Source organism: Anaerotignum sp., assembly GCF_040307045.1.
Lineage (GTDB): Bacteria > Bacillota > Clostridia > Lachnospirales > Anaerotignaceae > Chakrabartyella.
In genome coordinates, this window is record NZ_JAWRKF010000008.1 from 54,131 (window position 1) to 111,352 (window position 57,222).

General features: G+C 39.0%; 64 protein-coding genes and 1 other RNA gene (2 of these 65 only partly in view). 57 read left to right on the plus strand and 8 right to left on the minus strand.

Annotated features, from left to right (window positions below; translation table 11 throughout):
• From ABVZ64_RS05970 to ABVZ64_RS06005, 8 genes are all read left to right on the plus strand, one after another.
• Positions 1-410 carry the 3' end of a DNA polymerase gene (locus ABVZ64_RS05970; protein ID WP_352400121.1) on the plus strand. 1,591 nt of this gene lie to the left of the window's left edge, so 410 of the gene's 2,001 nt are visible here — the last part of the coding sequence; its start codon lies off the left edge, out of view; it ends in the stop codon at positions 408-410.
• 11 nt (positions 411-421) lie between these two features.
• Positions 422-2,827, plus strand: a complete 2,406-nt coding sequence (locus ABVZ64_RS05975) for a virulence-associated E family protein (RefSeq protein ID WP_352400122.1) — start codon at positions 422-424, stop codon at positions 2,825-2,827.
• 275 nt (positions 2,828-3,102) lie between these two features.
• The gene (locus tag ABVZ64_RS05980; protein ID WP_352400123.1) at positions 3,103-3,423 is read left to right on the plus strand and encodes a VRR-NUC domain-containing protein; all 321 of its coding nucleotides are present in this window, start codon (positions 3,103-3,105) and stop codon (positions 3,421-3,423) included.
• Between the two features lie 154 nt (positions 3,424-3,577).
• Entirely contained in the window at positions 3,578-3,889 is a 312-nt protein-coding gene (locus ABVZ64_RS05985; RefSeq protein WP_352400124.1) for an HNH endonuclease signature motif containing protein, read from the plus strand.
• Positions 3,890-4,000: 111 nt separating this feature from the next.
• On the plus strand, positions 4,001-5,248 hold the full coding sequence (locus tag ABVZ64_RS05990; protein WP_352400283.1) for an SNF2-related protein: 1,248 nt from the start codon (positions 4,001-4,003) through the stop codon (positions 5,246-5,248).
• A gap of 9 nt (positions 5,249-5,257) precedes the next feature.
• Positions 5,258-5,632, plus strand: a complete 375-nt coding sequence (locus ABVZ64_RS05995; protein WP_352400284.1) for a hypothetical protein — start codon at positions 5,258-5,260, stop codon at positions 5,630-5,632.
• A gap of 12 nt (positions 5,633-5,644) precedes the next feature.
• Complete coding sequence (locus tag ABVZ64_RS06000; protein WP_352400125.1) at positions 5,645-5,959, plus strand: hypothetical protein; 315 nt, start codon at positions 5,645-5,647, stop codon at positions 5,957-5,959.
• A 60-nt stretch (positions 5,960-6,019) separates the two neighbouring features.
• The gene (locus tag ABVZ64_RS06005; RefSeq protein WP_352400126.1) at positions 6,020-6,505 is read left to right on the plus strand and encodes a sigma-70 family RNA polymerase sigma factor; all 486 of its coding nucleotides are present in this window, start codon (positions 6,020-6,022) and stop codon (positions 6,503-6,505) included.
• A 46-nt stretch (positions 6,506-6,551) separates the two neighbouring features.
• On the opposite strand, the gene ABVZ64_RS06010 is transcribed toward ABVZ64_RS06005, so the two are convergent.
• Positions 6,552-6,725, minus strand: a complete 174-nt coding sequence (locus ABVZ64_RS06010; protein ID WP_352400127.1) for a hypothetical protein — start codon at positions 6,723-6,725, stop codon at positions 6,552-6,554.
• Positions 6,726-6,740: 15 nt separating this feature from the next.
• Entirely contained in the window at positions 6,741-6,881 is a 141-nt protein-coding gene (locus tag ABVZ64_RS06015) for a hypothetical protein (RefSeq protein ID WP_352400128.1), read from the minus strand.
• Positions 6,882-6,965: 84 nt separating this feature from the next.
• On the opposite strand from ABVZ64_RS06015, the gene ABVZ64_RS06020 reads away from it, so the two are divergent.
• The 33 genes from ABVZ64_RS06020 to ABVZ64_RS06180 all read left to right on the plus strand — a co-directional run bounded on the left by ABVZ64_RS06020 (position 6,966) and on the right by ABVZ64_RS06180 (position 30,931).
• Positions 6,966-7,442, plus strand: a complete 477-nt coding sequence (locus ABVZ64_RS06020; RefSeq protein ID WP_352400129.1) for a hypothetical protein — start codon at positions 6,966-6,968, stop codon at positions 7,440-7,442.
• A 150-nt stretch (positions 7,443-7,592) separates the two neighbouring features.
• The gene (locus tag ABVZ64_RS06025) at positions 7,593-8,921 is read left to right on the plus strand and encodes a deoxyguanosinetriphosphate triphosphohydrolase family protein (protein WP_352400130.1); all 1,329 of its coding nucleotides are present in this window, start codon (positions 7,593-7,595) and stop codon (positions 8,919-8,921) included.
• 11 nt (positions 8,922-8,932) lie between these two features.
• On the plus strand, positions 8,933-9,520 hold the full coding sequence (locus ABVZ64_RS06030) for a hypothetical protein (RefSeq protein ID WP_352400131.1): 588 nt from the start codon (positions 8,933-8,935) through the stop codon (positions 9,518-9,520).
• 62 nt (positions 9,521-9,582) lie between these two features.
• Positions 9,583-10,146, plus strand: coding sequence for a terminase small subunit (locus ABVZ64_RS06035; protein ID WP_352400132.1), 564 nt, complete (start codon positions 9,583-9,585; stop codon positions 10,144-10,146).
• Complete coding sequence (locus ABVZ64_RS06040) at positions 10,133-11,344, plus strand: terminase large subunit domain-containing protein (protein ID WP_352400133.1); 1,212 nt, start codon at positions 10,133-10,135, stop codon at positions 11,342-11,344. The genes ABVZ64_RS06035 and ABVZ64_RS06040 overlap by 14 nt, the downstream gene beginning before the upstream one ends.
• 1 nt (position 11,345) lies before the next feature.
• Complete coding sequence (locus tag ABVZ64_RS06045; protein ID WP_352400134.1) at positions 11,346-12,656, plus strand: phage portal protein; 1,311 nt, start codon at positions 11,346-11,348, stop codon at positions 12,654-12,656.
• 4 nt (positions 12,657-12,660) lie between these two features.
• The gene (locus ABVZ64_RS06050) at positions 12,661-14,157 is read left to right on the plus strand and encodes a phage minor capsid protein (RefSeq protein ID WP_352400135.1); all 1,497 of its coding nucleotides are present in this window, start codon (positions 12,661-12,663) and stop codon (positions 14,155-14,157) included.
• Positions 14,154-14,318 carry a hypothetical protein gene (locus ABVZ64_RS06055; protein WP_352400136.1) on the plus strand — a complete coding sequence of 55 codons (165 nt, stop codon included), beginning with the start codon at positions 14,154-14,156 and terminating at the stop codon, positions 14,316-14,318. The genes ABVZ64_RS06050 and ABVZ64_RS06055 overlap by 4 nt, the downstream gene beginning before the upstream one ends.
• A 238-nt stretch (positions 14,319-14,556) precedes the next feature.
• Positions 14,557-15,168, plus strand: coding sequence for a phage scaffolding protein (locus ABVZ64_RS06060; RefSeq protein ID WP_352400137.1), 612 nt, complete (start codon positions 14,557-14,559; stop codon positions 15,166-15,168).
• 21 nt (positions 15,169-15,189) lie between these two features.
• Positions 15,190-16,206 carry a N4-gp56 family major capsid protein gene (locus ABVZ64_RS06065; protein ID WP_352400138.1) on the plus strand — a complete coding sequence of 339 codons (1,017 nt, stop codon included), beginning with the start codon at positions 15,190-15,192 and terminating at the stop codon, positions 16,204-16,206.
• 12 nt (positions 16,207-16,218) lie between these two features.
• Positions 16,219-16,464, plus strand: coding sequence for a hypothetical protein (locus ABVZ64_RS06070; RefSeq protein WP_352400139.1), 246 nt, complete (start codon positions 16,219-16,221; stop codon positions 16,462-16,464).
• Between the two features lie 15 nt (positions 16,465-16,479).
• The gene (locus tag ABVZ64_RS06075) at positions 16,480-16,839 is read left to right on the plus strand and encodes a head-tail connector protein (RefSeq protein WP_352400140.1); all 360 of its coding nucleotides are present in this window, start codon (positions 16,480-16,482) and stop codon (positions 16,837-16,839) included.
• A gap of 1 nt (position 16,840) precedes the next feature.
• Positions 16,841-17,164: a DUF6751 family protein gene (locus ABVZ64_RS06080; RefSeq protein ID WP_352400141.1), complete on the plus strand. Its 324-nt coding sequence runs from the start codon at positions 16,841-16,843 to the stop codon at positions 17,162-17,164.
• The gene (locus ABVZ64_RS06085; RefSeq protein WP_352400142.1) at positions 17,164-17,619 is read left to right on the plus strand and encodes a minor capsid protein; all 456 of its coding nucleotides are present in this window, start codon (positions 17,164-17,166) and stop codon (positions 17,617-17,619) included. The genes ABVZ64_RS06080 and ABVZ64_RS06085 overlap by 1 nt, the downstream gene beginning before the upstream one ends.
• Entirely contained in the window at positions 17,616-18,023 is a 408-nt protein-coding gene (locus ABVZ64_RS06090) for a hypothetical protein (protein WP_352400143.1), read from the plus strand. The genes ABVZ64_RS06085 and ABVZ64_RS06090 overlap by 4 nt, the downstream gene beginning before the upstream one ends.
• Positions 18,024-18,029: 6 nt before the next feature.
• Complete coding sequence (locus tag ABVZ64_RS06095) at positions 18,030-18,521, plus strand: phage tail tube protein (protein WP_352400144.1); 492 nt, start codon at positions 18,030-18,032, stop codon at positions 18,519-18,521.
• 93 nt (positions 18,522-18,614) lie between these two features.
• Complete coding sequence (locus tag ABVZ64_RS06100) at positions 18,615-19,004, plus strand: hypothetical protein (protein ID WP_352400145.1); 390 nt, start codon at positions 18,615-18,617, stop codon at positions 19,002-19,004.
• A 58-nt stretch (positions 19,005-19,062) separates the two neighbouring features.
• The gene (locus ABVZ64_RS06105) at positions 19,063-19,500 is read left to right on the plus strand and encodes a DUF6673 family protein (protein WP_352400146.1); all 438 of its coding nucleotides are present in this window, start codon (positions 19,063-19,065) and stop codon (positions 19,498-19,500) included.
• Complete coding sequence (locus tag ABVZ64_RS06110) at positions 19,500-20,063, plus strand: Gp15 family bacteriophage protein (protein WP_352400147.1); 564 nt, start codon at positions 19,500-19,502, stop codon at positions 20,061-20,063. The genes ABVZ64_RS06105 and ABVZ64_RS06110 overlap by 1 nt, the downstream gene beginning before the upstream one ends.
• Positions 20,064-20,135: 72 nt before the next feature.
• Positions 20,136-20,804, plus strand: a complete 669-nt coding sequence (locus tag ABVZ64_RS06115) for a stalk domain-containing protein (RefSeq protein ID WP_352400148.1) — start codon at positions 20,136-20,138, stop codon at positions 20,802-20,804.
• A gap of 62 nt (positions 20,805-20,866) precedes the next feature.
• Positions 20,867-23,398, plus strand: a complete 2,532-nt coding sequence (locus tag ABVZ64_RS06120; RefSeq protein ID WP_352400149.1) for a phage tail protein — start codon at positions 20,867-20,869, stop codon at positions 23,396-23,398.
• The gene (locus tag ABVZ64_RS06125) at positions 23,398-23,778 is read left to right on the plus strand and encodes a hypothetical protein (protein WP_352400150.1); all 381 of its coding nucleotides are present in this window, start codon (positions 23,398-23,400) and stop codon (positions 23,776-23,778) included. The genes ABVZ64_RS06120 and ABVZ64_RS06125 overlap by 1 nt, the downstream gene beginning before the upstream one ends.
• 4 nt (positions 23,779-23,782) lie before the next feature.
• Positions 23,783-25,456: a hypothetical protein gene (locus ABVZ64_RS06130; RefSeq protein WP_352400151.1), complete on the plus strand. Its 1,674-nt coding sequence runs from the start codon at positions 23,783-23,785 to the stop codon at positions 25,454-25,456.
• Positions 25,449-25,862, plus strand: a complete 414-nt coding sequence (locus ABVZ64_RS06135) for a hypothetical protein (RefSeq protein WP_352400152.1) — start codon at positions 25,449-25,451, stop codon at positions 25,860-25,862. Before ABVZ64_RS06130 ends, ABVZ64_RS06135 begins: the two co-directional genes overlap by 8 nt.
• Entirely contained in the window at positions 25,859-26,239 is a 381-nt protein-coding gene (locus ABVZ64_RS06140; RefSeq protein WP_352400153.1) for a hypothetical protein, read from the plus strand. Before ABVZ64_RS06135 ends, ABVZ64_RS06140 begins: the two co-directional genes overlap by 4 nt.
• Positions 26,236-26,916: a glycine-rich domain-containing protein gene (locus tag ABVZ64_RS06145; RefSeq protein WP_352400154.1), complete on the plus strand. Its 681-nt coding sequence runs from the start codon at positions 26,236-26,238 to the stop codon at positions 26,914-26,916. The genes ABVZ64_RS06140 and ABVZ64_RS06145 overlap by 4 nt, the downstream gene beginning before the upstream one ends.
• A gap of 12 nt (positions 26,917-26,928) precedes the next feature.
• Entirely contained in the window at positions 26,929-27,258 is a 330-nt protein-coding gene (locus tag ABVZ64_RS06150; protein ID WP_352400155.1) for a hypothetical protein, read from the plus strand.
• Positions 27,258-27,413: a hypothetical protein gene (locus ABVZ64_RS06155; protein WP_352400156.1), complete on the plus strand. Its 156-nt coding sequence runs from the start codon at positions 27,258-27,260 to the stop codon at positions 27,411-27,413. The genes ABVZ64_RS06150 and ABVZ64_RS06155 overlap by 1 nt, the downstream gene beginning before the upstream one ends.
• Before the next feature lie 76 nt (positions 27,414-27,489).
• Positions 27,490-27,789, plus strand: coding sequence for a hypothetical protein (locus tag ABVZ64_RS06160; RefSeq protein WP_352400157.1), 300 nt, complete (start codon positions 27,490-27,492; stop codon positions 27,787-27,789).
• Positions 27,786-28,100: a hypothetical protein gene (locus tag ABVZ64_RS06165; RefSeq protein ID WP_352400158.1), complete on the plus strand. Its 315-nt coding sequence runs from the start codon at positions 27,786-27,788 to the stop codon at positions 28,098-28,100. The genes ABVZ64_RS06160 and ABVZ64_RS06165 overlap by 4 nt, the downstream gene beginning before the upstream one ends.
• Positions 28,097-28,465, plus strand: a complete 369-nt coding sequence (locus ABVZ64_RS06170) for a hypothetical protein (RefSeq protein WP_352400159.1) — start codon at positions 28,097-28,099, stop codon at positions 28,463-28,465. Before ABVZ64_RS06165 ends, ABVZ64_RS06170 begins: the two co-directional genes overlap by 4 nt.
• On the plus strand, positions 28,452-29,144 hold the full coding sequence (locus ABVZ64_RS06175; RefSeq protein ID WP_352400160.1) for a peptidoglycan recognition protein family protein: 693 nt from the start codon (positions 28,452-28,454) through the stop codon (positions 29,142-29,144). The genes ABVZ64_RS06170 and ABVZ64_RS06175 overlap by 14 nt, the downstream gene beginning before the upstream one ends.
• 263 nt (positions 29,145-29,407) lie before the next feature.
• Positions 29,408-30,931 carry a P-loop ATPase, Sll1717 family gene (locus ABVZ64_RS06180; protein WP_352400161.1) on the plus strand — a complete coding sequence of 508 codons (1,524 nt, stop codon included), beginning with the start codon at positions 29,408-29,410 and terminating at the stop codon, positions 30,929-30,931.
• 532 nt (positions 30,932-31,463) lie between these two features.
• On the opposite strand, the gene ABVZ64_RS06185 is transcribed toward ABVZ64_RS06180, so the two are convergent.
• From ABVZ64_RS06185 to ABVZ64_RS06195, 3 genes are all read right to left on the minus strand, one after another.
• Positions 31,464-32,102 (minus strand): NlpC/P60 family protein, encoded by a 639-nt coding sequence (locus tag ABVZ64_RS06185; protein WP_352400162.1) that lies wholly within the window; start codon positions 32,100-32,102, stop codon positions 31,464-31,466.
• Entirely contained in the window at positions 32,102-32,452 is a 351-nt protein-coding gene (locus ABVZ64_RS06190; protein ID WP_352400163.1) for a hypothetical protein, read from the minus strand. Before ABVZ64_RS06190 ends, ABVZ64_RS06185 begins: the two co-directional genes overlap by 1 nt.
• A gap of 672 nt (positions 32,453-33,124) precedes the next feature.
• Complete coding sequence (locus tag ABVZ64_RS06195; protein ID WP_313524894.1) at positions 33,125-33,337, minus strand: cold-shock protein; 213 nt, start codon at positions 33,335-33,337, stop codon at positions 33,125-33,127.
• A 1,257-nt stretch (positions 33,338-34,594) separates the two neighbouring features.
• On the opposite strand from ABVZ64_RS06195, the gene ABVZ64_RS06200 reads away from it, so the two are divergent.
• From ABVZ64_RS06200 to mscL, 9 genes are all read left to right on the plus strand, one after another.
• On the plus strand, positions 34,595-35,377 hold the full coding sequence (locus ABVZ64_RS06200) for an IclR family transcriptional regulator (RefSeq protein ID WP_352400164.1): 783 nt from the start codon (positions 34,595-34,597) through the stop codon (positions 35,375-35,377).
• Between the two features lie 36 nt (positions 35,378-35,413).
• On the plus strand, positions 35,414-36,244 hold the full coding sequence (panB, locus tag ABVZ64_RS06205; protein WP_352400165.1) for a 3-methyl-2-oxobutanoate hydroxymethyltransferase: 831 nt from the start codon (positions 35,414-35,416) through the stop codon (positions 36,242-36,244).
• A gap of 50 nt (positions 36,245-36,294) precedes the next feature.
• Positions 36,295-37,218: a ketopantoate reductase family protein gene (locus ABVZ64_RS06210; RefSeq protein ID WP_352400166.1), complete on the plus strand. Its 924-nt coding sequence runs from the start codon at positions 36,295-36,297 to the stop codon at positions 37,216-37,218.
• 63 nt (positions 37,219-37,281) lie between these two features.
• Positions 37,282-37,572 carry a YhdT family protein gene (locus ABVZ64_RS06215; protein WP_352400167.1) on the plus strand — a complete coding sequence of 97 codons (291 nt, stop codon included), beginning with the start codon at positions 37,282-37,284 and terminating at the stop codon, positions 37,570-37,572.
• A gap of 2 nt (positions 37,573-37,574) precedes the next feature.
• Positions 37,575-39,080 carry a sodium/pantothenate symporter gene (gene panF, locus ABVZ64_RS06220; RefSeq protein WP_352400168.1) on the plus strand — a complete coding sequence of 502 codons (1,506 nt, stop codon included), beginning with the start codon at positions 37,575-37,577 and terminating at the stop codon, positions 39,078-39,080.
• A 215-nt stretch (positions 39,081-39,295) separates the two neighbouring features.
• A complete protein-coding gene (locus ABVZ64_RS06225; RefSeq protein ID WP_352400169.1) occupies positions 39,296-40,942 on the plus strand; it encodes an amidohydrolase in 1,647 nt (548 codons plus the stop codon).
• Between the two features lie 91 nt (positions 40,943-41,033).
• Positions 41,034-42,689, plus strand: a complete 1,656-nt coding sequence (locus tag ABVZ64_RS06230) for an OPT/YSL family transporter (protein ID WP_352400170.1) — start codon at positions 41,034-41,036, stop codon at positions 42,687-42,689.
• Positions 42,690-42,867: 178 nt separating this feature from the next.
• Positions 42,868-43,836, plus strand: coding sequence for a P1 family peptidase (locus tag ABVZ64_RS06235; protein WP_352400171.1), 969 nt, complete (start codon positions 42,868-42,870; stop codon positions 43,834-43,836).
• A 244-nt stretch (positions 43,837-44,080) separates the two neighbouring features.
• Complete coding sequence (gene mscL / locus ABVZ64_RS06240; RefSeq protein ID WP_352400172.1) at positions 44,081-44,467, plus strand: large-conductance mechanosensitive channel protein MscL; 387 nt, start codon at positions 44,081-44,083, stop codon at positions 44,465-44,467.
• Positions 44,468-44,733: 266 nt separating this feature from the next.
• On the opposite strand, the gene ABVZ64_RS06245 is transcribed toward mscL, so the two are convergent.
• From ABVZ64_RS06245 to smpB, 3 genes are all read right to left on the minus strand, one after another.
• Complete coding sequence (locus tag ABVZ64_RS06245; RefSeq protein WP_352400173.1) at positions 44,734-44,865, minus strand: hypothetical protein; 132 nt, start codon at positions 44,863-44,865, stop codon at positions 44,734-44,736.
• 672 nt (positions 44,866-45,537) lie between these two features.
• Positions 45,538-45,894: a transfer-messenger RNA gene (ssrA, locus tag ABVZ64_RS06250) on the minus strand.
• Positions 45,895-45,918: 24 nt separating this feature from the next.
• Entirely contained in the window at positions 45,919-46,392 is a 474-nt protein-coding gene (gene smpB / locus ABVZ64_RS06255; protein ID WP_352400174.1) for an SsrA-binding protein SmpB, read from the minus strand.
• 262 nt (positions 46,393-46,654) lie between these two features.
• Between smpB and ABVZ64_RS06260 the strand changes: the two genes are divergently transcribed.
• The 7 genes from ABVZ64_RS06260 to ABVZ64_RS06290 form a co-directional block, all read left to right on the plus strand.
• Positions 46,655-47,644, plus strand: a complete 990-nt coding sequence (locus tag ABVZ64_RS06260; RefSeq protein ID WP_352400175.1) for a L,D-transpeptidase family protein — start codon at positions 46,655-46,657, stop codon at positions 47,642-47,644.
• Positions 47,645-47,675: 31 nt separating this feature from the next.
• Positions 47,676-48,689 (plus strand): stalk domain-containing protein, encoded by a 1,014-nt coding sequence (locus ABVZ64_RS06265; protein ID WP_352400176.1) that lies wholly within the window; start codon positions 47,676-47,678, stop codon positions 48,687-48,689.
• A gap of 1,012 nt (positions 48,690-49,701) precedes the next feature.
• A complete protein-coding gene (gene nifJ, locus ABVZ64_RS06270) occupies positions 49,702-53,229 on the plus strand; it encodes a pyruvate:ferredoxin (flavodoxin) oxidoreductase (RefSeq protein WP_352400177.1) in 3,528 nt (1,175 codons plus the stop codon).
• A gap of 227 nt (positions 53,230-53,456) precedes the next feature.
• Positions 53,457-54,638, plus strand: a complete 1,182-nt coding sequence (locus ABVZ64_RS06275) for an efflux RND transporter periplasmic adaptor subunit (protein WP_352400178.1) — start codon at positions 53,457-53,459, stop codon at positions 54,636-54,638.
• 10 nt (positions 54,639-54,648) lie between these two features.
• Entirely contained in the window at positions 54,649-55,350 is a 702-nt protein-coding gene (locus ABVZ64_RS06280; protein WP_352400179.1) for an ABC transporter ATP-binding protein, read from the plus strand.
• Positions 55,340-56,545, plus strand: coding sequence for an ABC transporter permease (locus ABVZ64_RS06285; RefSeq protein ID WP_352400180.1), 1,206 nt, complete (start codon positions 55,340-55,342; stop codon positions 56,543-56,545). The genes ABVZ64_RS06280 and ABVZ64_RS06285 overlap by 11 nt, the downstream gene beginning before the upstream one ends.
• Before the next feature lie 505 nt (positions 56,546-57,050).
• On the plus strand, positions 57,051-57,222 hold the 5' end (the start) of the coding sequence (locus tag ABVZ64_RS06290; RefSeq protein WP_352400181.1) for a DNA polymerase III subunit alpha. Its footprint extends 3,311 nt past the window's final position; the window shows 172 of its 3,483 coding nt (coding positions 1-172); the start codon lies at positions 57,051-57,053; the stop codon falls past the right edge of the window.

Below are 57,222 nucleotides of genomic sequence, written 5' to 3' on the forward strand. Positions count from 1 at the left end.
ACATTACAAAAGGACAGGATTTCCTTACGATATTACTTCCTTCTGGGAGAAAGCTTTTTTATGCAAAGCCCCATTTAACCTTAAACCAATGGGGAAATGAATCCATAGGGTACTACGGAATGAATCAGACTTCAAAAAAATGGGAACCAGTTGAAACCTACGGTGGAAAATTAACGGAAAACGTTGTACAAGCCATTGCCCGTGATTGTTTGGCTCACACATTGACAGCTTTAGAGTCTCAGGGGTATAAAATTGTATTCCATGTTCATGATGAAGTTATTATCGAGATAGAAAAAGAGAAAGCTGACCTTGAAAAGGTTTGTCAGTTAATGAGCCAGCCCATACCCTTTGCGCCGGGGTTGCCTATGGCAGCCGATGGTTGGGTAGGAGATTATTTTACGAAAGACTGAGGTGACACATTTTGCAAAATGACAGACAAATAACTATATCTACTGCAGGTAGCAGAAAGGCCACGAATTGGCAACCTCAGACACTGCGAATATCGGAATTATTTGAAAAGCTCCGTACACCTTTAAGGGGGAAAGAGACTCTTTCAGCTTATATGAGCATGAAAAAACATCAACAGGATGAACTGAAGGATGTTGGCGGTTTTATTGGTGGCAGTTTAACAGGAAGGCGTAAAAGAGGCGCAGTATTAAACCGTGATGTAATTACCCTGGATATGGATAATTGTCCACCTGAAAGCACTAAAGCAATTTTACAACGGCTTTCTAGTCTAGGCATGATGTATGCAGTGTATTCCACCAGAAAGCACAGTCCAGCGGCACCCAGACTACGTGTGGTGGTACCAACTGATAGAAATTTGTTGCCTGAGGAATACGAACCTATTGCTCGCAAACTTGCAGCATTAATCCAGCCCGAAATGCACTGGTTTGACCCTACAACCTTTCAAGTTGAACGTCTTATGTATTGGCCTAGTTGCTGTGTAGATAGTGAGTACATATTTGTCTATGAAGATAAACCGCTGTTATCTGCCGACGGGATGTTGGCTACCTATGAAAATTGGTTGAACGTTGCATCATGGCCCCAAGTGCCAGGTGAACAAAAACTAAGGGAGAGGTCGGCAGCAAAGCAGGGTGATCCAACGGAAAAGAAGGGTACTGTGGGTGCATTTTGTAGGGTGTACAGTGTTGTACAAGCTATGGATGCTTTTCTTCCTGGTGTTTATGCACCTACGGAACAATCTGACCGATATACCTTTGTGGGTGGTTCTACCACTGGTGGCGCTATTGTTTACGATGATGAAAAATTTCTTTTCTCCCACCATGCTACGGATCCATGCAGTGGGCAGTTAGTGAATTCTTTTGACTTGGTACGTTTGCATTTGTTTGGTGATCAGGATGAAGAAGCAAAAGAAGGTACACCGATAAATAGGTTGCCTAGTTATGACTTAATGTGCCGCAAGGCAATCGAAGATAAAGACGTTCTTGCTCTTTTACAAAAGGAACGTATGGAACAAGCTGAGGCAGAATTTAAAGATATACAGGAGAGCTTTTCGGAAACCGAGGAAGATAACTTAGACTGGATGCGTAGATTACGGGTGCATCCAAAGACAGGGCTTCCAGAAAGCACCATTGATAATGTTTGGATTATTCTGGAGAACGATAGAAACCTGAAAGGTAAATTTGCTATTAACGAATTTGCCGGGCGCGGTGAGGTTCTTGGAGCATTACCTTGGAATGCAGAAACAAAACGGCGCTTTTGGGATGATAACGACAACCAGGGGCTGTATTGGTATCTTGAAAAGAGCTATAGAATATCAGGCACAGGAAAAATTGACGGGGCACTTTCATTACACAGTAATAAAAACTCCTTTAATGATGTAACGAAGTATTTAGATGGACTTGTGTGGGACGGCACCCCACGGTTGGATACTCTTTTAGTAGATTATTTGGGTGCAGAGGACAGCGTTTATACAAGGGCAGTTACTCGTAAGGCTTTTACTGCAGCAGTGGCCAGAGCTTACATACCTGGGTTTAAATTTGACTATATGACTATTTTTACAGGACCACAGGGAATAGGAAAGAGTACCTTAATTGCAAAAATGTCAAAAGGGTGGTTCAACGATTCCATTAGAACCTTTGAAGGGAAAGAAGCCAGTGAACTCTTGCAAGGAGTTTGGCTGGTAGAGGTTGGAGAGTTGGACGCCTTTAACCGAAGTGATGTTGGCCGCATTAAGCAGTTTTTAAGCCAACAAGCAGATAGATTTAGAGCTGCATACGGTAGGCACGTAAAAGAAATGCCACGTCGATGCGTATTTTTTGGTACCACGAATGATGCAGAATTTCTTACGGATAGAACAGGAAACCGCCGTTTTTGGCCTATTGTTGTTGGTGAAAGAAAAGCTGAGAAGAGCGTATGGGCTGATTTGGATCAGGATTTAGACCAACTTTGGGCTGAGGCTGTTATGCGCTTTAAAATCGGTGAACCTTTGTATTTATCAGGTGCTGCAGAAAAGGCCGCTAAGGAACAGCAGGAAAGCCACAGAAAGACATCTACAAGGGAAGGTATAATCACAGACTTCCTGGAACAAAGCGTACCTGAGGACTGGATAAACTGGAAATTAGAACAGCGAAGAATGTTCTGGGAGGGCAACGCAACTTTTGATGGAGAACTTGTTCCAAGGAAAAAAGTTTGTGCCCTTGAGGTGTGGTGTGAGGCTTTGGGTTGTGATCCAAGAGCAATCAAATATAGTGATGCAATGGAAATCAACAACATTATCGGAAGTATAAAAGGGTGGAAAAGAACAGGGTACCCGGATAAATTTGGGTATTGTAAGAGCCAAAAAGGGTTCAAAAGGGAGTGAACAAAGGTAGGTTTTTAAAGGTAGGTAAGGGCATAAAGGTAGGTACGAAAAAACCTACTTTACCTACGTTCTACCTACTTTAAGGTAGGTGGCTAAAACCCGCACTGCAAAAGGCTTAAAGCCTATTTACCTACTTTACCTACCTTTATATCTATTAAATATAAAAATAGAGAGAATACATAATATATAACCCTCTATCCCCTCTGTACATAATGTGTATACGCGTGTGCACATACGCGCGTAGCAAAAAATATGCCAAAAAAGGAAGTGATCATTTGCAAGAAAAAGAAATAGAGCAATATCTCGTAAAACGAGTGAAAGAAATGGGAGGTAAAGCTTATAAGTGGGTAAGCCCGGGAAACGACGGGGTGCCCGATAGAATTGTTTTCTTTTATGGGATGACGGCTTTGGTGGAATTGAAAGCACCTGGGAAAAAGCCTACACCATTGCAGATAGCAAAGCACAAGGAACTGGAAAAACTGGGACAACGGGTTTTTGTGTTGGACAGTAAGGAAGAAGTGGATCAGTTTATTTATTCGGTGTGGTATGAAGTGGAAATGGGTGGTGGTGCGTATGAAACTAAAGTTAAAGTGTGATTTTTGTGGTAAAGACCTATTCCGGTATCAAAGTCAGGTTAAACGTTTTAATTTTTGTTGTCGGGGTTGTGCATCTAAATTTAACTCTAAAAAATATAATCCTGAAGGATACACATACCGAAGTTTTGAGAAAAACTCTAAGAGGTTTTCCAAGATGAACAAAGAACTCAATAAGTTTCGTATGACAACAGAGACACGAAATAAGCTAAGAGCAGCGCACCTTAATACCGGAAAGACTAGCTCGTATGAAAAGACCTTTGGTGTTCATACGCACAGAGTTGTAGCTGAATGGGCGTTAGGACGAAAGCTTAAACCCGGGGAAGTTGTTCATCATATTGACGGAGACAGGCGAAATAATAACCCTGAAAACATATTGGTTTTTGCTTCGCAGAAAGAGCATGCAAAATTGCATGCAGAGTTAGCAGGGCGTAAGGAGGTGGTGCCGCATGAAGTTCATACCACATAATTACCAGCAGTATTGCATTGACAGGCTTTTACAGGAGCCAGCCTTGGGATTATTCCTGGATATGGGCCTCGGCTGAGCAAAACTGTTACAACTCTTTCAGCGGTAAAGGAACTGAAGTATTACCGATTTGCAGTTCATAAGGTTCTTGTAATTGCACCAAAGAAGGTGGCCGAAGCAACCTGGAGCAAAGAGGCTGCTAAGTGGGAGCATTTACAAAACCTTAGAATATCTACGGTACTTGGCAGTAAAAACAAGAGAGTGGCAGCGTTGGCTGCCACAGCGGACATATATGTAATTAATCGGGAAAATGTGGAGTGGTTGGTAGATTATTACCGGAATGACTGGCCGTTTGATATGGTTGTCGTGGATGAAAGCAGCAGCTTTAAAGACCAGAGTACAAAACGATGGAAAGCATTAAAACGAATCCGGCCAAGAATAAAAAGAATCGTTTTACTGACGGGTACACCAGCACCCAACAACTTAATTGACTTATGGGCACAGCTTTATTTGCTGGACGAGGGAGCAAGACTTGGCCGAACTATTGGCGGTTTTCGTGAAAGGTATTTTAGCCCAGACAAGCGTTCTGCAGAGAGGGTGTTTACATACAAACCCAAGAATGGTGCAGAGGAAAAGATAGAAACTCTTATCGGTGACATTTGTATCTCCATGAAAGCTGAAGATTACTTGGAGTTACCAGATTGCGTAACGGTTAATACACCCGTTGCTTTAGATAGCAAAGCAAGAAAAGCGTATGATACCTTGGAACGGACAATGCTTCTTGAAATTAACGATGAAGAAATCACAGCTGATATGGCAGCTGTCCTTACAGGGAAACTGTTACAGCTTGCTGGTGGTGCTGTTTATGACGGCAATCATAATGCCCAACTTATCCATGATTGTAAGATAGCAGCGTTCATGGAATTGGTTGACGGTCTTGCAGGGGAACACGCATTGGTGTTTTATGGGTATCAGCATGAGAGGGACAGGCTGTTGAAAGAACTCTCTAAAACAAAGCTTCGGGTAAGAGTCTTTGGCGGTGCAACAGATGAAACTGACTGGAATAATGGCGAGATAGATGTTTTGTTAGCCCATCCAGCAAGCACCGCTTATGGGCTTAACCTTCAGGATGGTGGTCACCATGTTATCTGGTATGGACCCACATGGAGCTTGGAGCAGTATCAACAGGCCAATAAAAGACTCCATCGCCAGGGGCAGAAAAAGCCGGTTATCATTCACCATTTGATTGCGGAGGAAACGGTGGACGAGGATGTTATTAAGGCTTTGGATAACAAGAGCGGTACCCAGGAGGCACTATTGTCTGCATTGAAAGCAAGAATTGAAAAATATAAGGAGGGTTAAGTTGTGAAAATGGCTGATTATAGCAAGGGCAGAAATGATGGCCTTGCCCTTGCATTGAAGATAGTAAAAGAGGGTGGCATAGAGGCTTTGGAAAAAGAAATTCAATTTCGCAATGTATCTCAAATCCACACTGGTCTAGCACATAAAGATTTGGAAAAGGCGTTAGATCCAATTAAGCAAATGACCCTTGATACGGTTCTTGCCCTTAGTCTTTTGAGTCTAAGAGATGAATTTGACATGGGTAAGGTGAGATTAGAAAGATTCATGGGCAGGTTTAGCGAGAAAGCAGGTTGTATCGCAGATGATTTATGCAGCTGGCCGGATGTGGTGAAAACTGTACATGATGAAACAGGGATAGGTGTAAAGATTCGGTATAACGAGTAGGGGGTGCAAGAGTTGATAAGACCTGAGTTAATTAGCGAGATTAAGAATTCCGTGGGATTTGAATTAATTTGTGCAAACCAAGAGTTTCCACTGTTTTCTTCTCCACACGAGGGATATGCCGTAATCAAAGAGGAAATTGAGGAGGCAGTAGAGGAAAGCCATGGTGCGGCTGAGAATTTAGAAGTTCTGTGGAGCGTAATCCGTGAAAACGGTATGGGTTTTGAATCTGTTGGGTACATAAAGGAGCGAGCCATAAAGGCTGCGGCAGAATTTGTTCAGGTTGCCGCTATGTGCGATAAGTATTTGGCGAGTGCTAGTAGCAGATAAAACAAGAAAGGAGTAAGAGGTTTGGTCGACCGATAAACAGCTGTTTACTCCTGTGAGATTATGAAACAAGAATTGTTTAGTGACAATATGGATCTGGCGTATTTTATCTTACGTAAATATTTTCCATGGTATAAAAACGACGAAGATGCAAGACAAATTTGTTTGATAGGGCTTTGGAAAGCCAGTGAGAAATTTGATCCAGGCAAGGGGTATGAATTTTCTACCTTTGCATCCACGGTTATTATGAACCAAATGCGTGTGTTTCTTAGAGATGAGAGAAAGCGGAAACGAATCCAATATACTGATAGCGTCGTATACTATGACGGTGAAGAGGTGGATCTTATCGAATCGATTCCAGATAAGTATGCAGGTGAAACGTCACTGGATTTTTGTTTCAAAGAGCTTTCTGAGAAATTAAACGATAAAGAAACACGGGTTTTGCAAATGAAAATCAAAGGCTATAACCAGGTTGAAATTGCAAAGAGGTTGAATATATCACAGCCGACTGTAGCTAGATACTTAAGGCAAATTAAAAGTAAGGTGTAATGGGTTGATGCTATGAAAATTAAATAAAAAAAGGAGCTTAAGCTCCTTAGTCATCCCCACGAAGTAGGTTTTCAGCATAATCCTTCAGGCTTGCAAAGGAATTAACGCCATTTGCACGAGTGCTGATTTGTTCTTGTACATATTCAGGGAGTTTGTCAAAGTATTTTTTCGCTGTTGAATCATCTTTAAACAGCTCATACATATCAGTATATTTTTTCATAATATCACCTCTGGTTTATAAGTCCTGTAGGTCTGCAGCGGGCATGTTGTTTTCGATGTTGTCCCTTGCAAGGTCAGTGTCGATTATTGGGTATGATTTAGAAATAGGAATTTCAATTACTCCATCTAAGACAGGTCGTTTTTTATCTTCATCCATGTTTTTCACCTCAGTCCTAGGGTGCCCGGAAGAGTTTATATTATACTCCGGAAGGTATGTGTTCTCGTTAGTTGGATAAAAGGAGTGATGTATTTGGGGAAAGAATTATTATCACAGTATGCTGACCTTCAAGCGGAGATTGAAGATTTGCAACGGAGAATCAAAAAAACAGAATGCCAGATAGAACGTTTACAGGCTGGTGGTACAGTGTTGGATTCAGTAAAAGGTACAAGGAAAGACGGCACCATTGGAAATATCCGTATCGAAGGTTTTCCTATAGTTAGCCGGGACGAAAAATTAGACCGGCTACGTCGTTATAAAACTCAGCTGCAAGATTCTGAAAAACGAGCGGTGGAATTAGTGAGCGAAGTTGAGAAGTACATAAATTCCATTGAAGACTGTCGTATGAGAAGGATAATTAGATACCGGTTTATTGATAAGCTTTCGTGGAATACGGTGGCAGATAAAATGGGTGGTAACAATACCGAGGATAGCATAAGAAAGGCGGTAACAAGATTTCTCGATAAAAATTCAATGTTGTCCGATATGTCCGTTTTATAAATGCTATAATGGTATTAGTAAGAAGTATAGACATTTGTACAATACCTCCTATGGGGCATTGGCGTAAGCTGATGCCCTGAATTATTTTTCGACAAATGGTAGGAATTTACTATTTTGTGTCGAATTTTAAGGGTGGGAGGGTGATGCATAGTGATTGACATTGATAATGAAAAATGTAGAGAGTATTCTAGCCTACTAAAAGATGAGTGTAGGGGGTACTTAAAAGAGCTGCAAGAGGATTGTTTAAAAGAAAGATTTCATAGGGAGACAACGAAGGATAGAGGCGAGGGACCATATCATAGGGACTATACTCGCATTATGTACTCATCATCATTTAGAAGATTGCAAGGAAAGATGCAATTATTAGGTGTAAAAAATAGTGGATTTTTTAGAAATAGGTTAACTCATAGCTTAGAGGTTGCGCAAATAGCCAGATCGATCGCAAATGAAATTGGTTATAGTCCTGTAGAGTCTTTTGTTGTAGGTGCGGGGGCGTTGGCTCATGATATTGGGAATCCTCCATTTGGTCATGCGGGAGAAAGATACTTGAATGAGGTATATAGAGATGTTGGTGGTTTCGAGGGGAATGCCCAGACACTAAGAATATTAACAAGTATAGAAAGAAAAAAGCCTGATTATAGAGGACTAAATTTGACACCGAGGACACTCTTGTCTTGTATTAAGTATTTTGCGGAAGTAGAAGATAGTTGTTATAATTCAAAAAGCAAGTTTATATACAAAGAAGATTATAATTTTATGAGTGCTTTTATAAATGATAATGGCATTAAGATACGAACGTTAGACGTGCAGGTAGTAGATATTGCAGATGAAATAGCATATGCAGCTCATGACTTGGAAGATGGTTTAAGAGTTAAGGCATTTACAATTGATGAAATTTTGCAGGAATTTTGGAATAGGTCTAGACATGCAAAACCCGAGAAAAAACTGTGTAAAGAATCTTTTGAATTATTTGAGACAATTGTAAATGATGCGCGTAAAACGGCAGGATATAAAAATGATGATGTGGACATAACATCTTCAGAATATTTGCAGATATTTGGAAAAGAACTTGCATCAAAAATTATTAATACGGCCATAATTGGTATTAGAATGATGGATGTTGATAAACAGGCAAAAGAAAAAACACAAACACAAAGAGCTAAAGAGTTAGGTTTTTATGAAGATAAAGTAAGGGATTTAATAAAAGGGCTAAAGGACATTATATTTGAGTGCATAAATCATACTAGTGAGGTATACCATTATGAACAGGAGGGTAAAAAAGTAATTGAATTTTTGTCCGATTTCTATACAAATAATGAGGATAAATATTTACCTCCCGAATACCGTGCATCTAGGTGGAAGGATTGTGGTATGCCAAAGATACAAAAGCGATTAACTTGTGATTATATTGCTGGTATGATGGATACATATGCAATAGAGTTATATACAAAGTATTCTGGGAAAAAATTTGCTAATTAAAGGGAAAAAATATGAATAAATTAATGGGTTTTTATGAACTAAACAACATGAATCTGCCATCAATACCTTGGAGAGAATACTCAAAGGATGTGGTTTTAGATGACAAACTACTCTGGACAATACGTAGTGCAGTCTATCAGGGTAATGATTTGAATCTCCCAAGGTTAGTTGGGATTACATCTTTTGAAGCAAAAGTATTTGCGGATAGTTTATTAGATAGGTTGGGTGGTAATGGAATAGTAATTTATTATCCATTCTTTATTGCCAAAAAGAGCGGAAATCTTAATGTTTTTTCAGATGCAGTGGTTATTGAGGCGGTAAAAGATGATTTATGGAATTTGGTGACACATGCAAAAGTAGATGTCACTATTCAGATTAATGAGGATGGTGAATTTCAGAAGGGAAATGCAGAGTTTTTAACTGAAGATGAAAAAAACAACCTGTTAATTTATGTAGGTGAGATACGAAAACTTTTTAGAGATGATTTATTTGAAGGCAAAAGTATTTTACTTGAATGGAGCTTTGCACAAAATAGTAGTATTGATAAGATGCCTATTGGGAAAGAGTATTTAGTGTTTTATGAAGCAAGGACAGTGTAATAGCCCAAAAAGCCAGAGGATTTTCTGGCTTTTTTTATTGCAACGAAAGTGAGGTGGTATTAATGACCGAAAAACAGAAACGATTTGCAGATGAATATTTAATCGACCTTAATGCCACCAGAGCATATAAGGCTGCATATCCGAATATTAAGAACGATGAAACAGCGGCCGCAGCTGCAGCAAGGTTGTTAAGGAATGTTAATGTATCGACACATATCGAAAAGCGTATCAAGGAGCGGGAAAAACGGACAGAAATCACGCAAGATATGGTCCTTCGGGAGTTGGCTGCCATTGGTTTTGCAAATGGTGCTGACTTTGCTAAGGTAATTGAGAAAATAGTAAAAGACGAGTTTGGGAACGTTGTCATAGATCCAGAAACAGGCGAACCTTTGAAATACAAAACAGTGGATTTAGCCCTTACCGATGAATTACCAGAGGAAAAGAAAAAGGCTCTTGCTGGTATAAAACATGGAAAATATGGGGTTGTCGTGGAGACTTGCGATAAGGTAAAGGCTCTTGAACTTCTAGGCAAGCATTTAGGTATGTTTGATAAGTCTGACAGTAACGAAGATGCAATAAAGAAACTTGATGATATTCTGGAGGGGATTAACCATGCAGCTAAGTAGCAAGCAAAAGGAATTTTGGAACAATGCAAATAGCCGTTGGAACGTGAAATCAGGGGCTACCCGTTCGGGAAAGACCCACCTTGACTATTATGTTATCCCTAGAAGAATTCGTGCTGTATCAGGCAAAGAGGGGCTTGTAGTTATCCTTGGGAATACCAAAGGGACACTGCAACGAAATATCATTGAGCCATTGCAAAAGATATTTACTCCCGCTCTGGTAACGGACATTCGTTCTGATAATACGGCGATGCTGTTCGGGGAGAAATGCTACTGCCTGGGTGCTGACAAAGTAAATCAGGTAGACCGCATCCGTGGTACTAGTATTAAGTATTGCTACGGAGACGAGGTTGTAACGTGGCATGAGGAAGTCTTTAATATGCTTAAGTCCCGTCTGGATAAACCTTATAGCTGCTTTGATGGTACGTGCAACCCTGACAATCCAAATCACTGGTTTTATAAGTTCTTACAAAGTGATGCAGATATTTTCCTGCAAGACTATATCCTCGAAGATAATCCTTTTTTGAGTAAGGAATTTGTTGCAAACCTAAAAAAGGAGTATTTCGGTACCGTCCTTTACGACCGATACATATTAGGGAAATGGGCGTTGGCAGAGGGATTGATTTATAAGGTATTTGCTGATAGCCCTGAAAAGTTCATGATTCCAAAGGACAAACTCCCAAACCAATTTGAAAGTATTAATATTGGCCATGACTTCGGGGGGAATAAATCCAACCATGCTTTTGTAGCCACAGGGATAGGGTATGACAATCATATGTACAAATTACGGGCAAAGAGCATTAAGGCCACTGGAATGAGTTTTAATCAATTAGAGAGGGAATTTATTTCTTTTGTAGATGGGATTATTCATGATTACGGTTATCCCAATGGAGTTTACTGCGATAGTGCCGAACAGACTATGATAAACAGCTACCGACAGCATACACCTTACCCCATTTACAACAGTGTAAAAAGACCCATCAATGACCGAATTCGTTGCACATTACTTCTTATGGGGAGTGGGCGGTATCATATTGTTGAAGGAGAATGCGACGACCTTGTGAACGGTTTGAAAACAGCGGTATGGGATAGCAAAAGCCTAGAGGATAAACGTCTGGATGATGGCACTAGCGATATTGATATCCTAGATGCTGATGAGTACAGCTTTGAATATAATATTTACAGATTGGTAGGTGATTAATGTGCTGAAAACCCTATGGGAATACATATTGCGGCTGTTTGGAGTAGAAAAGTCTAATACTTCCGATGAGCAATTAAAAGAGAATAAGAAATTTACAGATAATTTCGAGTCAACAAAGGATATTAATTTTACAGCCATCTTTGCAAATAAGCTTACAACATTAGCCATTAGCGAAAGCACAGCGGATATTGTAGGCAATAATAGCAGGGTGGCTTTTTTAGATGATTGCATGAGTGATGTGTGGCGCAGAATGAAACGGATTACCTCTCGTATGCTGGGTACTGGGGGTTGTGTTGTGGTTCCTTATGTGCAGGAGGGAGAAATTCATTTTGATATCCTTTCTCAGGAGCGCATTATGATCCACAAAAAGAAAGGCGACCGTATCACAGCAGCAACGGTACTGGCTGATAGCATTAAACAGGGAACAAGAAAATACTTCCGTTGGGTAGATTATCAGGTGGAAAATGATACGATTTACATTACCAATAAAGTCACGGACGATTGCGGTAAGGATGCTTTTGTAGAGCAATGGGCAGATATTGAGGATAGAGCCATTAGTGGTGTTGATCGGGTACTATTTGCTTACTTCAAATCCCCTGTTGATAATCGGAAATTCAGTGACTTCTACGGCGTTCCTATCACCTATGGCTGTGACAGTATTATCACTGAGATATTTGACTGTTTCAAGCAGATTCAGGATGAATACAAACTAAAAGAAGTCAAGGTCTTTGCTGATGATAGAATGTTTCAGAAAGACCCGAAAACAGGGAAATATAATTTGCCTAGTAAAATGTTCTTTGCCGCCCATGGCAACGATACGGGGCCTATGATTGAGACATTCAGCCCCGACATACGAAATAGTAGCTACTATGAGAGATTATTGAACCTTTTTGACCTCCTTGAAAAATCAGTAGGCACAAGTAAAGGTGTTTTGACAGCACCAGAAACAAGAGGGGCAACGGCTACGGAAATTAAAGCAGGGCTTTATGATACTTATGCCATGATTGCAGATATTCGGGCAGTGGTTGAGCGTGGGATGGCAGATTATATTTATTCATGCAATGTCCTTGCCAACTACTACGGTTTGACACCCATGGGAGAGTATGAGATTACTTTCGACTGGTCGTATTCCTTGATTGAAAGTAGCGCAGAAACATGGGGTCAACTTAAGGATGCACAGTCCATGGGTATTAAGAGTAAAGCAGAATTAAGACAATGGTTAAATCCCAATGAAACAGCCGACGAAGCCCAGGCAATGATTGACGAAATTAAGAAGAATGAGCCAACTTTGAAAGATTTGGGAATCGGGTGATTAAATGCTGTCAGAGGAAGAATTAAACCTATTAGCTGATATTTTTGCTGAAAGATTTGGGAATGTCAACGCCCGTATTCTTTTAGATATGGCAGAAACCTTGAAAAAGACAGAGGATTTAATTCCTACCTATTCCAAGAAATTGCAACAGATGTACGCCTTTGGTTATGATGTGGATTTAATTACACAGCAGTTAGCAAGGGAGTCTGGTAAAAGCATTGAAGAGGTAGAAAAACTTTATGAAGTAGTGGCTCAAGAGGGGCTTGATTGGACAAAACCCTTTTACGAGGCAAAGGGAATAAAGCAAATTCCTCTTTCTGAAAACAAAGTATTGCAGAATATTATCCAGTCAGCGGCGGCAGTGACAAAAGACACCCTGCGGAATATCAGTAATACAACCACCGTGGGCATCCGTACAGGAAAAGGATTTGAGCCATTAGGATCCTTTTACAAAAAGACGGTTGACCAAGCGATTACTGCCGCTGCCGCAGGCACAGAGGATTATAAGAAAGTAATTCGTCAAGCGGTAAAAGATATGGGGAACAGTGGTTTAAGAGTGCGATATGAAAGCGGTTATACGAAGCGCCTTGACAGCGCCATACGGCAGAATATTCTTGATGGGGTAAGCTATATCGCCCAAGAGACAGCTCACGCCACAGGCAAGGAATTTGGCGCAGATGGTGTGGAAATATCTGCTCATAGTCCCTGTGCTCCTGACCACATCCCCTACCAGGGCAATCAATACAGCAATAAAGAATTTCAGGAGTTACAACAAAGGCTAACAAGACCTATTGGGGAATGGAATTGCCGACATATTGCGTACCCTATTCTATTGGGTGTTAGCCATCCTGCAAATAGTAAGGCGGAGTTAAAAGAAATGAAACGATACTCCAATGAGAAAATCATGATTGATGGGAATGAGTACACAAGGTATGAATGCACACAGCTACAACGGAAGATGGAAACAAAGCTGAGGTATGCCAGAGAGGAAAAGCAATTATACCAAGCCATTGAAGATAAGGATTTGGTAAGAGGTGCAACGGAAAAGATAAGGCTTTTGTCTAATAAATATGTTGAGGTCAGCGAAAAAGCAGGATTGCCGACAAAGGCAGAGAGAACTAGGATTGTTTCTTCAAAAATGAAAGAAAAGCGTGTTGTACATGATAAAAAAGATGCTATAATAAAATTAGCAAAGGCTCATAAAATTAAAGGTGAGGTTAGCTTAGATTATAGCATTACAGACACGACAGATTTTAAATTTGACGATGCGCATATTAATGTTGGCAGGATCCATGGTGTAACAAAGGATGAGGCTCAAAGGTTTATTGCTGAATCAAAAGTTATGCTTACTCGATGGAAAGGGCAATTCCAATGTTTTTTTGGATCAGAAGGTGCCACTTATATTGATTTGAAAAATAAAAATATCCGTACTTCATTCAAAAGGGAAGAATATGACCCGGAAACATTAAGTTTTATAGAAGGGATTGAGAAAATATTATGATTAAGTGCCCGCTATTGGAAAGAGAAATTGACGATGGTACTTGCTTTGATATTACTATGGTTGCTGAACATATGGCACCAGAAAGGACTGCTCCAAAAGAAGCAACCGAAATCAAAGGGTATAGAGAGATTTGTTTGAACTGCAAAAACCACAGAGATTAACCACTTAGACGATTCCGTTTAGGTGGTTTTTTCATACAATGAATTAGGGAGGTGATTCCAAAGTGAAAAAGTTACTTGTTGGCTTTTAGCATGGAGGTGATCCCTTTTATCTCGTCTTTGGACAATAGACGTTAAACAGGTCTTATTTTTATGCAAGCCAGTAGATTAGGCTTAAAACAGTCGATTCGTGGTGGATAGTAAAACACTTAAAACAACTTAAAACGAAAGGGGAAAATATATGAAAACAGAGCAATTAAAAGAATGGGGTTTGACCGACGAACAAATCAAGCTTGTATTCAAAGAAAACGGCAAAGATATCGAAGCGGAAAAGGTTAAGGTTACAGACGTTACAGCCAAATTGGAAGAGGCCAAGGGCAAAATCACAGAGTATGAAACAAAAATCAGTGAATTGCAGTCTGCCAGTGGTAATGCCGAAAAGTTCAAAACAGAACTGGATGCATTAAAGCAGAAGATTGCAGATGAAAAAGCCGCAGCTGAACAGGCTGCAAAAGAGGCTAAGGAAAACGAGGACTTCCAGAACAGATTCAACAGCGTTGTAGGCGAAAACAAATGGCGTGATGAACTGACACAAAATGCCGTTTTCGCAGAGTTTAAGAAAGCCTTATCTGATGATGCAAACAAGGGAAAAGGGGATAAGGATATTCTCGAATCTCTTACAAAAGATAAAAATTACTGGGATAACCCAAACAAGCCTAAAGACATGAAGAGCATGGGAAGAGTGGATTTCTCTAAGGTTACCCGTGAACAGTTTGGCAAGATGAGCTACAAAGAAAGAATTGAATTATACAACGGAAATAAGGAACTGTATGATTCCTTATCGGCAGAATAAGAAAGGAAAAGGTGAAGAAATATGGGACAGACAAAGTTATCAGATTTAATTAATCCTCAGGTAATGGCAGATATGGTTAGCGCAAAGTTGCCAAAGAAAATTAAATTTTCTCCCATTGCAAAGGTAGATGATTCCCTCAGTGGAAGGGCAGGTAATACAATCACCGTGCCTAAGTATGCATACATTGGCGATGCGGAAGACGTGGCAGAAGGTGTTGCAATGGGTACAACGGTACTGACTGCAAGCACTACTCAGGTAACTGTTAAAAAAGCGGGTAAAGCGGTAGAAATTACAGACGAAGCTGTATTGAGTGGTTACGGCGATCCAGTGGGAGAGGCCACCAATCAGCTAACTATGTCCATTGCGGCAAAAGTTGATGATGATTGCCAAGATGCATTGATGGGCGCATCTTTAAAATATGACGGTACTTCCTCAGTTATTGGTTATACAGGCGTTGTAAGTGCTGTTGATTTGTTTGAGGATGAAGCAGACACGCCTACAAGCAAAATCGTTTTTGTACATCCAAAACAGGTGACACAGCTTAGAAAGGATGCGGATTTTAAAGACCTTAACAAGTATCCTATTCCTGTGATTATGACAGGGACCATTGGTGAAATTGCAGGCTGTCAGATCGTTACTTCTAAGAAAGTAAAGTCATTTACATACGCCAAGGACAATGCAAGTGGAACGATTACCATTGTGGCTGATTCTACCTCCGAGGATTCTACAAACAAGCACTTGAGCACAATTCAGCCTAATTGCTTTGAATCTTTGGTTGTTGGGGATAAAGTAAAATCTATTGAATACTACATTAATCCGATTGTGGTGACTGCTGCGGCTGACCCCAATGAAGCACCCAATGCTGATGGCACTTCCGAAGAGTCTCCCGCTTTGACAATTTACATGAAGCGTGATGTAGAAATGGAAGATGATCGTGATATTCTCGCTAAAACAACAGTTATTTCTGCGGATGAACACTATGCAGCAGTGCTGTCCAATGATTCCAAGGTTGTTTTGGCCAAATTCAAAAAAGCGTAAGGCGGTGAGTGTATGCTGTTAAGACGACATAGAGTAAGGGGACAGGATGCTTTTGAAAAGCAGGAGCATAAGGCTGAGATCAAAGAGAAAATCGAAAAGCCTAAAAAGCCCAAGGGTAAAAAGAAGCAGAAAGAAGCGTCTGCGCAGGAACCCGAAAATGAAACGCCAGAGGGTGGGGAGAAAGACCTAAACGAATCACCTTCCGAGGAAACGAATGCCCCAGAAGAGGGCAGAGAACTTGAAAAGCAGGAGCAGTAAAGGGAGGCGGTTTCATTGAGTTATCTTACCTATAGTGATTACAAAACAATGGGCGGCGGATTAGATGAAGCCGCCTTTATCTGTTATTCGTTTATGGCGCAAAAAGAAATTGATCGTGAGACATTTGGCCGGATAAAAGTCATGGCCCTAGTACCAGATGCAGTTAAAATGCTCACTTTTGAGTTGGTTCAGGTGAATGTAAAGGCTGATTTATCCACGGAATGTGTTACTAGCGAAAGCGTTAGTGGATGGTCTAAATCATTTAAAGACGTGGCCCAAGAGGATTACAGCAAGGAGCGCCTAAGGTTGATATTAAGTTATTTATCAGATGAATATGACGATACGGGTACGCCGTTATTATACAGGGGGTGCTAGAATGTTTCCGCATAATTGTACCTTTTACAGGGAAGTAGATGGTGTATGGGAAAGATTTTATATTTACGGCGTCTTATGGCAAGATGTAGAGGGCGTTAACATGATGAAAAGCGGGATGAAAGATGTCAATAGCCTTGACCTTACCATTCCTTTTTCAGCCTGTTTTAAGCCTCAGAAGAAGGATTTGGCTTTAAAGGGTATTGTTGATTACCAGATTCAAAAAAAGCCCTCAGAATTATTTGAGAGAGGCGAAGTGAGGACAGTTACTACCGTTGATACTTATGATTTTGGTAGCTTGGCGCATTACAGGGTGGGTGGTAAATAATGTTTATTCAGACACCAAGAGGAAGAGTCGTACAAACGAAAAATGGGAAGGCTACCCTAGAGTGGAATCCTAGTTTCCAAAGCAAGTGGGAGGGGCAATATACAAAGGCACAGGTATTTATAGATAGTGAAGTATTGCGTCTATCTGCTCCGTATATCCCTTTTGAAACCAGTATGCTACAAAAAAGCGGGATTCTAGGAACAGTGGTGGGCAGTGGTACCGTAGAGTGGATTGCCCCATATGCAAAGTATCTCTATTACGGCAATGTAATGGTAAGCCCAACAACGGGTAGCCCATGGGCAAAAAAGGGTGAGCGAAAGGTGCTTACTGATAAACCACTTAACTACAATGGTGCTCCAAAACGTGGTCGGCTTTGGTTTGAGAGAATGAAAGCAGACCATAAAAAGGATGTTGTAGAGGGAGCAAGAAAATTGGCAGGAGGCAGTTCGGAATGAGTATTTTAAAATCACTACAAGAGTATCTGGAACAGTTTGCAGGAATGGAGTTGCAGACAATCATGACTGATGGTACTGGTAACGAGCCTAGAAGTTATGCATTGGCACCGTCTGGGAATAGCAAAACAATTACAGATATTGCTGGTAATCGAACCTATATAAACAACTATGTTTTTTATGCCAAAGAGTACGTTGGAAGTGAAGCGGATAGGCAAGATAATTATGAATTTCTCGATGATTTCTTTGAGTGGATTGAAGATAACAACGAAAATGAGATATTTCCTCAGATAATTGGGTATCAGGTAGAGGAAATTAGTGCTACAAATGTACTATTATTTGATGTTGGCGAAGATGGAAAAGGGACGTATCAAATTCAGATACAATTAAAACTGCAGAAAGGATGATTTAAAATGGGAAAAATTAAAAGGAGTAAGTTCGCGACATTCTTAAATACGGGCGGTAGTTCCGGATCAACATGGTCATTAGTTGGCGAAGGTGTTACAGGCATGACAGTAAGCTATAATCCTCAAACAAGCGATGAGACATATATCCATCAAGATAGTGGTACTACAGATGTGGAAAGCTATAAGCCTACATCAAGTGTGCCTATGACTGCGGTACAGGGTGATCCAGTATTTGATTATGTGGATGGATTAAGGAAGAAGCGAGCGGTTTTGGATGAGGCAAGAACCGAAGTTTGCCTTGTTTATCTCTACGAAAAGGAAACAAGCGGAGCATATCCGGCGGAAAAAAATATTTGTTCAATCCAAATTGATGATTTTGGCGGTGAGGGCGGCGGCTCTAATGTGATTAACTTCACGATTAACTTTGTTGGTGATCCTGTGCAAGGAACCTTTAATCCAGCTACAAAGGCATTTTCAGAAAGTTCTTCCAGCGTATAAATTTAGATAAAAAATGAAAATACTTCCCCCAATATTGAAAAGTGCTACTCGATGCACTATGATAAAAGAAAAAGTTTTTAGGGGGAATGGCAAATGGGTGCATATGGTTCGCCAGAGCTATATCCGCATGATTTTCATAAAAGCAAATGCCCAAGTTGCGGAAGGGTTGGCGAGGGAAAGTTTTGTTCTGAATGCGGTACGCCTTATGAATGTAGGAAATACTATTGGAGTAAAGCAGGTGTGGTTGTAGTTTGCATTTCTTTTGCTATATTTATTGCTTGTTTTTTTGCGGGTGGAAAAGGTGCTGACTCTTTCTTACTCTCAATACTTATAGCATCAGTTGCCTGTCTTATTGGAGATTGTATTTGTTTGATGCTTTGTTTTTTTAGAAGGAAAGTGAATAGATTTTATCTAATCCAAGCACTATTTGCGATTGGGATTGGTTGTATTTCCTTTCTGTTATTTGGTTTAATATGCACATGAGTAGAGAGCACTTACCTTTGTAAGTGCTTTTATATTGGTTTTTTAGGAGGGAATTGGCATGGCTGGAATTAAAATTAATACTGGAACTATTCGGCTTGAAGTTGATTGCGATGGGGTGAAAGATGAAATATCATTTAATCCTAATGACGTAGTATTTATGGAAAATATATATCGCTTAATGGGGGAATTGCAGAAGAAGAAGGAAGAATATGCCGAGGTTGAGCGAAAGCTAAGTTCTAACCAAGACACGGACGAAAATGGTATTCCTGTAAATATGAAAGAACGATTGAGTTTGATTCTGGATATTTGTAGTTATATCAAGGGACAGATTGATGGAATCTTTGGAGCCGGAACAAGCAAGAAGCTTTTTGGTAATGCAAACACTCTGGATATGTTCGAACAGTTTTTTAACGGGATTACACCCTATATTCAGAGCGCGAGGGAAAGCAAACTGGCACAATACAAGAATATTAGTTCAGGGAACGTGATGATGTAATGGGAATGTTGATAAATGGGCTACCTACAGCAATATTGATTGATGGGCAAGTTTGCAGGATAAATGCTTCATATCGTGCCTGCCTGACAATCATTATGGCGTTCGAAGACAACTCATTAACAAATGCCGAAAAGGCTATGATACTACTGGATTTGTTGTATATAGATAAACCCCCTGATTTCAGTATAGCGTTTGAAAAGGGAATTCAATTCCTGGACTGTGGCGAAGTGGGCAAGGGGAGTAACGGGGAGTACCAAGGCAGAAGATACTCTTTTTCATATGACGAAAAATATATTTACTCTGGCGTAAACCAAGTGTTAAATGGGAGGCTATCTACGGGTGAATTTGTTCACTGGTGGGAGTTTGTTATGGCCTTTATGGAACTACCGGAAGGTTGTATAATGAGCAAAATATTGTACTATCGTACCCAATTTGCAAAAGGAAAGCTTACAAAAGAAGAGAAACAGGTGTACTATGAAAACCGCAGTATGTTTGAATTGCCTATTGAATTGACAGTCGAGGAGCAGGAAGCTGAAGCAGAGTTTATGGCTTTGCTTGGGTAATGAAGACAAAAACGTTGATTACTTCCATAATTTGGGGTATATTTAAAATATATTACCGAAGGAGGGGTTAAGATGAAATATCACAAATTTAAAGACATGGCGTTAGGTGCCATGGTGGCAACTTTGATTGTTGGGGCAGTTCCTATTGCTTATGGAAAAGTAGCTGATACAATGATTCCAGTAAGCTATAATAGCATAAAGGTGCTTGTTGATGGAAAAGAACTTAAGACAGACAAGGAACCATTCACATACGACGGGACAACTTATTTACCCGTTAGAGCTGTCGCAGAGGCTGTTGGCAAAGAAGTAAAATGGGATAGCGCAACAAAAACCGTTACATTAAGTGAAGCAACGACTGATGCAAAGAGTGATACTCAGACAGAGCCAGTTGCTGCTGATCCAGTGTTATATAATTCCAATGGGATTAAAATAACATATAAAGGGACTGCTGAGGGCAAATTTGGCAAAGATATTAATTTGCTAATTGAAAATAGCACCAACAAGGACTACACTGTACAGGTTCGAGATTTCTCAGTAAATGGATACATGGTCGATCCTATTTTCTCTTGCGATGTGACTGCTGGCAAAAAAGCAAATGATGAAATAACAATTACAAGTAGTTATTTAAAAGATAATTCCATATTGGACGTAAAAGAGTTTGAGGCGAATTTCTATGTTTTTGAATCAGATACTTGGAGCAATTCGTTTGATAGCGGAAAGATTAGTTTTAAAGTAAAGTAAATTTATTAAAGCACTCATTTTATGGGTGCTTTTTTCATGCCCAAAAGAAAGGAGGGAAAGCGATGGCTAGTTATGACGGTAGCATTCGCATTGACACGAGATTAGATTCATCAGGATTTAACGGGGGGATGAAAAGCATTAATGCTGGGCTTGGAGGAATAACAAAGGCATTAAAAGGTGTTGCCATAGCTGCCGGGATTGCCTTTGGCGTAAAAGCAGTAATTGACTTTAGCAAGGCTGCCGTTTCTGCTTCAACAGAGATGGGAAATGCCCTGATAGGCCTGCAATCAATTATGGATGGACAGGGTAGAAGCTTTGGCGCAGCGAAAAAATTTATTAACGAATATATTTCTGACGGCCTGGTTCCAGCCACAAATGCGATAAATGCTTACAAGAATCTTGCCCTGAGAGGATATGATGATGCCCAAATACAAAAAGTGTTGGTCGCCCTTAAGGATAGCGCGGCATTCGGACGGCAATCAAGCTATACACTAGGTCAGGCTGTAGAAACTGCATCAGAGGGTTTAAAAAATGAGAACTCTATTCTTGTGGATAACGCAGGTGTTACAAAAAATGTAGCTAAGATGTGGCAAGATTATGCGAAATCAATTGGCACGACCTCCAACAATCTTACTCAGCAACAGAAGATTCAGGCGGAAGTGAATGGAATACTTGAAGAAACAAAATTTCAAGTGGGCGATGCTGCAAAAATAGCTGATAGTTTTTCAGGCAGGGTATTGCAATTACAGTTTTCATTTAATAATTTGAAAATTGCAATCGGGAATGCGTTAACTCCAATTATTTCAAAAATAATACCCCCTATAAAACAATTGGTAGATTGGCTCACAGTTCTTGCAAATAAGTTTGCTCAAGTTTCCGCGATTCTGTTTGGCAAGGTTGTAAATGTCAACACCAAAACTGCTGACAGCGCAGCAGGCGCGGCAGCTTCCACAGAGGAATTGGCAGGCGCAACAAAAGACGCAGGGAACGCAGCTGAAAAGGCAGGAAAGCAAGCGAAGTCAGCCTTGGCAAGCTTTGATGAGTTGAATGTGTTGTCAAAGCCAGACGCAGCATCGGGCGATGCTGGTGCTCCTGATGTAGGCAATGGAATAACATCAGAGGTTATGACTGAGGATATAGGTACAGATACAGAAATAAGCCCTAAATTGCTAGCCAGCCTTGACCGTCTTAAAGCCTTACTTAGTAAAATACAGGAATACTGTACATTAAACTTTAAAAGTAATATTGAAGAAGCGTGGCAAAAAATAAAAATCCAACTTGATAAACTGAAAGCAACTATGAAGGATGTATGGAGTGATATAAAAACCTTATATGATCCTCTTATGAAATATCTCAAAGAGGATTTTACCGTGTTCCTACAGACATTCATTGATACGTGCGGCATTGTCGTGAGTGGCCTTCTTGATAGTTTTAATATGGTCTTTAAAGATATTTGGGACATAGTACTTTTTCCGTTCACTCAAAAACTTTTAGACACAATCTTACCATTAATAACACAGTTTGCAACGCAGTCGTTATTGACCATACAAACTTTGTTTAGTGGCATAAAAACAATTTTCGATACAGTTTGGAAGGGGGTATTTGTTCCGTATCTTGAGTGGGCAATGAAGGTATGGTCTGACTTAATGGACTTATTTTACGCAAAATGGAAAGAGCATGGAGAACCTATTTTTGATAGCCTAAGATTGGCGATAGAAAATGCAGTTGAACTATGGCAAACTGCGTGGGATGGCATATTGAAACCTGTGTTTGATGCATTTATGGAACATTTAGATTGGCTATGGGAAAAACATTTAAAACCCTTATTGGATAACTTCCTTGAATTTGTAGCTACACTTATCGAGTGCGGGTTACAGATCTATAATAAATTTATCGTTCCTATGTGCAAATGGTTTTATGAAAATTTTCAAATTCCGATTTCTAATGCTTTAACAACGGTAATTGGCGTAATTAGTTCTATTGTTGGAGTAGTAGCTGACGTAGTGAGTGCAGTGTTAACTTCATTGAAAGGATTAATTGAGTTTATAACAGGCGTTTTTACTGGGGACTGGGAACTTGCTTGGCAAGGTATATCGGACTTTTTCAAAGGGATATTTAATGGTCTGGGAGCGATCGTAAAAGGAGCTTTGAATGTAGTAATAGATTTAGTTAATGGTATGCTTAGTTCGGTTACAGAAGGAATTAACTTCGTCCTTAAAACAATGAACTCTATTAAATTTAAAGTTCCCGACTGGGTACCTGGGATCGGTGGCGAGTCTTGGGGATTTGACTTTAAAATGGTAGATTCGCCCAAGATTCCTAAATTAGCCACAGGCGCAGTTATCCCACCTAACCAGGAGTTTCTTGCCATTCTTGGAGATCAGAAAAGTGGCCGCAACCTAGAAGCTCCTGAAAGCTTGATTCGTCAAATTTTGAGAGAAGAACTTGCAGGGCTTGGCGATGTAGGTAATAGCGGTAGCGCAACAGTTATCTTGGAACTAGACAAGCGGGAAATAGGCAGAACCTTTCTTCCCATCATTAAAAAAGAGGAAAGCCGTATCGGCGTTTCCTTGAAGGCAGGAGGTGTTTTATAATGACTCCATTATTTTCGATAGATGGAACTACTTTTAATATACCTGTGGTGGAAATTAAAAGAGAAGCCCCTGTATTAGATAAATATGCAACCAGAACAGAGGGCGGAGACTTGGAACGAGAAATAATAGGGGTGTATTTTAACTATACATTGACATTTCCGAACCTAACTCTTAATAGCACAGAATACGCAAAACTTTGGGATAAGGTTACCGAACCTGTGGAGTTTCATGATTTTGTAGTGCCAGGGACAACGGGAACATATTCATTTAGAGGATACATAACAACCGCTGGTGATGCTTTAAGGCGGGTGCATAACAAGAAAAACTACTGGGGTGGATTAAGTATTAAATTAATTGCCAAAGAGCCTGCGAGGAAGTGATTTTATGGGGAAAACAGGAGTAGATATATCATTCGGACTTGTGGATGTTTCAGCAAAGGCGGATACCACGGCGGCAGCGGTAGACAAGCAGCCTTTTGTAGATATGAATGACTTAAAACTAGAGGGGGTATATCCCCCTAAGGTTGCTACTTTAGAGAAAGATTACTGGAAATTAGATGGCACATTCAATACTTTTCCTAATAATCCACAAGATACTTCGTGGGGGTTATGGTCCTTGTCGATGGCGGGGGCTGACGGTATTTTTGTGCAGCCTATTGTTTTAACACTTACTTTCCAATCGCTGCATGAGAGTATAGGCCTTACTTTTGAGTTTAACCCTTATGACAATAGCTTTTGTAATGACTTGAATATTAGATGGTATCAAGGCGAATCAGTACTATGCAATCTGGATTTCAAGCCAAACGCTTGGCGGTATGCATGTATGCAAAAGGTAGAAAACTACAACAAAGTAGTAATCACATTTCGGGGGATGAATAAACCATATCTCTATTTAAAGGTTCAGAATATCATGCATGGTATTATCAAAGAATTCGGTAGCAGTGAGTTAAGAACAGTAAAAGTATTAGAGGAAATTGATATGACTGGGCTTACATTGTCTGTAAATACCTTGGATTTTAGCTTGTTTAGCCGTGATGATGCATTTAACCTTTTCAATCCTTCGGGAGTTTACACTTTGTTGCAACGAAAACAGCAACTAATTGTTACGGGAACAAAGAATGAAGAAAAGATACACATGGGCACTTATTTTGTTGATGAAATGGAAAGCCAGAGCAATAAAATGCTATCCCTTTCAGCGGTAGATGCAATAGGAATTATGGATGGTACTACTTTTAAGGGCGGCATGTATCAAGAATCAGTTGCAGCGGATGTAATAGAAGAAATTATGAATGATGCAGGCTTTGGCCATACACTGGATGTATCTTTAAGGAATAAGAAGATAACTGGACACATACCAATTTGCTCACACAGAGAGGCATTACAAAACGTAGTTTTTTCCATTGGAGGATATGTGTCAACCTCTCGTGGTGGTACGGTTAATATTCGGGAAATTCCCGATGTAGCAAGTGTGCCAGTTTCACAGATAGGCATGAATAGAAAACATATTGGTACAAAAGTGAAGCTGCGAAACTTGGTAACTGGTGTTGATGTAGTGGAACACAAGTTTACTTTGAAAACGACGATAGAGGAAATTTGCAAGGTGAATTTAGAAGTAGGTATCAATACGATTACATTTAGCGAACCTGCCTCAAGTATTTCTGTTAACATGGGCACAATCACGCAATATGGAGTGAATTATTGCATTGTCGAAAGCACTGTGGCCGGGGAATGCACGGTATCAGGCAAGAAATATGAGGATAGTCAGAAAACAATACAAAAAAGGCTATCCGATATCCCCGCTGGAGAAAAGGAGTTAATAGAAAAGGTAGATAGCTCTCTAGTTAATAGTTCCAATAGTTCAGAGATTGCACAACGGCTACTTGATATTTATCAATACCGTATTGAGCAGTCTCTTTCTTTTGTCCTAGAACGAGAAAGTGTAGGGGACTTAGCAGATGTTGAAACAGATTATGGCGTTTATCGTGGTGCAGTAGTGGAAAGGTTAGACATTGATTTAACAGGGGGTTACATAGCAAAGGCGGTGGTTGTAGGTGTTTGATTTTAGCACTTTAATAACAGACAGAACTGCTTTTGATGTTGTTCAAGGAACATCAAAGGGATTTTATAACTTTGAGGATTTAAACCGTGTAGAACAGGCCGTGGCAGAATTAAATAAAACTTTATCTAATGCGGGTTATCCTATTGGTGCCACTGTAAAGGCAGACTGGGGCAAGACAGACTTTCCTACAGAGAATGAAATGCTACGGTATTTACACAACATTCAATTGTTGCAGGATAGGTTTTATTCTTCTGAGATTGCAACGCCTATTTCTATGAAGTGGCTTGGTTTCGAAGGTGCAAATAATATAGAAAAGATATTATCTAATTTAGAGGATATGCGAAAGAAAATGATAGAAGAGTACCGCTTTTGCGGAACTATTAATTGTGGAGGTGATTTTTTATGAAAGACTTTAGAGATAGAGTTCCAACTAAGCCAAATAGGTACAGGGTTATTCCTGAGGATGGGGGTATTGAATCCTATGTTACCATTGAGCGGGCTGACGCTCCTATTGTTGAGGGTACTCCTTTAAACAGAGAAGCATTGCTTAATGTTCAGGGCTACAGGAGTGCGTCCACATCAATTAATAAGTCTGGAAATGTGACTACTGTGACAATTACTTACCCAGATAAAAGTTCTCAGGTTATTAAAATAACAGAGGCAAGTTCAACTAGAACAACTGTGCTCAATACATTTACTAGTGTAGATGGACTGCAGACAATTAAACAAATAATAATTACAAGTTCTGGTTCCACAACCAATATTGAGGAGGTTATGTTATGAGTTACGATGTCGGTGCGTGGGTAATAAACGTAATAAGCAGTATTTTAACAACAATAAATAGTAAAGTGTCAACCATATCCAGTCAGGTATCAACTGTGGACAGCAAGGTTACAACAGGCTTAGGAGGAGTACAAGTCTTTACATCCAACGGGACATTTGTAGTTCCATCAAATGTCAAGAAAATATGGATAACAGCCTGTGGTGGGGGCTGTGGTGGAATGGATGGTTCAAGTGGAAAAGGGGGCTCAGGTGGAGACTGGATTTATAGGAAAACTTATAGTGTATCTCCTAATCAGTCAATTCCTATAACAGTAGGTGCAGGCGGCGCTGGGGGTAATTCTGGCGGTAGTACCGTAGTGGGAAATTTAATAACTTTGTCTGGCGGTCTTATAACTTATGATTATGATACGCATGGGATAAATGGGGGGCATGGAGGTACTGGTAATGGTACTACGCTAGCTCAGAGTACTGTGTTTGCTCATGGAGGGGATACCAGACCAGATGGTTCTACTGGCGGCGGTGCAGGCGGTGGCGCAAGCCTTGGGCGAGGTGGAGACGGAAACCATAGAAATGGTGGTGGTACATTGCCTGGATATGGTGGTGGTGGCGGTGGTGGCAATTACCGTGCTGAAAGCGGATTGCCTGGAGGCTCTGGATTAGTTATTATAGAATGGTAAGGAGTGATTTTATTGAATTTTGCAATGGTTATAGAAAATAATGTTATTGATGTTGTAAAAAATGTTGATAAAGCACCAGATTATCCTCCTGATATGATTGGAAGACCCGTAATTGCGTTGGAGTGCGACGAAACAGTTAAAATAGGAATGATTTATAATAATGGTGAATTTATCGAGCCTGAGCCAACTCCACCTAAACCTTACCAACCAACAGAAGGTGAGCTTCTACTCATGAAGTCTCAAGCGGCCGTGTATGAGGAAATGCAAGCAAACAGACTTTCGCAAATGAAAGCTAATGCGGACATTTATGAGGCGATTTTATCGAATGGAGGTGCAGTGTAATGGAGGATACATATTTCTATCTAGTTTTAGCAAAAGAACGTACTTGTGATGAGAGTAACAAAATCGTAAAACTTGTACCAATTACTTGCAGAGCAGTAGTATCAGCAATGTTAACAGAAAGAGGTTATGATTTGAATGGTAATAAAGTAGTGTAAGTAAAATTAAAGTTATACAAAATTAAGGGCTGTATTTATTACAGCCCTTTTTATATTAATTGTAGGAGTTGATGTAATGAATCAGGATGAAATTTCGGAAAAACTGGTGGAGGTAGATGCACGAAGTAAGAGCAACAAGTACCGACTTGATAAAATGGAGGATAGGCAGGATTGTTTTGATAAGCTTGTAAATGCTTTTGCAGGGATGCAGACAGAACAGGAATACATCAAAAAAGACGTTAGTGAGATTAAGGAAGATGTGAAAACATTAGCGGAGAAACCAGCCAAGCGGTGGGAGAGTGCTGTTGAAAAGGGACTGACTGTTATCGTTAGTGCAGTAGTAGGGTACTTGCTTAGTGGGGGGCGGTTGCCTTGAAATATGATTTAGAAAGACGAATTGCGGTGCTTGAGGATGGTAATCGCAAGAAAAAAGAGTTTTCGAAACGAATCATGATTATGGAGATGGCATTGCTATGGATTGTCACACTGGCGGTTTTGGGTTTGGCTTTTTACAGCGTAAAGGAAAACTTTGACGCTTCATTCCCTTGGTTAACAGCTATGGTAACATTGCCATGGGCGGCGTGGGGAGTAAGTAAGACGGGTTATACAATGAAAAGCATGAAAGAAAATACCAAAGGTGGAATTGTATATGATTCTGTTATATATGAGAAGGAGGAAGGTTTATGAAAATGATGTGGATGGTTGAGAACTGGTTTTTGGTTGTTGCGTTGGCGGCAGTTCTTGGGGGTATTGGTTTAGCTATATATCGCTTTACAGGAATGCCCACAAAAAAACAGGTGGAAACAATCAAGGAATGGTTGTTGTATGCTTGCATTGAAGCGGAAAAGGAGTTAGGGAGTGGTACCGGGGAGATAAAATTGCGATATGTTTATGATTTATTTATTGCAAGGTTTCCTAGTGCGGCTAAGATGGTTCCGTTTGCGTTATTTTCTTTATGGGTGAAGTCTGCAGTTGATGAAATGAAAGCTATTTTAAGCACGAATGAAAAGTTAAGAAGTTTAGTGGTGGGTGATGTAAATGTTAAAAATTAAGGTGGCTACGGCCAATCGGAAAAACTATGGCAATGTGCGTGATCCAAAGGGTATCAAATACATAGTAATCCATTATACCGCTAATGATGGTGATTCGGATGAAAGTAATGGTAGATACTTTCAGGATCATATTGTGGAGGCTTCGGCACACTATTTCGTGGATGATGATAGCATTACCCAAAGTGTAGCGGATAACTATGTAGCATGGAGTGTAGGAGGGAAGAAATATCCCTCCTGCGCTACAACAGGTGGGGGGGAATGGCATGGAAAATGCACGAATAACAATAGTATATCCGTTGAGTTATGCGACAGTATAAGAAATGGAAAATACGATTTCACACCAGGCACTCTGGAAAATGCGGTAGGACTTGTGCAAGTGTTGATGAAGAAGTACAACGTGCCTATTGAAAATGTGATTCGTCATTTTGATGTTGTGGGAAAAATTTGTCCTAGGCCATTCGTAGAAGATGAAAAGGCGTGGGAGGATTTTAAAGAAAGGTTGGTGGACGAAGAAATGGTATCAAGAGAAAAAATCATTGTGAACGGTAAAGCGTGTGAGGTGGATATGATTCGCAAGGATGGAACTACATATGTTAAGACGAGGGACATTGCTGAGGTGCTAGGGTTGAAGGTTGGTAGTAAGGGCAAGGTGCCGGCGATTGAGACGAAGAGGATATAGATTATTTAGTTAAATAAATGTTAAAAAACTTCTTTTTGTATTGACAAGTCAAAATTGTAAGAGTATAATCGGCTTACATTATGATAATTTCGTTATTTAGAATATATTTGTGCGTTTAGGGCATAATATTAATTGAGGTTTAGCCTCGTGTAAGGAGATTTATTCTCGTAAGGTGTTGCGATATTTTTTTGCAACACCTTTTTTCATTGTAAAATAATGTCTGCTTATGGTATAATGAATCCCTATGAGGGGAGAGGGCGAATTTGGATAATTTTAAGCTTAAACAGCTAAATGTGGGTTTTCCGGATGGCGAATCAGAATCGCAGAGCGAACTCTTTAACAGGCTGTTTTTTAATGCAAACAATATATACGAAGAGTTTTTTGAGAATCGAATTAAATTTATGATAATTGGAAATAAGGGTATGGGCAAAACTTATTTTGCAAGATACATTGCCCAAAAGAATGAGACGTATGAAGTTTTGAGCGCAAGGAATTTTTTGCTTGCGTATCTAAGCAACCTAGATAATTTTGTTGATGAGACCAGCTATAAATACGCTTTGTGCAAATGGTTTCTTTTAGAACAACTTAGTAAGCAAATTGCGAAACTACATCCAGTGAAAGCAAAGTTATTCCTAGGATCGCCAATTTATAGAATTAAGAAAATGCTAGAAGAAGATAATAATATAGACCCGTATAAACCCATCAAAAGGACGCTAGAAAGCGGAACTGAGTACGAAACTAAAGGTGCTCTAGGGGGAAGCACGGGAAAAGATATGAATTTAAGCATTAGCGGAAGCGACAAAAAAAGCAAGAAAAAAACAGTACATATCGAAGAAATTAGAAAAATTTTTTATGAAAAAGTCGAAACTATGGAGAAGCTGTTAATTAATGCTACTTCAGATAAAGATGACTTTGTGATTTTTTTGGATGACCTAGATGAAATTGATGGGTATATAGGCCGAGATAAAGGGAACAATGATATACTTATCAATCTAATTAAATGCACCAAAGAATTAAACGCTAGCTTTAACTTAAAAAGAAAAAAAATAAGAATTGTTTTATTAATGAGAGATGATATATTAGAAAAGCTTCAATTTTGCGATCCTAATTTAGGCAAAATTAAAAGTTCTAATGGGATTGAATTATATTGGCTTGTACAAAATCATACATCGCCGGAAAACCATCCGCTTATGAAAATGATTATACATAAAGCAAAAGCAACATGCCCTGCATTATTTGATCTATCCGATGCCGCAGTATATTCATTTTTGTTTCCAGAGCAAATAGATAATAAAGATCCATTATCTTATCTGTTAGATAATAGTTTTGGACGTCCAAGGGATTTTGTGGCTTATTTGGCTTGTGTGATAAAACAAAATCCATATTTACCAGCCTTTACAGCAACTGCGCTTAAAGATGCCAGGGTGGAGTACTCTGGAATTTTTTATGATGATTTGGTGAATCAAGGAGTTTTCCATAAGGAGTCAGAATATATTTTTCAGTGCTATCAATTGTTGAGCGGCTTAAGGAAAAAAAGTTTCTACTACAGTGAGATACAGCAGCACTTTGAACAAAATAAGAGTAGGTATCCGAAAATTGATAATACGAAGGAATGCCTTGAGTTTTTATATTCACAAGGTGCAATCGGAAACTTGTGGAGAGTAGGCAACAAAAATTCCAATAATTGGTATAGTAGTTGGTCGTATCGGAAAGACTCGCTAGCGAATATTGATTTCGAAAAGAAAATAAGCATACACTTTGCTTTGCGTAAGAAATTTTCTTTATAAACAACTGCACAGATTTTAAATAAAAGGTAATGCATGGTAAGAAGAATAAACAAAAAAGAGCCAGGCCGAAGCCCGACTCTTAGCTAATTGTTCACGATAGACCGTATTTATTCAGCCCTGAAAAGGGCTGTTTTTTTGTTCTTAAATCAGTCTGGGGGCTTTTCAAAAACTAACTTACTAGTAACAAATGGCCTTGAAATACCTATTTATTAAGGGTTTTGTATTACCCAAGAGATAATTATTTCAACTTTATACGAAATATCAAAACCCCGAAAACCTTGTGTTCTCGGGGTTTGTTTTGTTTTTATGAATGGGTGAGAATGGGTGAAAGCCTATAAAAATGACACAAACATCCCACGTATAGGACACAAAAATAATAATTATATCTTATCTATTTCGCTAGGCAATGCTTGTTCTTCCAAATGAGTATAAACCATCCTTGTTGCATTCTGATGATTTTTTTACTTTATACAAAACATCAAACCCCTAGAATGTTGCGTTCTGGGGGTTTGTTTTGTGATGGAGAAAGACTTTACTTTGTTGTGAATATAGGGATACTTCCCTTACTGCTAACTTTAATTCCAAGAAGCTTTGCAATATCTCTGGTTTTAATAAAGGTGGTTCCATCCTTACGAATTATATTAACTTCATATTCCCGACCGTTTACGATGATGATTTCTCTTTTTACTTCTATATCATCATCTTGAACTACGTCTTTTGCTTCAGGAGTGTCAATATATTCAATATCATTTAACAAAAACCAGTGGGTAAAATCTCTTTCTTTTACTTTTGTTTGAACAACCCCATATTGACTTCCTCTGGCTTCTATAATCAATCCGTTGCCCATATAAACGCCAATATGTCCGTTACGCCATACAGCTGCACCAACTGGTGCAGAGGCAATTGAGCTGATAGGTTGAGCACTGCTTTCTAATTTGAACTGGCTTGAGCTTTTATTTTTGCCAATATACCAACTAATTAGGCCAGAACAATCGACACAAACTTTTCCCACTTTTTTTTCATCACTATTCCAAACTAAATCAACACCATATGTCCGTTGTAGATAATTAAAATTGGCTTGGGTCATAACTTCCCCCTTCATACCATACACGTATGGGATACCTAGCTTGGTTTTTACAAATTCAACTAAACCATAGTTTGTGAGTTTCATTATTTCCCTCCTACAACAATTCCTTTAACCACTTCATTTTCAGATAATAATTTTTCCATTTCCTCTAAGGCAGAATCTACCCAGGAAGAAAAAACAGAAAAGGGTACCATTTTTGCGATACTTGGAAAACGTGCAACAAACAAGTCATATACATATAATAGTTTATATTGACCCGTTTCGCTACCTAATTCTTTCTCTGCCTCAATACAAGCGAATAAAAGCCATTCTTTTACTAAGCCAATTTGTTTTTTTGTTGGTTGTTTTAAAAAGTGGTGAATTTCAACTCCTACTAAACATAATACAGCCAATAAGGCAACTATTAAATACCAATTTTCAATAACCCAGTTCATTTTCACTACTCCTTCCCATTTTCCCGATTTCACCGACCAAATTTTATGCAATTCATGTAAAAGTAATATTTAGACTGAGAAACACCAAATATACCGTTTTTAAGAAAAGATGGATTTGTTATGGTTTCTAGTAAAAAGGTTGATGGAAGTTACTCATTATATTATACTTGTCCGGTTGATATTTGTGCTTGTATTTCAGGGAATTTGCGATCATTTTATAAATGACCATTTTAAATTTTCGTATGTGTGATGCCGTTTATAAAACAAAAGGATGTGGGTTTGGAATGAACTGCTGTCGTTATTTATACGATACACGTTAAAGATGAAAGCACACTAACTAACAGAAATTATCTGACGATGCAAAGGCATGAAATAGGATGATTTGTAAGCCTTAAATATATCCTTTAGAAACAGCAAAAAATATTATCGTTGTATCTAATTTCAGTATAAAATAAGGCAATAATGAAAACCTAGATAAAATATAAAAATTTGATGTTAGTAAGAAGGAATAAGGGTTACTCAATGGTCTTTATAGTTATTTAGAAATAATATAGTATGCTAGTTTGTTTGATAAACAAGATCGTTTGTGCATATGGGGAATGAATTTTTGAGGGCAAAGGAACAGAAATGAAACAAAAAAATAGCCACCTTGTAGGTGGCTATTTTAGTGGTTTAGTTTGCGCAAACGTTGACAGCGCGTGTTTTACGGCTATCTTTAGGATCTGCTTCTGTTTCAAAAGTTACTCTCTGTCCTTCGTTCAAGGATTTAAAGCCGTTAGACTGGATAGAAGAAAAATGTACAAATACATCATCTCCACCATTGTCAGGTGTAATAAATCCAAATCCTTTTTCTGCGTTAAACCATTTTACTGTACCGTTATTCATAATCAGTACCTCCTAAAAAAATATTATCTCGGGCATATAAGTAAAAAGCTCTTAAGTTTTAGTCAGATAATAATTATCGACTAGGACTTAAGAGCGAATAATCATACAAACGAAACAACTTTATTATAATCAATACAATACCAAATGTCAATAGGAAATCTCAAATTAATTCGAAAAATTTAAAATAATTATTGCATCATCAGAGAAAGGAATTACATCTGAAATTAAAAATGAGATTATTTTTTGGCTTTATTTATTTTTTAAAAGAAACGAATTGATATAGAAAAAAATCGATAGTAGGTGTAAATTATAAATATAAATTAAGACAGGCATTTTTTTGTGTATTTATACAGGGCTACTAATAAAACTGTTTACTAGAAAGGGGAGGGCGTAATGTATCCTTATCATAATAAAATTAAACAGCGAATTAAAAACGGAGAACTTGAATCCTTTTACTTTTGCAAGAGTTACCCCAAAATAGGGGAGTGTTTAGTTCTGGTTTTTAAGACTGAGCCAGTGTTAAGGCCAATTCGTCCTCATAGATATGAAGAATATAAGGATAAAATAGAGAAGTTAAAAAAAGTACATTCCTCGGAATCAAAATAAAGCAATTTATTCAAATTACTATCTCATCTACTTTTTGAGTGATTGGTGAAAAATTTTTTATAAATAACAAGTCTAATAGGGGGATCTGTGGATTTACTCCTTGGATTACTTTGAGTAATTCTATCAATGAATAGAAAAGTAAGGCAAGGAAAGGCAAGGAAAGGCAAGACGTAGGCAGAATAGATCATTGATTTCCTTGGTTTCTACATTACTATAAGAAAGTTGATTATGATATATAGTTTTTTTAAGATATATGTTAGAATTAGAAATGTTGTCGTTAAGGGATATTTTTACATATCATAATTTTTATGAAAAAGATATTTATTTTAAGAATACAGTATTTCATAAAACAGTAGAAAAGGTGAAAAACAGGCAACTAAGGAGCAGATAAGGCAAAACGAGTCAGAATATTTACTATTTTTTCATACAACCATTGCTAAAAAAAGGATAATATTGTATATTAAAAAAAACAAAACATATCATAATACGAAATATTGTTTCGTATTATGATATAGAGAGAAAGGAAAAAAGAACGCTTATATATTTTCAGGGTGTTTTGACATGACTACTTTATATGGTTTTATGAAAGTTACCCCAGTTATCTACTGACCAGCTAATAGATAGTCGGTTGATTTGGAGAGGATTGAAAAAATGGATACAAATGTAAAAGCAAGTAATCATGTAAAGTCTGTATTAAAGGCATTTCAAATTATAGAGGAGCTAGATAGATTTGGAGAGCTTTCCATTGGGGAGATAAGTCAGGCACTTTCTATGGACAAAACCACCGTACATCGTTTGATTAATACAATTAAAGAGGCTGGGTACATTGTTCAGAATCCTTGCAACAGAAAGTATTCAAATAGCATAAAGATTTTTACCATTGGGACTCGTATTATTGAAAGAACGGGTTTAAAGGAGATTGCTAGGCCGTATTTAGAGACCATTGGGGAACAAACAAAAGAAACCATAAATTTGAGTATGCACAGCGGAAATGACATTGTATATGTGGATAAGATTGAGAGTGACTCTGCCATAAAAGTGGGAATTAAAATTGGCACAGCCCTTCCGATGTATTGTACGGGAATGGGAAAGGCAATTCTTGCTTTTCTGCCAGATGAGAATGTAAACGAAATAATAGACAATACAAGCTTTTGTAGGCGAACTTCCAACACTGTTTCTGGGAAGGAAGCTTTATTAGAGCAACTAGAAGCTGTTCGTAAGAATGGATATGCCAAGGATGCAGAGGAATATGTGGATGGATTAATTTCTTTTGCTGCACCAATTTTTGATTATAGGAATAGTCCGGTTGCTGCAATAAGTATTTCTATGCCAAAAATGAGATACAATGAAACAGAACAAAGAGAATTTTATGTAAATCTTGTTAAGGATACGGCAGGGGCACTTTCTAAAGAATTAGGGCACAAAAGACGATGACATATAAATCACTATTTTCTTAAGGAGGGGTATGGCATGGCAAAGACTAAAATGACAGTGGGAGATTTTAAAAAATTCAAAAGGGAGGGTAAAAAATTTAGTTTTGTAACCGCATACGATTATACTACGGCCACCATTGTTGATGAAAGTGAATGTAACATTATTTTGGTGGGAGATTCTTTGGGAATGATTATGTTAGGTTATAAAGGAACTGAATCTGTTACCATGGATGATATGGTTCATCACATTCGCCCGGTCGTAAAGGGTGCCCCTAATACTTGGGTCATTGGGGATATGCCTTTTGGTTCTTACATCACGCCAGAACTTGCCGTGGCAAATGCTGTTCGTCTGATTAAGGAAACAAATTGCGATTGCGTCAAGCTTGAGGGGGGCGTTGAAATGCTTCCACAGATAAAAGCGATTGTAGGAGTTGGTATTAATGTTATGGGACATATTGGTTTGACACCACAAACGGCATCCTCATTAGGTGGTTTTAAGGTGCAGGGAGGTACACCCGAAAGTGCAGCAAAATTGATAAAGGATGCAATTGAGCTAGAAAAAGCAGGATGTTTTTCCATTGTATTGGAATGTGTTCCTTCGGGTGTAGGAAAAGCAGTTTCTGAGGCGGTGGAGATCCCCATTCTGGGAATTGGGGCGGGGCCTTTTGTTGATTGTCAGGTGCTTGTTACTCAGGATTTACTTGGAATGTACGGAGACTTTAAGCCTAAATTTGTAAAACAGTTTGCCCAGGTTCGCCAAGTTATGATTGATGGATTAAACGAGTTTCATAAAGAAACCATTGAGGGTACATTCCCATCACCCGAATTTTCTTTTAATAAACAGGTGGATATACCTAAATTATACTAATGACTAAAGGGTGATAACATTTTATATTTGACAACATTGGAGGTGGTCAAATGAAAATAGCAATCATTGGTGCAGGGGCCATGGGGTGTCTTTATGGAGGGAAGCTATCTGCTATACCAAGCAACCAGGTTTTTCTTATTGATGTTTGGGAGGAACATATAAGTGCCATTAACAAAGAAGGGCTTTATATGGAGGAAAAGGGTGAGTTGCTAAATTATAAAATGTTGACTGCCACAACGGATCCCACAGAAGTAGGAAACGCAGATTTGGCTTTAATATTTGTAAAGTCCACATTAACAGAGCAGGCTATAAAAGTGAATAAAGAAGTGTTTGGAGAAGATACCATTGCCCTTACCTTACAAAATGGTATGGGAAATATCGAGAGCATTGCTGGCGAAATAGGAGAAAAGAATATTATAGCTGGAACGACTGCCCATGGGGCTACTATGCTAGGGCCAGGAAGGGTTAGGCATGCGGGCGTTGGAAAGACGATAATTGGTGAACTTTTTGGTGTTTCTAGTAGGCGGTTAAAAGAAATAGAGTCCGTTTTTTCTGAGGCAGGATTGGAAATTGAGATTTCAAATAATGTGATGGGATTGATTTGGGATAAACTTCTGGTCAATGTAGGTATTAATGCACTAACAGGAATAACAAAGCTGAAAAATGGTGAACTCCTTCATTTCCCTGAGTTAGAGGAATTACTGGAGGAAGCGGTAAAGGAAGGTGTTGCTGTTGCCAAGGCCAAAGGCGTTATTTTGGGGTTTTCAGACCCCGTGGCACATACGAAAGAGGTTTGCAAAGCTACAGCAGAAAACAGATCTTCTATGCTCCAGGATGTGTTAAATCATAAACATACTGAAATTGATATGATTAATGGAGCAATTGTGAAAGAAGGGAAATTTCTAGGTGTCCCTACGCCTGTAAACCAGGTGCTTTGTGGACTAATTCGTTTTTTTGAAAAGGGTGAGGAATAATTGCAGTATATCTGTGTGAATAGATATGGGGCAATTTGCACTCGGAGTAAAGGAGGAGAAAATATGGTACCAAAATTGACGGAAAGGGAACGGAATCATCAGATTAAAAAAGAAGCATTGATTTCCATTGCTTTATATGTTGCTTTCTTTCTTTGGTGGTATTTTATGGGTTATGGGTTGGCTGGAAATGCCAAGGAACAGGCCTATATTATGGGGTTACCGTTGTGGTTCTTTCTAAGTTGTGTTGTAGGCTATATTTTATTCTGCATTGCCGTAATTGTTGTTGTGAAGGTGTTTTTTAAAGACTTTAGCCTTGATGAAACATTGGATGAGGACAATGGGGAGGAGGAATAAGGATGAGTTCATACACAATTATTTTAATGACAGTTTTAGTACTCTATCTCCTTGCCAATTTGGGTATCGGATTGTATGTCAGTAAAAAGCAGGCGAAGATTGATGCCGAGGCAGGTACGGGATTTATCAATAACTACTTTATTGGTGGTCGATCTATGGGTGGCCTTGTGTTGGCCATGACGCTGGTTGCCACATTTACCAGTGCCAGCAGCTTTATTGGTGGGCCTGGTGTTGCATATACCAAAGGCCTTGTTTGGGTATACTTATCCATTATTCAAGTACCAACAGCTTTCATTATTTTGGGGGTGCTGGGAAAGAAGTTTGCGATTATTTCAAGAAAAACCAATGCAGTAACGGTAACTGATTACTTAAGGGCAAGATACAAATCCCCAGCAGTCGTTATTATTTCCTCTGTTGCTCTTGTATTATTTTTTATTGCCCAGATGATGTCTCAGTTTATTGGGGGGGCTGTGCTATTTCAAACCATTACAGGACTTCCATATGTTTATGGTTTGTTACTATTTGGTGCTATTGTTATCATCTATACAACCATCGGTGGATTTAAAGCTGTTGTTACTACGGATACCATTCAAGGGCTTGTAATGGTATTGGGTGGTTTTATTATTTTATTTACCATTGTTCGTGTAGGTGGTGGGTTTGAGGCAATTGTGGATAAACTTAACATGGTAAATCCCACTTGGAATGATCCGACGGTAGGCGGCACAACACCAAAGGCATATGTTATGTCATTCTGGGTTCTTGTTGGTATCGGTGTTTTGGGTCTTCCTCAAACTGCTGTTAGAGGGATGGGCTTTAAGGATACAAAATCCCTTCACAGTGCTATGATCTATGGAACTATCGTTGTTGGATTTTTGATGTTGGTTATGCATATTTCTGGTGCATTTGCACCTGCTATTCTAGACCCATCTGAAATTGCATCCTCAGATTATGTTGTTCCTACATTAGTATTGAAATATATGAACCCTGTTGTGGCGGGTCTATTCATTGCAGCGCCTTTGTCCGCCGTAATGTCAACAGTGTCATCTTTATTGATTTTGGCTTCTGCGGCAATTGTTAAGGATATTTACCTAAACTATATTGCAAAAGAAAAAGGGAATATTGACAATGCTGATGCAAAGTTCGAAAAGAAAATTGGAAAGATGAGTATGATTACCACGTTAATTGTAGGTATCATCGTATTTGTATTCACAATTTATCCGCCCGATTTAATTGTTTGGATAAACCTTTTCGCTATGGGTGGTCTAGAATGTGCTTTCTTATGTCCTATTCTGTTTGGGCTTTATTGGAAGAAGTCAAATGCCACGGGTGCAATTTTATCGAGCGTTATCGGTGTTATATGCTTCTTACTTATGACAACTTATAAAGTGACTATTTTAGGGGCTTCACCCATTGTTCCATCTATCATAGTTTCTGTTGTTGCGTTTGTTGTGGGTAGTCTGATTGGCAAAAAACCGGATAAAGAAACGCTAAAATTATTTTATTCATAAGTTAAAAAAATACATGTCTGTTTACAACAATGTTTAAGAATCAAATTAGTTTTTAGTTTGACGGAAGGGGTCCCCGCTTTCAGGGTGGGGACTAACTTCTACATATGTAAAGGAGGATGGGAACCTTTGCTTAAAACAGGTGTTGGAAGGCCTTCCACTATGAGTATTTTGTTTTCACAAAAATAGGAATAGTCTTGAATGGGGGAAATGAGACTATGGAATTTGATTTTTCATATATAGACACGGCTTTTATAAATGGCAAGGTGATTACTGTAAATGAAAAAGATGAAATTTTAGAAGCCGTTGGTATCAAAGGAAATAAAATTGTTTTTGTTGGTTTGACTGAAGAAATTTTAAAAATTACAGACGATAAGACAAGGATAATCGACCTAGAAGGCAAGACTTTAATGCCGGGCTTAATTGACTCTCATTATCACCCCATCCTATCCGGTCTTTTGGGAGAGGGTTTGAATGCACCTATGATTGACACTTTCTATGGTAACTGCAAATCCCTAGATGAGATGCTGGGAATGGTGCGCGAGGCCGTAAAAATTAAAAAACCAGGGCAATGGATTTCTATGATGGGCTATGAGCCTACGCTTTTTCCTGAACAACGCCATCCGACCATAGAAGAATTGGATGCAGCTGCACCCGATAACCCTGTGCACTGTATGCATGGTGGTGGGCACATATGTATGTATAACACAAAGGCGTTGGAATATTTAGATGTGTATACCCCGAAGGACGCTGAGAAGTATCCTCAGGATGAAGTTGAGGTTGTTGATGGAAGACTAACGGGAATGGTTAGAGGTCATACCCATTTTTGGCTTTGGGGTAAGGTGGACTATACGCAAGATGACCAAGAAAGAGCTGCGATGAAGGCTCATCAGCATTGTTTGCAAAACGGTATTACCTCCATTCATGATTGTGGTGAATGTGATAAGCCGTCATATCATATCATGCAAAAACTTTGTAGAGAGGGAAAATTCAAAGTTCGTTCTTATATGATGCTACACAGTATTTTTGGAAAAAGATATTCTTTGGCAGATAATAATCATTTTTTAGAGTTAGGGCTAACCAGTGGCCTCGGCGATGAGCACTTTAAAATTGGCAGTTCAAAATTTATGATTGACGGTGGTTCTGGTGGGCCATCGTGTGCAACTAGAGAGCCTTATTGTCATAATCCAAACCTCCCCCGAGAGCGTGATTGGGAGCGGGAGGAGGTTGCGGCTTATATTAAAAAGATAAATGATGCGGAGTGCCAGGCAACAGCCCATGCCATCGGCGATTTAGCAATAGAATTTATGGTTGAGGGTTATGAACAGGCTTTTGCCAAAAACCCTAGGCCAGACCTTAGGCATAGGATTGAGCATTGTACCATTGTGGATCAGGACATGATTAACCGCATGGCAAAAATGAATATTTGTCCCAGCGTAAATGTTTCTTCTATTCAAAAACTGGGGGCAAAGTTTGTAGATTTTTATGGTGAAGAGCGAAATAAATATATTTGTGCTATTCGAAGTATGATCGATGCAGGAGTGAAATGTTCCTTACATAGTGATACACCTTCCTATCCTGCAGGAATCGCCCTATTAGATTCCGCCGTAAACCGATACGACAGGACGGTAGGAGTTCAGTGTGATAAAACGCAGGCTGTTTCAGTTCTTGAGGCAGTTCGATGTGCCACAATAAACGGGGCATACAGTTCCTTTGAAGAGGATATAAAAGGCAGTGTGGAGGTTGGAAAACTGGCGGACCTTATTGTGCTTTCTGATGACATACTCTCTATTTCCCCAATGGAGATTTATAATTTAGATGTAGAAATGACCATGATTGATGGCGTGATTGAATATCAGAAGTAAGAGAGTTACTGTAATATCAAATTTTGTTTGTCAAATCTAATTGAAGTTGTAGCGTGTTGTAATTGTCGAGGAGGAAAGGGGGCACTGCACTATGGCACAAGAACCAAAGACCGTAAAATATGCCACATCGTATAAGGAACAACTAACTGTTCGAGGAATGGCAATTGGTATCATCGGCGTAGTCATTGTAACATGTTCATCTATGTTTATTGCATTGAAAGCATCATCCTTACCATTTCCAATTATGTTTGTAGCACTGGTATCTATGTTTGCCTTGAAAGCTTTGGGGAGGACAAATATCAATGAAATCAATGTAACCCATACAGCAATGTCAGCCGGATCTATGGTTGCTGGTGGTGTGGCTTTTACGATTCCAGCAATTTATATGTTATATCCAGATTCAGAATTAGGGATAGCAAAGCTCCTTGTAATCACAATCAGTGGCACAGTGCTGGGGCTTATTTTTACATCTTTAATGAGAAAGCAGTTTATTGAGACGTCAAAGCTTCCTTATGCTATGGGCCAGGCTGCGGCGGAAACGCTAATTGTTGGTGACGAAGGTGGGAAAAAGGCGCATATACTTTTTGGTGCTTTAGGCTTTGCAGCTATTTGGACAGCACTTCGGGACTGGTTTATGAAGATTCCTGCCGTTCTTTGGTTTGGCGGAGGTAGCTGGATCAACTATGGTTCCTATGGCGGAATATGGCTTTCCCCTATGCTTGTATCTGTGGGCTATTTAGTTGGGCCAATTTTCGTAGGTGTTTGGTTTTTGGGAGCTTTGGTTGGTGATGTGGGCATCTTAATTGGCGGTCAGAAATTAGGATTTTTTGATGCTGCAACGGCGGCAAGCATCAAAAGCGGCCTGGGACTTGGTATGATGGTAGGTACGGGAGTGGGTGTATTTATTAAGAATATCTTCCCTAATTTTAAGGCCATCTTTGGTTCTATGGTTTCCAAGGATTCTATTGGGGATTCTATTGTCCCTCTAAGGTGGGCTCCCATCATTATGGCAATTTTTGCTGCTCTTTATGTAATTGTTGTTGATGTTCCTGTCGTTGCGGCTATTGTAACGATTATCGGTGTTTGGCTAGCAACGGCAATGTCTTGTCAAACAGTTGGTATGTCTGCAATTAACCCAATGGAGGTTTTTGGTATTTTTGTTTTGATTCTTGCGAAGGTATGTTCACCTGGAATTACCGAGGTTGCAGCTATTTGCATTGCAGCTGTTGTGGCAATTGCTTGTGGTCTTGTGGGTGATGTAATGAATGATTTTAAGGCGGGGAGTATCCTGAAATCTAGCCCCAAAGCCCAATGGACAGGAGAAATGATTGGCGGTATTGTAGGGGCGATAATATCTGCTTTTGTTATCATGGCAATCATTCGGGCTTATGGACCGTCAGCTTTCGGAAATCCGGAACTGTTCCCAGCAGCACAAGCATCTGCTGTTGCCGCTATGGCAGGCGGTATTTCCCATGTGCCTGCATTTATGACTGGTCTTGTAGTTGCTGCAATCCTTTATATCGTAGGGTTCTACCCTGTTATGACGTTAGGACTTGGTGTATATTTACCTTTCTATTTATCTTTTACTGCATTTATTGGTGCCGCAATTAGATTTCTGCTTGATAAATTTTATCCTAAATTCGAAAAAGAAGGAAAGGGTACAATTATTGGTGCTGGTCTATTAGGAGGAGAGGCAGTCGTTGGGGTAATTATTGCAATTATAATGGCGGTACAATTTATCGCATAATTGATTATTACCAATTGTAAGGATGAAAGTGAACATCACCTATGAATTCGAGTAAGATAGGATTTTCCACGGAAAAAATTCGTTTTACGGGTTTGTGAGGCAAGATATGTTTCTTGGGAAATTCAACATCAATTTGGGGGCGGCTTTTGCCGCCCTTAGTTAAAAAGGGAGAATGTGTATGAGAGAGATAAAAATATCGGAAATAAAGGGTATTAAGATTGGACATGCGCAGAATGTTGAGGGTGGCACTGGGTGTACGGCAATTATTTGTGAGGATGGAGCAGTAGCAGGCGTGGATGTACGTGGGGGTGGACCAGCTTCTAGGGAAACGGAACTTTTAAAGCCAGTAAACATGGTGCAGCAAATTCATTGTGTGATGCTTTCCGGGGGAAGTGCGTATGGCCTTGCCGCAGGTGATGGTGCTATGCAGTTCTTGGAGGAACGGGGGGTGGGCTTTGATGTTGGAGTGGGTGTTGTGCCAATTGTTTGTGGGGCATCCCTCTTCGACTTAGTTGTGGGAGATGCAAAATGCAGACCAGATAAAGCTATGGGCTATGAGGCATGCAAGACTGCTGGTAAGAATGAGCCTGGTGAGGGAAATGTAGGAGCGGGAACAGGCGCCTCAATTGGAAAATTTTTGGGACCAGATAGAATGATGAAGAGTGGTCTTGGTACTTATGCAGTTCAGCTTGGCGAGGTGCAATGTGGTGCAATTGTTGCGGTCAATGCCCTTGGGGATGTGATTGATTATGATACAGGTAAGCAAATTGCAGGAATTCTCTCGGAGGATAAAACTTCTTTAGCAAGTACTGAAGATATTATGTATAAGGAAATTGGGATGCAAAGGAATGTTTTTTCGGGCAACACAACCATAGGGTGCATTATCACAAATGCTATTCTTACAAAGAATCAAGCAAATAAGCTTGCCAGCATTGCCCACAATGGATATGCTAAGACCATTAGCCCTGTGCATACATCCGCAGATGGGGATACCATTTTTGTTATGTCCACTGGAGAAGTAGAGGTTAGCCCAGATGCCCTAGGGGCACTAGCAACAGAAGTTATGGCAAGAGCCATTTGTAGTGGTGTAAAAGCAGCAGAATGTGCATATGGTCTGAAGGCTGCAAAAGACTTTTTGAAGATATGATAAGACCCTTTTAGATAGATAACTTGCTTTAAGGAAGGATCATACATAATAATCTTGCCCCCTGGGACTATCCCTAGTGGGGGCTGTTTTTTTGGTACAAAAGCCTATCGTATAAATAAAAGGTAATCCTCCATATTAGAATATAACCAACAAAGATATTGTCTTTTTTTGAGAGATATTATATACTGATGAAAAATAATTTTTTTTGTTTCCGTTTTTGAAACAGGTTGGGAGGTAGCTGATTATGATTAAAGAATTTAAAGATTTTGCTTTAAAAGGTAATGTGATTGATCTTGCTGTAGGTGTTATTATTGGTGGTGCTTTTGGTAAAATAGTGACATCCTTAGTGAACGATGTATTAATGCCCATTATCGGGCTACTTTTGGGAGGAATAAACTTTACAGACTTAAAATATGTGATCACACCAGCTGTGGGAGATATTCCGGAGTCCGCTATATTATATGGTTCATTTATACAGTCAATTGTGGACTTTTTGATTATTTCCTTTTGTATTTTTTTCTTTGTAAAAATTATATCTGTTAAGAAGAAGCAAGAGCCAGTAGCACCAGCTCAGCCACCTGCTGAAGTTGTACTTTTAGAAGAAATTAGAGATTTATTAAAGGCAAAATAGTACGGATAAGATCAAAAGAGGCATGAAGGATACTTCATGCCTCTTTTTTATTTCTTAACAATGAAAGGTCAAACATCACCTTTCCATTGTTTTGACCCAATATGTGTATGGGACAGAGAGAAAAATATTTATTGTCAAGGCTATATCTATAATACGATAGAAATTGGATAAAAAGTGTATGTAAATGAGATAGGGAATTATAAAAATTCCCCTTTTGTTAGATTTTTTGGCTAACAAAAGGGGTTATTTCAAGATAGAGGGACATTTTAATTATCTTTTTTTGGTATTTCAGGAAAGGGCAAAACCTCTTTTTCCCGTGCTAGTTTTTTCACTTTATTTTTAGATTTTGGTTCTAATAATTCTTCTCTCGTGTTGTACTGAACATCTTCTTTTGACATAGAATCACCTCTTTCATAGTATGTAATTTTTTTTTCAATTTATCCCAATAATACAGGATTTATAGCAGTTAGGTATCTTTCTAAAATTTAAATTTCGAAATAGGAAAAATTGTTAAGTAACATATACTGGGCGTATATTTTACAATTGCTTTATTCAGGATAATGAAATGCAAGCGCTGTAGCTTCAAAAGTCTTTATCCATTTTTAATCATCTCAATTGAAAAAGTTTCAATATTACTTCGTTGACTGCTTTGGTAGTAGGCAATGGTTTAATAATATACAGCTTTATAGGTGCACCCACAGAGGATTAAGTTGAAATAAAGAAGCAGTGGGAAAAATATTCTAGTTGTGCAAAGACATGTGGTTGCAAATGGCTTGGGAAATGCACCAAAAACAACAGTATTTCATTGAACTTTGAGATGTAGTTAAAACTGGTAAAAATGACCTTACGTAAAAAAATATTAGCCATTGCAGCAGAGCTAGTAAAGAACCTGATGAAAAAATATAATATACCCGTAGAAAATGTTAGTATACATAGATGAAATGATTCAAATCAAGATAAAAAATAGATTGTATGGTAATGAACTTAGAACCAGTGTTAAAATAAACATGGAACAGAAGAATAAAAAAAACACCCGAAAACAAGGTCAAACTTGTTTCGGATGCTGTTTTGAATGGAGATGAGGGGAATTGAACCCCTGTCCGAAAACCCATCCATAAGAACTTCTCCCATCACAGTCAGTCTTTTAACATTCCCTCAGAATACCGCCGATTGACAGGCTTTATCCCTTGGTAGCTTCATGAATCTTTTTACGCCGCAAAGCTTAAGCGAAAAAGTGCCCCGCCTAGTCGACGCCGGTAACTCTGACAGCGAGAGATCAGAGGCCGACGGCTGCCGCAATTAGGCAGCGATTGCTAATTTATTATTGTCTTTTCTTTTTAAAAGAGTTCCGGCTTGTTGACGCAGTTAACCGGTCTGCGGATGGCTATCCCTATTTTCAAGACTCCCGTCGAAACCTTTACATCCCCAAAATAGTATCGTTCAATGCCCAATTACAAGGTGAGGTTACGAATTTTAAAATCTTTCTCAGCTTGGCGCTTTTGATCGTTCTTTGCAATGGTATCACGCTTGTCATAGAGCTTTTTACCCTTTGCAAGGGCAATGTCAATTTTAACCAAACTTCGGTCAAAATAAACCTTAAGCGGAACGATGGTATATCCAGCAGCCTGACTCTCCTGAGCGATTTTACGAATTTGGTTTTTATGAAGCAAAAGCCGTCTTACTCTAAGAGGATCCTTATTGAATATGTTTCCCTGCTCATAGGGGCTAATATGCATATTGTAGATAAAAGCCTCCTCATGCTCTATGCGGATAAAGCTTTCTTTAAGGCTACATTTGCCCGCACGCAAACTTTTCACCTCGGTACCAACCAAAGAAAGGCCGGCCTGGAAAACTTCCTCTATGAAGTAATCGTGGTATGCTTTTTTGTTTTGTGCAATTAGCTTTGTGCCGTTTCCCTTTGCCATAAAGAACCCTTCGCTTTCCTTGGAACAATGATTGGTGAGAAATCTCACATAAGGATGATACCATAAATCTTAAAAAAAGGCAAATGTCAATCATATTACAATTGAGAAAAATCATGGCAATATTATTACAAATAACATAAAAATTATTCAACAAAAATCCTTTTCTTAAAAGATTATGAATTTTCTTTCTTTTTCTGACAAAAAGCAATATAATAGGCCAAGTATAAAAGAAATTTAAGCAAGTATTTTTAAGGAGGAAAAGATGCAAAAGAAGTTTTTAGGGATTCTAATAGTTATAGTATCCTTTACTTGGATAATGCCCCTATATGCAAAGGATGAGGGGTATCCCTACTATATTACAGTTAATTTGACGCAGAATATTGTGACGGTATATAATACTGATGAAGCAGGTAATTATACGGTGGCTGAAAGAGCATTTTACTGCTCTGTTGGAGAGGAGACGCCAATTGGGACTTTCCGCACATCGGATAAGTATGTTTGGCGCCCTTTATTTGGAGATGTATATGGGCAATACGCAACTAGGATTACAGGGCATATTTTGTTTCACTCAGTACCGTATTTACAACAGGATAAAGGTACATTAGAGTATGAAGAATATAATAAGTTGGGCGAAACGGCTTCCATGGGTTGTATTCGTTTAACAGTTGAGGATGTGAAGTGGATTTATGACAATTGCCCATCGGGTACAACGGTGAAGATATATAAAAGTGATGAACAAGAACCAATTGCGCCACCAAAGCCCCAAAAGATTGACCTAGACGATCCCAGAAGAGATTGGGACCCAACTGATCCAGATGAGGCTAATCCTTGGAAAAAAGGTGAAGTGGTTGCACTGAATATGGTTAGCAATAAAGCAAATCGTAAGATTAACGCATATTATAGGGATGGGAGTTACGCACTTCAGGCAGAAGACGCCCAATTAATTTTAGGACACTTGGGAATTACCTTGGTTTTACCTCATAATAACGAGGCGCTTCAGCAAGAGGGGCAATCTGAGGTTTTCTTCCAAGGAAAAAAATATCAAGTACCCTACATAAAACATGAGGGTAAAGCTTTTTTCAGCCTAAGAGAATTAGGCGAAATAACTGAGGCGGAGATAATCTGGGACGAATCAATTGGACAGATCATTTTGGAATACTATGGAGCCTGGGGGAAAAATCTTTTTAGACTATTTTCATGGAAAGATGATTCAAATGCACTTACAAAAACATTGGCTTTCGCAACTGAATAAAATTTTCGTTAAAAAGGAAATGAGGGGAAACATGAATCTGAAAAAAACGGTCATAATAGCTTGTGCTTCTACTGCAATGATTTGCAGTGCAATTGCCCTTTCTATGTGGCTGACCAAAGAACGGGAAATGGAGATGAAGGTTTCCAATCCAAAGCAGGATGGGTTATCACAAGAGCAGACAAAGGTATTTGGAGAAGGCGAAAATACACCTTTGTATTATGATGATGAGGAAATTTTGCTGTTGCCTGTGCGAAATGTGGCCCAAGGGTTAGGGGGGACGGTGTCTTGGGAGAAAGAATCTAATGATGTTACCATTGGCTATAAAGGTAAAACCTTGGTTATTGAGGCAGGTACTACAGAGGCGGAGATGCACGGATATAACATAACAATGACAGAAGAACCCCAGATGATTAACGGATGCTTATATATAGAAGCTTCTATTATATCTGATTTTTTTTCCACAGATGTTTTGTGGGATAGTGCAAGAAGGCAGATTTCTTTAAAGTCAAAGGGAAATTCCATGCCCATTGTTGCCTCTGATGTGTATATCGGAAAAAATGATACGAAAGAATATAACCTAGAGATACCTGTAATTATGGGTTTAAATGATACGAATTTTGAAAAAGGATTAAATAAAGAAATTAGAGTGGAAATCCAAGCCTTAGCTGACGAGTTTATGAGTCAGGAGGGGGAAGGAGTATTCCAACTTCAATTTGAAAAAGGCTTTATTAATAGTGATTTTGTTTCGATTTGTTGGAAAGGAACCAGGGAAGACCAACCTTTTTTTCAAACATTAAACATCGACCTAAGAGAACAAAGGAGAATAACAATTTCTGATGTCTTGACGGAGGAAGGAATGAAAGAGTTAAAAGAGCAAGGGGATTTGACTGAAAACTCGCTATTCTATATTACATCACGTAATGAATTGGCAATTTTTGATGCTTCCAAGGAAGGGGCTATTACCGTTCTTTTTCCGGCAGATGGTGCGTTGTTGGGAAAACAATGGAAACCTAAATATCAAGCTTTATTTCCTGGGATAATTTAGAGGGAAAGAATCTTTTAGTTAAGGATATATGGACAAAGGCAAAAGTGGGGGATCACTTTTTGGATACTGTTGGACTGGCCGTTGATCCAGACAAATCTATGTGGTTTTGGTTGTTTCAATTGAATTGTGGAATAGGAAGCATAGGAAAGAATTCATACGTAACATTGGAATCGAGGTTTATTTTAGATTAGATTAAGAATACTACTATAAAGAAGAAAAGTAAGTATATAGCAATGATTTTTAGAGCCGGTTTCTTTATTAGGAACCGGCTCTAAAAATATAAAACATTAAGAAAACAAGATAAAGTATGTTTTTTAAATAACAATTATTCTTCAAAAAATGTAAAATTAAAAAATTGCTTTTTAAAAAATAAGTTTGAATTTTAATCGATTATTTTGAAGAAAAAGGATGAATTCCTTAAAAAACAAGGTTTTTTGCGACTGTTCTTATGTATACCCCTCGGAGACAAGGGTAGCTGGATAGGGACACTTATTCAGATGGGAAAATGTAAATAAATGTAAATAAAACTACATTTTTTTCCACAGATTTCTTCAAAAATAGAATATTTTTTTTGAAGAAAAAAAGATAAAAAAATTCATTGATAACACATTATCAAACCCCCTTGAAATTGGTAAACTCAAAGTGGTTTATGTCGATAAAAAGATAATCTTGTCAGACATAAAAATGGCTGTAATTCTTCACTTTCCCTGAAAAATGCATAAATAAATTTATTTTTGGTAGAATGTATTAAGCAAAGCACACAAAAAACATTTTGTTAGAAACATAACGCTGAAAATTTTTTTAATAGTTGAAAAGAGAAACGTTTGATTGTATAATGAACGGGTAAAAAAACAACCGTGTTTTTAGATGGAAAGATTGACAATTGTCTGACAAAGACTCTGACAAATCTCTGCCATTCTAGGGAAACGGTAGGAGACTTGATCTGAGAACGGCAGGCAGGTTTTCCCGGCAAAAATAGACTATATTTATAAATTGTAAGGAGGAAGTACGAATGTCTAAAGTAATGAAAACGATGGACGGTAACGAAGCTGCAGCATACGCTTCCTATGCGTTTACTGAAGTAGCTGGCATTTTCCCCATCACACCATCTTCCCCAATGGCTGAAAAAACAGATGATTGGGCAGCAAATGGCAAAAAGAATCTTTTTGGTCAGACTGTAAAGGTTGTAGAAATGCAGTCCGAAGCAGGTGCTTCTGGTACTGTACATGGCTCTTTGGCTGCAGGTGCGTTGACAACAACTTATACTGCATCTCAGGGTCTGTTGCTGATGATTCCCAACATGTACAAAATTTCCGGTGAATTACTTCCCGGCGTATTCCACGTAACAGCACGTGCCTTGGCTGCACAGGCTTTGTCTATCTTCGGTGATCATTCCGACGTTATGGCTTGCCGTCAGACAGGTTTTGCTATGTTGGTTTCCAACAGCGTTCAGGAGGTTATGGACTTGGGCTGTGTTGCTCACTTGTCCGCAATCAAAGGCAGAGTTCCTTTCTTGCACTTCTTTGATGGTTTCAGAACTAGCCATGAAATTCAGAAAATCGAATGTATTGATTATGATGAATTGGCTAAAATCATCGATATGGATGCAGTTAACGCATTCAAGAGAAATGCATTAAATCCAGAACACCCCGTAATTAGAGGTACAGCTCAGAACCCTGATATTTACTTCCAGGCTCGTGAAGCTGCAAACAAATTCTATGATGCACTTCCTGCAGTAGTAGAAGAATACTTGGGTGAAATAAACAGAATTACAGGTAGAGACTATAAGTTATTCAACTACTATGGTGCTCCCGATGCTGACAGAGTAATTGTAGCTATGGGTTCTGCTTGTGAAGCTATTGAAGAAACAATTGATTATTTGATGGCAAAAGGCGAAAAAGTTGGTCTGGTTAAAGTTCACCTGTTCAGACCTTTCGTTGCTTCCAAAATGTTAGAAGTTATCCCTAAAACAGTTAAGAAAGTTGCTGTTTTGGATAGAACAAAAGAACCTGGTTCTCAGGGCGAACCTCTGTACATGGATGTTTGTACAGCAATGTTTGAAGCTGAACAGGCTCCTCTTGTTGTTGGTGGTCGTTATGGTTTGGGTTCTAAGGACGTTACACCTGCGCAGTTCATCGCAGTTTATGCTAACTTGAATCAGGATAAACCTAAGAACCACTTCACAATGGGTATCGTTGATGATGTTACAAACACTTCTTTGGAAGTTGGTAAAGAAATCAGCGTTACTGAGGGCGATGGCACCATCAGCTGCAAGTTCTGGGGTCTGGGCGCTGACGGTACAGTAGGTGCGAACAAGAACTCTATTAAGATTATTGGTGACCATACAGATATGTACGCTCAGGCTTACTTCAGCTATGACTCCAAAAAATCCGGTGGTATTACCCAATCTCACTTGCGTTTTGGTAAAAAACCCATTCGTTCCACATACTTGGTTAAAACAGCTGATTTCGTAGCTTGCCACAAGCAAGAATATGTTTACCTGTATGATATGGTAACAGAATTGAATGATGGCGGTACATTCTTGTTGAATACCAACTGGACACCTGCTGAATTGGATGAAAAACTTCCTGCAAACTTGAAGAAACAGTTAGCTGAAAAGAATGCTAAATTCTATATCATTGATGGTACTGCAATTGCAGCAGAAATTGGTTTAGGTAACAGAATCAATACTGTTCTTCAGTCCGCATTCTTCAAACTTGCTAACATCATCCCTATTGATCAGGCAGTAGAATACATGAAAGCAGCGATTAAAAAATCCTACGGTAAGAAGGGTGACACAATCCTGAACATGAACTACGCAGCTGTTGATAAGGGCGTTGAAGGTATTGTTAAAGTTGAAGTTCCTGCAGAATGGGCTAACGCTGTTGATACAGAAGTTAAGGCAGAAAGAAAATCAACTGAATTCGTTAAGAATGTTGTTCAGCCTATGAACGCACAGGAAGGTGATAAATTGCCTGTTTCCGCATTCTCTGGTAGAGAAGACGGTACATTCCCTTGTGGTACAGCAGCATATGAAAAACGTGGTGTTGCAGTTGACGTTCCTCAGTGGATTCCTGAAAACTGTATCCAGTGTAATCAGTGCTCCTATGTATGTCCTCATGCAACAATCAGACCTGTATTGGTTTCTGATGAAGAATTGGCGAAAGCTCCTGAAGCATTTAAGGCTGTTGCAGCTAAGGGTGCAGGCTTTGGCGAATTGAAATATAGAATTCAGGTTTCTCCTTTGGACTGCTTGGGTTGTGGTAGCTGTGCAGTAGTTTGCCCTGCTCCTAACAAGGCGCTTGTAATGCAGCCTTTGGCAACTCAGGAAGTTGAAGTTGCAAACTGGGATTTTGCTATTGATGAAGTAGCTCATAAGGCTAACCCTATGAACAAGGCATCTGTAAAAGGTAGCCAGTTCGAACAGCCTCTGCTTGAGTTCTCCGGCGCTTGTGCGGGCTGTGGCGAAACACCTTATGCTAAATTGGTAACTCAGTTGTTTGGTGATAGAATGTACGTTGCAAATGCAACAGGCTGTTCTTCTATCTGGGGTGGTTCCGCACCTTCTATGCCTTACACAGTAAATAAAGATGGCCGTGGTCCTGCTTGGGCAAATTCTTTGTTCGAAGATAACGCAGAGTATGGTTTAGGTATGGCAACAGCCGTTAAGCAAATGAGAGAAGGTATCAAGGATAGACTTGAAACTTTGAAATCTGTTGATGCATCCTTCGCAGCAGTTGCAGATGAATGGATTGCAACAATGAAAGATGGCGAAAAATCCAGAGCGGCTTCTGACGCATTGGTTGCAGCATTGGAAGCTTACAATGGCTCTGATGCAGAAGTAAAAGCTCTTATTGCTTACGTACTTGAAAACAAAGATCAGCTGGTTAAGAAATCTCAGTGGATCTTCGGTGGCGACGGTTGGGCTTACGATATCGGCTACGGCGGTTTGGATCACGTTTTAGCTTCCGGTGAAGACGTAAACGTTCTTGTATTCGATACAGAAGTTTACTCTAACACAGGTGGTCAGTCCTCTAAATCAACTCCAGTTGGCGCAGTTGCTCAGTTTGCGGCTTCTGGTAAGAGAATTAAGAAAAAAGACCTGGGTATGATGGCCATGAGCTATGGCTATGTATACGTTGCTCAGGTAGCTATGGGTGCTGACAAGAACCAGGTAGTTAAGGCATTCATGGAAGCTGAACAGTATGATGGTCCTTCTTTGATTATCGCTTACTCTCCTTGTATCAACCATGGTATGAAGGGTGGCATGAGCGGTGCTCAGGAAGAAATCAAACGTGCTGTTGATGCGGGTTACTGGCATATGTACAGATTCAACCCTACTTTGAAAGAAGAAGGAAAGAATCCTTTCACATTGGACTCCAAGGAACCTACAACAAGCTTCAGAGACTTCTTGTTAAGTGAAGTACGTTATAGCTCCTTACAGAGAACATTCCCTGAAGAAGCAGAAGCTCTTTTCACAGAATCTGAAAAGAATGCAAAAGAAAGACTGGAAAGCTATAAGAGATTGGCTAATCAGTAATTCAAAATAAAATAAAATTTAAGGCGAGAGGCATTGCTTCTCGCCTTTTTTGTTATGTGTAAATAGCTGATTCTGTGATTTAAGCGACGAAATAAATTATCGTTAGGTAATTTGATCTATTTATGGAAATTATTTTAAATTAAAGGAATATTAAGAAATAATATGAGACATCTTAGAATTTGCCTTTTATAATAGATACATATGAAAAAAACCGAGGAGGAAATGATATGGCTTTATCAAAAAAGAAAAAAGTTTTAATAGCTGTTGCGGGTTTGATTGTAATAGCTATTGGTGTAAAAGTTGTTCTAGGGGGGAACAAGGTGCCTGAGGGAACGATGGTGAGTACCTCTTTTGTAGAAAAACAGGATGTAGAAGAAGTGTTGAAATTAAAGGCTGTTCTAGAAGGTACTGAAAGTACAGAGGTTGTTTCGAAGAGGCATTACGAAGTAAAACAATTATTGGTAAAAGAAGGAGATAAGGTTAAGAAAGGTCAATTATTGGCCATGCTAGATAGTTCTGACATTACAGAACAAATTAGTATTAGCAAAGGTGAGCTGACATTATTGGAAATGCAGCAAAAAGAGGTGCTTGAGGACAGGCAGGTGGAGTACAAAAAGGCGAAAAAAGAATATGATGATTTGAAGGGCTTATTTGAGATTGGGGCATCTAGCCAAAGTGAACTGGATGAGGCTAAAAGAAAGTTAGACAATATTCCTGTTAAGGATGGAGTTGCTATTTTATCGGAGTCAGAAAGACAGACTATGGACAATGCAAAACGTAAAGTGAGCGTTGAAGCAAAGACTTTGGAAGATTGCGAAATCCGTAGTATGATTGATGGGACGGTGACTAGAGTTAATACAAAAGTTGGTCGTTTTGCCGATGATACAGAGAATGATAAACCTATGTTTGTCATTGAAAATATTGATAAGTTACAGATGAAGGTATTAGTGAATGAAACAGACATATCAAAGGTTCAGGTTGGCCAGAAGGTAGATATTACAGCTGATATTTTGAGTGGTGAAATTGTAGAGGGTATTGTATCCCGTATTTCTCCAACAGGAGAAAGTAAAGATTCAAATTCAAATGATAGAATCATACCTGTTTATATAGAAGTGCTTGGAACAAATGATAAGCTCATTGCAGGGATTACGGCAAAGGCCACGATTTATATTGCCAAGGCGGAACAGGCCATAAGTGTTCCATATGAAGCCGTTAGTGAGCTGGAAGATGGTTCTACCGTAGTGTATACTGTGAAAGAAGATAACACAGTACATATTGTGCCTGTTACAGTAGGGTTAGAAACAGACCTTCTGATCGAAATTAAGGAAGGCGAATTAACCGAGGGCCAGCAGATTATTCTGAACCCCAGCCTTGAGCTGACGGAAGGAATGACCGTTATTCCTCAGTAGGAGGTGGGTTATGAAGGAGATTATTAAAATAGAAAATTTAAATAAAATTTATGATACAGGTGCAATTCAGGTGCATGCGTTACAAAACGTATCTCTTTCTATAACAGAAGGGGAATATGTTGCAATTATGGGTCAGTCGGGATCGGGAAAATCTACTTTAATGAATATCCTAGGCTGCATGGATAGGCATTTTGAGGGAACTTACTTACTAGACGGTATTCCCATTGTAGACCAAGGAGAGGATGACCTCTCAAGAATTAGAAATAAAAAGATTGGCTTTGTTTTTCAAGCATTTCAGTTGATTCCCAGAACATCTGCCTTAAAAAATGTTGAAATACCTATGATTTACGGCGGGATGAAAGGGGAAGAAAGAAAAATAAAAGCAACATCTTTGCTGGAAAAGGTGGGGTTGAAGGATAGAATCCATCACTTGCCTAACGAGCTTTCTGGTGGGCAAAAACAAAGGGTTGCAATAGCCAGGTCGTTAGCAAATGATCCTGCACTAATTCTTGCTGATGAACCTACGGGTAACCTGGATACCCGTTCATCCCATGAAATTATGGATTTTTTCACCAAACTAAATGATGAGGGAGCCACTGTTGTTGTTGTTACCCACGAAGAAGATATTGCCCAGTGTACGAAAAGAATTATACGATTCCAGGATGGACAGATTGTAAGCGATGAGAAGGTGGTGAAAGAGGATGTTATTTGAAAATATTAAGTTGGCCATGTTCTCTATACGTGCCAACAAAATGAGATCCTTTTTGACCATGCTAGGCATGATTATTGGTATCAGCTCTGTGATTGCCATTGTTTCTCTGGGTGACACTATGCGTAGTGTAGTTGCCAGTGAGTATGAGAACTTTGGTACGGGCTTGGCATATGCATATATTATGTCCCCAGATGATTACTACTCAGAAGAACAACTGTTTACAAAAGATGATGCGGAACAGTTAAAGGAAGCTATGGATGGAGATATTACTTATGTAGGTTTTCAAAGTTCTGAGAGAGCAGAGTTAAAAGCGGGTAGAAAGACGGAAAAGGTTTCTTTAACGGGCTTGGCAGAAAATCCCACAGAGCTGAAAAATCCAAAAATCATTTATGGGCGTATGCTAAATGATAAAGATATTATTGATAAGAAGAAATTCGTCATAATAGAAAGTGGGACGGCATTAAATATTTTTGGAAAAGAGAATGCTGTGGGTAAAACTTTGAGAACAACCATTAATAATCAGGGGGAAGAACTATTGGTTATCGGTGTTTATCAAAATACGGATTCAGCGTTAATGAAATTGATGAGCGGTGGGTCTTTTGCAAGTGCATATGTTCCGGAAAGTATTATGCTAAATGAAAACAATGCACAATGGACAATATACTTTAGTATGAACAAGGAAAAAGATATGCAACAATTGCAAGGGCGTATTCAGTCGTATATTGCTAGAATGAAAAATCAGGATATAGAAAATGTTAAATGTTTTTCGTTGATGGAGGAAATGGGTAGTATTGACAAGATGTTAGGTTCACTATCCGCAGTTGTTGGTGCCATTGCCGCAATTTCCTTAGTTGTAGGTGGTATTGGCATTATGAATATTATGTTAGTTTCTGTAACGGAAAGAACAAGGGAAATTGGTATTAGAAAAGCGCTTGGTGCAAGAACCAAAGATATTATGATCCAATTTTTAATTGAGGCTGCAGCCATTTCTGTGGCAGGTGGCATGATTGGTACCATTTTGGGGATTTCCATTGTTGCCATTGGTGGAATGGCAGTAGGCGTTGGCGTTGTTGTAAAGCCTACGGTGGTAATAATTGCTGTGGCTTTTTCAGCTATGGTTGGTTTGGGCTTTGGTCTTTATCCTGCCAAAAAAGCAGCCAAAAAGGATCCTGTAGAGGCCCTAAGATACGAATAAGCATAAAAAAAGCGTACCTAATATTTAGGTACGCTTTTTTTTGAAAGAAAAGATAGGGTATTTTACAGATGTATATGTTACATTAATCTTGGATGTGTTAAAGTATAGATACTTTATTTGGGAAAATTGCAAAGCAATATTTTTAAGCTGACTAGGGGTATATTTTATATAGGATTTTCAAAAAGATGATTGTATATTTTACAAAGAGAAATTATAGTTTTGAGGAATACTACTTAGATACACTTTAGGGTAGTCAAGATAAAGTGGACATTGGGTCAATTATGTCCCGGTGGGACGAAAAATAATTTACCTCTTTTTTATATGGTAAAAATATGATATAATTATTCTGTACCACAAAGTAGTATCATTAGAAATAATATGTGTTTATGGGGTATGGACTATTAAGGTTTACACCTATAAAAAAATAAATGAAGAGGAATTCCCTTTTTGTGGTAAGGGTTAGAGCTCTTTGCATGGTTAAAAGTCAGAATTAAGGAGGTGCAAAATGGATTTTACAGAAACTACAGGTCAATCAAAGCCCTTTGCGCACCTGCATGTTCATACAGAATATAGTCTATTAGATGGCTCAGCAAAAATTAAGGAGCTAGTACAACGTACCAAGGAGCTTGGGATGGATAGCATCGCCATAACGGATCATGGGGCTATGTTTGGTGCTG

What these genes read in the sequence shown, in the direction of transcription:
- ABVZ64_RS06280 (WP_352400179.1), top strand. Translation starts at nt 54,649, where the DNA reads ATGAAGGAGATTATTAAAATAGAAAATTTAAATAAAATTTATGATACA.
- ABVZ64_RS06230 (WP_352400170.1), top strand. Translation starts at nt 41,034, where the DNA reads ATGGCACAAGAACCAAAGACCGTAAAATATGCCACATCGTATAAGGAA.
- ABVZ64_RS05985 (WP_352400124.1), top strand. Translation starts at nt 3,578, where the DNA reads ATGAACAAAGAACTCAATAAGTTTCGTATGACAACAGAGACACGAAAT.
- ABVZ64_RS06235 (WP_352400171.1), top strand. Translation starts at nt 42,868, where the DNA reads ATGAGAGAGATAAAAATATCGGAAATAAAGGGTATTAAGATTGGACAT.
- ABVZ64_RS06160 (WP_352400157.1), top strand. Translation starts at nt 27,490, where the DNA reads ATGAATCAGGATGAAATTTCGGAAAAACTGGTGGAGGTAGATGCACGA.
- ABVZ64_RS06200 (WP_352400164.1), top strand. Translation starts at nt 34,595, where the DNA reads ATGGATACAAATGTAAAAGCAAGTAATCATGTAAAGTCTGTATTAAAG.
- ABVZ64_RS06115 (WP_352400148.1), top strand. Translation starts at nt 20,136, where the DNA reads ATGAAATATCACAAATTTAAAGACATGGCGTTAGGTGCCATGGTGGCA.
- ABVZ64_RS06155 (WP_352400156.1), top strand. Translation starts at nt 27,258, where the DNA reads ATGGAGGATACATATTTCTATCTAGTTTTAGCAAAAGAACGTACTTGT.
- ABVZ64_RS06055 (WP_352400136.1), top strand. Translation starts at nt 14,154, where the DNA reads ATGATTAAGTGCCCGCTATTGGAAAGAGAAATTGACGATGGTACTTGC.
- ABVZ64_RS06070 (WP_352400139.1), top strand. Translation starts at nt 16,219, where the DNA reads ATGCTGTTAAGACGACATAGAGTAAGGGGACAGGATGCTTTTGAAAAG.
- ABVZ64_RS06100 (WP_352400145.1), top strand. Translation starts at nt 18,615, where the DNA reads ATGGGTGCATATGGTTCGCCAGAGCTATATCCGCATGATTTTCATAAA.
- ABVZ64_RS06260 (WP_352400175.1), top strand. Translation starts at nt 46,655, where the DNA reads ATGCAAAAGAAGTTTTTAGGGATTCTAATAGTTATAGTATCCTTTACT.
- ABVZ64_RS06120 (WP_352400149.1), top strand. Translation starts at nt 20,867, where the DNA reads ATGGCTAGTTATGACGGTAGCATTCGCATTGACACGAGATTAGATTCA.
- ABVZ64_RS06110 (WP_352400147.1), top strand. Translation starts at nt 19,500, where the DNA reads ATGGGAATGTTGATAAATGGGCTACCTACAGCAATATTGATTGATGGG.
- ABVZ64_RS06065 (WP_352400138.1), top strand. Translation starts at nt 15,190, where the DNA reads ATGGGACAGACAAAGTTATCAGATTTAATTAATCCTCAGGTAATGGCA.
- nifJ (WP_352400177.1), top strand. Translation starts at nt 49,702, where the DNA reads ATGTCTAAAGTAATGAAAACGATGGACGGTAACGAAGCTGCAGCATAC.
- ABVZ64_RS06265 (WP_352400176.1), top strand. Translation starts at nt 47,676, where the DNA reads ATGAATCTGAAAAAAACGGTCATAATAGCTTGTGCTTCTACTGCAATG.
- ABVZ64_RS06130 (WP_352400151.1), top strand. Translation starts at nt 23,783, where the DNA reads ATGGGGAAAACAGGAGTAGATATATCATTCGGACTTGTGGATGTTTCA.
- ABVZ64_RS06030 (WP_352400131.1), top strand. Translation starts at nt 8,933, where the DNA reads ATGAATAAATTAATGGGTTTTTATGAACTAAACAACATGAATCTGCCA.
- ABVZ64_RS06095 (WP_352400144.1), top strand. Translation starts at nt 18,030, where the DNA reads ATGGGAAAAATTAAAAGGAGTAAGTTCGCGACATTCTTAAATACGGGC.
- ABVZ64_RS06040 (WP_352400133.1), top strand. Translation starts at nt 10,133, where the DNA reads ATGCAGCTAAGTAGCAAGCAAAAGGAATTTTGGAACAATGCAAATAGC.
- ABVZ64_RS06190 (WP_352400163.1), bottom strand. Translation starts at nt 32,452, where the DNA reads ATGAACTGGGTTATTGAAAATTGGTATTTAATAGTTGCCTTATTGGCT.
- ABVZ64_RS06035 (WP_352400132.1), top strand. Translation starts at nt 9,583, where the DNA reads ATGACCGAAAAACAGAAACGATTTGCAGATGAATATTTAATCGACCTT.
- ABVZ64_RS06105 (WP_352400146.1), top strand. Translation starts at nt 19,063, where the DNA reads ATGGCTGGAATTAAAATTAATACTGGAACTATTCGGCTTGAAGTTGAT.
- mscL (WP_352400172.1), top strand. Translation starts at nt 44,081, where the DNA reads ATGATTAAAGAATTTAAAGATTTTGCTTTAAAAGGTAATGTGATTGAT.
- ABVZ64_RS06245 (WP_352400173.1), bottom strand. Translation starts at nt 44,865, where the DNA reads ATGTCAAAAGAAGATGTTCAGTACAACACGAGAGAAGAATTATTAGAA.
- ABVZ64_RS06015 (WP_352400128.1), bottom strand. Translation starts at nt 6,881, where the DNA reads ATGGATGAAGATAAAAAACGACCTGTCTTAGATGGAGTAATTGAAATT.
- panF (WP_352400168.1), top strand. Translation starts at nt 37,575, where the DNA reads ATGAGTTCATACACAATTATTTTAATGACAGTTTTAGTACTCTATCTC.
- ABVZ64_RS06005 (WP_352400126.1), top strand. Translation starts at nt 6,020, where the DNA reads ATGAAACAAGAATTGTTTAGTGACAATATGGATCTGGCGTATTTTATC.
- ABVZ64_RS06195 (WP_313524894.1), bottom strand. Translation starts at nt 33,337, where the DNA reads ATGAATAACGGTACAGTAAAATGGTTTAACGCAGAAAAAGGATTTGGA.
- ABVZ64_RS06225 (WP_352400169.1), top strand. Translation starts at nt 39,296, where the DNA reads ATGGAATTTGATTTTTCATATATAGACACGGCTTTTATAAATGGCAAG.
- ABVZ64_RS06185 (WP_352400162.1), bottom strand. Translation starts at nt 32,102, where the DNA reads ATGAAACTCACAAACTATGGTTTAGTTGAATTTGTAAAAACCAAGCTA.
- ABVZ64_RS06080 (WP_352400141.1), top strand. Translation starts at nt 16,841, where the DNA reads ATGTTTCCGCATAATTGTACCTTTTACAGGGAAGTAGATGGTGTATGG.
- ABVZ64_RS06010 (WP_352400127.1), bottom strand. Translation starts at nt 6,725, where the DNA reads ATGAAAAAATATACTGATATGTATGAGCTGTTTAAAGATGATTCAACA.
- ABVZ64_RS06140 (WP_352400153.1), top strand. Translation starts at nt 25,859, where the DNA reads ATGAAAGACTTTAGAGATAGAGTTCCAACTAAGCCAAATAGGTACAGG.
- ABVZ64_RS06285 (WP_352400180.1), top strand. Translation starts at nt 55,340, where the DNA reads ATGTTATTTGAAAATATTAAGTTGGCCATGTTCTCTATACGTGCCAAC.
- ABVZ64_RS05995 (WP_352400284.1), top strand. Translation starts at nt 5,258, where the DNA reads ATGGCTGATTATAGCAAGGGCAGAAATGATGGCCTTGCCCTTGCATTG.
- ABVZ64_RS06145 (WP_352400154.1), top strand. Translation starts at nt 26,236, where the DNA reads ATGAGTTACGATGTCGGTGCGTGGGTAATAAACGTAATAAGCAGTATT.
- ABVZ64_RS06215 (WP_352400167.1), top strand. Translation starts at nt 37,282, where the DNA reads ATGGTACCAAAATTGACGGAAAGGGAACGGAATCATCAGATTAAAAAA.
- ABVZ64_RS06275 (WP_352400178.1), top strand. Translation starts at nt 53,457, where the DNA reads ATGGCTTTATCAAAAAAGAAAAAAGTTTTAATAGCTGTTGCGGGTTTG.
- ABVZ64_RS06050 (WP_352400135.1), top strand. Translation starts at nt 12,661, where the DNA reads ATGCTGTCAGAGGAAGAATTAAACCTATTAGCTGATATTTTTGCTGAA.
- ABVZ64_RS06090 (WP_352400143.1), top strand. Translation starts at nt 17,616, where the DNA reads ATGAGTATTTTAAAATCACTACAAGAGTATCTGGAACAGTTTGCAGGA.
- ABVZ64_RS06085 (WP_352400142.1), top strand. Translation starts at nt 17,164, where the DNA reads ATGTTTATTCAGACACCAAGAGGAAGAGTCGTACAAACGAAAAATGGG.
- ABVZ64_RS06125 (WP_352400150.1), top strand. Translation starts at nt 23,398, where the DNA reads ATGACTCCATTATTTTCGATAGATGGAACTACTTTTAATATACCTGTG.
- ABVZ64_RS06060 (WP_352400137.1), top strand. Translation starts at nt 14,557, where the DNA reads ATGAAAACAGAGCAATTAAAAGAATGGGGTTTGACCGACGAACAAATC.
- ABVZ64_RS06175 (WP_352400160.1), top strand. Translation starts at nt 28,452, where the DNA reads ATGTTAAAAATTAAGGTGGCTACGGCCAATCGGAAAAACTATGGCAAT.
- smpB (WP_352400174.1), bottom strand. Translation starts at nt 46,392, where the DNA reads ATGGCAAAGGGAAACGGCACAAAGCTAATTGCACAAAACAAAAAAGCA.
- ABVZ64_RS06170 (WP_352400159.1), top strand. Translation starts at nt 28,097, where the DNA reads ATGAAAATGATGTGGATGGTTGAGAACTGGTTTTTGGTTGTTGCGTTG.
- ABVZ64_RS06210 (WP_352400166.1), top strand. Translation starts at nt 36,295, where the DNA reads ATGAAAATAGCAATCATTGGTGCAGGGGCCATGGGGTGTCTTTATGGA.
- panB (WP_352400165.1), top strand. Translation starts at nt 35,414, where the DNA reads ATGGCAAAGACTAAAATGACAGTGGGAGATTTTAAAAAATTCAAAAGG.